62 protein-coding genes, 3 tRNA genes and 2 other annotated features (2 of these 67 running past the window's edge) are annotated in these 57,671 nt (G+C 35.9%); of the genes, 8 read left to right on the top strand and 57 right to left on the bottom strand.

Going from position 1 to position 57,671, the window contains the following annotated elements; translation table 11 throughout:
- Together secD and ACTWQB_RS02530 are read right to left on the bottom strand one after the other, a co-directional pair.
- Nucleotides 1-829 carry the start of a protein translocase subunit SecD gene (gene secD / locus ACTWQB_RS02535; RefSeq protein ID WP_443137610.1) on the bottom strand. It extends 1,451 nt beyond the left edge of the window, so 829 of the gene's 2,280 nt are visible here — the first part of the coding sequence; it begins with the start codon at nt 827-829; its stop codon lies beyond the left edge, outside the window.
- Nucleotides 830-863: 34 nt separating this feature from the next.
- Entirely contained in the window at nt 864-1,148 is a 285-nt protein-coding gene (locus ACTWQB_RS02530; protein WP_443137674.1) for a post-transcriptional regulator, read from the bottom strand.
- Nucleotides 1,149-1,266: 118 nt separating this feature from the next.
- Here ACTWQB_RS02530 and spoVB point away from each other — a divergent pair, with 118 nt between their 5' ends.
- On the top strand, nt 1,267-2,811 hold the full coding sequence (gene spoVB, locus ACTWQB_RS02525; RefSeq protein ID WP_443137609.1) for a stage V sporulation protein B: 1,545 nt from the start codon (nt 1,267-1,269) through the stop codon (nt 2,809-2,811).
- On the opposite strand, the gene ACTWQB_RS02520 is transcribed toward spoVB, so the two are convergent.
- Nucleotides 2,808-3,449 carry a DUF421 domain-containing protein gene (locus ACTWQB_RS02520; protein WP_443137608.1) on the bottom strand — a complete coding sequence of 214 codons (642 nt, stop codon included), beginning with the start codon at nt 3,447-3,449 and terminating at the stop codon, nt 2,808-2,810. The genes spoVB and ACTWQB_RS02520 overlap by 4 nt on opposite strands.
- Before the next feature lie 62 nt (nt 3,450-3,511).
- Nucleotides 3,512-4,795, bottom strand: a complete 1,284-nt coding sequence (locus ACTWQB_RS02515; protein ID WP_443137607.1) for an ArsB/NhaD family transporter — start codon at nt 4,793-4,795, stop codon at nt 3,512-3,514.
- A gap of 120 nt (nt 4,796-4,915) precedes the next feature.
- Here ACTWQB_RS02515 and ACTWQB_RS02510 point away from each other — a divergent pair, with 120 nt between their 5' ends.
- Entirely contained in the window at nt 4,916-5,284 is a 369-nt protein-coding gene (locus ACTWQB_RS02510) for a TIGR04086 family membrane protein (protein ID WP_443137606.1), read from the top strand.
- Nucleotides 5,285-5,461: 177 nt separating this feature from the next.
- Here the strand turns inward: ACTWQB_RS02510 and yajC are convergent, their stop codons facing one another.
- The 28 genes from yajC to ACTWQB_RS02370 form a co-directional block, all read right to left on the bottom strand.
- Nucleotides 5,462-5,725 (bottom strand): preprotein translocase subunit YajC, encoded by a 264-nt coding sequence (yajC, locus tag ACTWQB_RS02505; RefSeq protein WP_443137605.1) that lies wholly within the window; start codon nt 5,723-5,725, stop codon nt 5,462-5,464.
- Between the two features lie 15 nt (nt 5,726-5,740).
- Nucleotides 5,741-6,880, bottom strand: a complete 1,140-nt coding sequence (tgt, locus tag ACTWQB_RS02500; protein WP_443137604.1) for a tRNA guanosine(34) transglycosylase Tgt — start codon at nt 6,878-6,880, stop codon at nt 5,741-5,743.
- 19 nt (nt 6,881-6,899) lie between these two features.
- Nucleotides 6,900-7,928 carry a tRNA preQ1(34) S-adenosylmethionine ribosyltransferase-isomerase QueA gene (queA, locus tag ACTWQB_RS02495; RefSeq protein ID WP_443137603.1) on the bottom strand — a complete coding sequence of 343 codons (1,029 nt, stop codon included), beginning with the start codon at nt 7,926-7,928 and terminating at the stop codon, nt 6,900-6,902.
- Between the two features lie 16 nt (nt 7,929-7,944).
- The gene (locus ACTWQB_RS02490) at nt 7,945-8,142 is read right to left on the bottom strand and encodes a DUF2905 family protein (protein WP_443137602.1); all 198 of its coding nucleotides are present in this window, start codon (nt 8,140-8,142) and stop codon (nt 7,945-7,947) included.
- Nucleotides 8,143-9,141 carry a Holliday junction branch migration DNA helicase RuvB gene (gene ruvB / locus ACTWQB_RS02485; protein WP_443137601.1) on the bottom strand — a complete coding sequence of 333 codons (999 nt, stop codon included), beginning with the start codon at nt 9,139-9,141 and terminating at the stop codon, nt 8,143-8,145.
- A gap of 14 nt (nt 9,142-9,155) precedes the next feature.
- Nucleotides 9,156-9,761 (bottom strand): Holliday junction branch migration protein RuvA, encoded by a 606-nt coding sequence (ruvA, locus tag ACTWQB_RS02480; RefSeq protein WP_443137600.1) that lies wholly within the window; start codon nt 9,759-9,761, stop codon nt 9,156-9,158.
- A 107-nt stretch (nt 9,762-9,868) separates the two neighbouring features.
- Nucleotides 9,869-10,588 (bottom strand): YebC/PmpR family DNA-binding transcriptional regulator, encoded by a 720-nt coding sequence (locus ACTWQB_RS02475; RefSeq protein ID WP_443137599.1) that lies wholly within the window; start codon nt 10,586-10,588, stop codon nt 9,869-9,871.
- A 23-nt stretch (nt 10,589-10,611) separates the two neighbouring features.
- On the bottom strand, nt 10,612-11,370 hold the full coding sequence (locus ACTWQB_RS02470) for a (S)-benzoin forming benzil reductase (RefSeq protein WP_443137598.1): 759 nt from the start codon (nt 11,368-11,370) through the stop codon (nt 10,612-10,614).
- Between the two features lie 51 nt (nt 11,371-11,421).
- Nucleotides 11,422-11,928 (bottom strand): YhcN/YlaJ family sporulation lipoprotein, encoded by a 507-nt coding sequence (locus ACTWQB_RS02465; protein ID WP_443137597.1) that lies wholly within the window; start codon nt 11,926-11,928, stop codon nt 11,422-11,424.
- 51 nt (nt 11,929-11,979) lie between these two features.
- The gene (gene nadE / locus ACTWQB_RS02460; protein ID WP_443137596.1) at nt 11,980-12,738 is read right to left on the bottom strand and encodes an NAD(+) synthase; all 759 of its coding nucleotides are present in this window, start codon (nt 12,736-12,738) and stop codon (nt 11,980-11,982) included.
- Nucleotides 12,739-12,810: 72 nt separating this feature from the next.
- Entirely contained in the window at nt 12,811-13,377 is a 567-nt protein-coding gene (locus ACTWQB_RS02455) for a LysM peptidoglycan-binding domain-containing protein (RefSeq protein ID WP_443137595.1), read from the bottom strand.
- A 165-nt stretch (nt 13,378-13,542) separates the two neighbouring features.
- Entirely contained in the window at nt 13,543-14,835 is a 1,293-nt protein-coding gene (gene obgE, locus ACTWQB_RS02450; protein ID WP_443137594.1) for a GTPase ObgE, read from the bottom strand.
- Between the two features lie 8 nt (nt 14,836-14,843).
- Nucleotides 14,844-15,356 (bottom strand): Spo0B domain-containing protein, encoded by a 513-nt coding sequence (locus ACTWQB_RS02445; protein WP_443137593.1) that lies wholly within the window; start codon nt 15,354-15,356, stop codon nt 14,844-14,846.
- Nucleotides 15,357-15,491: 135 nt separating this feature from the next.
- A complete protein-coding gene (gene rpmA / locus ACTWQB_RS02440; protein ID WP_443137592.1) occupies nt 15,492-15,776 on the bottom strand; it encodes a 50S ribosomal protein L27 in 285 nt (94 codons plus the stop codon).
- A gap of 14 nt (nt 15,777-15,790) precedes the next feature.
- Nucleotides 15,791-16,123 carry a ribosomal-processing cysteine protease Prp gene (locus tag ACTWQB_RS02435; protein ID WP_443137591.1) on the bottom strand — a complete coding sequence of 111 codons (333 nt, stop codon included), beginning with the start codon at nt 16,121-16,123 and terminating at the stop codon, nt 15,791-15,793.
- 13 nt (nt 16,124-16,136) lie between these two features.
- Nucleotides 16,137-16,445 (bottom strand): 50S ribosomal protein L21, encoded by a 309-nt coding sequence (gene rplU, locus ACTWQB_RS02430; protein WP_443137590.1) that lies wholly within the window; start codon nt 16,443-16,445, stop codon nt 16,137-16,139.
- 14 nt (nt 16,446-16,459) lie between these two features.
- Nucleotides 16,460-16,535: a sequence feature (ribosomal protein L21 leader region), on the bottom strand.
- Nucleotides 16,536-16,791: 256 nt separating this feature from the next.
- Nucleotides 16,792-17,637, bottom strand: coding sequence for a M50 family metallopeptidase (locus ACTWQB_RS02425; RefSeq protein WP_443137589.1), 846 nt, complete (start codon nt 17,635-17,637; stop codon nt 16,792-16,794).
- Complete coding sequence (locus ACTWQB_RS02420; protein WP_443137588.1) at nt 17,624-18,391, bottom strand: peptidoglycan DD-metalloendopeptidase family protein; 768 nt, start codon at nt 18,389-18,391, stop codon at nt 17,624-17,626. Before ACTWQB_RS02420 ends, ACTWQB_RS02425 begins: the two co-directional genes overlap by 14 nt.
- A 130-nt stretch (nt 18,392-18,521) precedes the next feature.
- Nucleotides 18,522-19,319, bottom strand: a complete 798-nt coding sequence (gene minD, locus ACTWQB_RS02415; protein WP_443137587.1) for a septum site-determining protein MinD — start codon at nt 19,317-19,319, stop codon at nt 18,522-18,524.
- Between the two features lies 1 nt (nt 19,320).
- Complete coding sequence (gene minC / locus ACTWQB_RS02410) at nt 19,321-20,019, bottom strand: septum site-determining protein MinC (RefSeq protein ID WP_443137586.1); 699 nt, start codon at nt 20,017-20,019, stop codon at nt 19,321-19,323.
- A 10-nt stretch (nt 20,020-20,029) separates the two neighbouring features.
- Nucleotides 20,030-20,560: a rod shape-determining protein MreD gene (mreD, locus tag ACTWQB_RS02405; RefSeq protein WP_443137585.1), complete on the bottom strand. Its 531-nt coding sequence runs from the start codon at nt 20,558-20,560 to the stop codon at nt 20,030-20,032.
- 1 nt (nt 20,561) lies between these two features.
- Nucleotides 20,562-21,440 carry a rod shape-determining protein MreC gene (gene mreC / locus ACTWQB_RS02400; protein ID WP_443137584.1) on the bottom strand — a complete coding sequence of 293 codons (879 nt, stop codon included), beginning with the start codon at nt 21,438-21,440 and terminating at the stop codon, nt 20,562-20,564.
- A gap of 18 nt (nt 21,441-21,458) precedes the next feature.
- Entirely contained in the window at nt 21,459-22,493 is a 1,035-nt protein-coding gene (locus ACTWQB_RS02395; protein ID WP_443137673.1) for a rod shape-determining protein, read from the bottom strand.
- Nucleotides 22,494-22,697: 204 nt separating this feature from the next.
- Nucleotides 22,698-23,387, bottom strand: coding sequence for a RadC family protein (gene radC, locus ACTWQB_RS02390; protein ID WP_443137583.1), 690 nt, complete (start codon nt 23,385-23,387; stop codon nt 22,698-22,700).
- A gap of 149 nt (nt 23,388-23,536) precedes the next feature.
- Entirely contained in the window at nt 23,537-24,385 is an 849-nt protein-coding gene (locus tag ACTWQB_RS02385) for a hypothetical protein (protein WP_443137582.1), read from the bottom strand.
- Between the two features lie 238 nt (nt 24,386-24,623).
- A complete protein-coding gene (locus ACTWQB_RS02380) occupies nt 24,624-26,342 on the bottom strand; it encodes a sensor domain-containing diguanylate cyclase (RefSeq protein WP_443137581.1) in 1,719 nt (572 codons plus the stop codon).
- 38 nt (nt 26,343-26,380) lie between these two features.
- Nucleotides 26,381-27,667 (bottom strand): bifunctional folylpolyglutamate synthase/dihydrofolate synthase, encoded by a 1,287-nt coding sequence (locus ACTWQB_RS02375; RefSeq protein WP_443137580.1) that lies wholly within the window; start codon nt 27,665-27,667, stop codon nt 26,381-26,383.
- A 55-nt stretch (nt 27,668-27,722) separates the two neighbouring features.
- Nucleotides 27,723-30,371 (bottom strand): valine--tRNA ligase, encoded by a 2,649-nt coding sequence (locus ACTWQB_RS02370; protein ID WP_443137579.1) that lies wholly within the window; start codon nt 30,369-30,371, stop codon nt 27,723-27,725.
- A gap of 53 nt (nt 30,372-30,424) precedes the next feature.
- Nucleotides 30,425-30,651, bottom strand: a binding site (T-box leader).
- Between the two features lie 256 nt (nt 30,652-30,907).
- Here ACTWQB_RS02370 and ACTWQB_RS02365 point away from each other — a divergent pair.
- Nucleotides 30,908-31,096: a hypothetical protein gene (locus ACTWQB_RS02365; RefSeq protein ID WP_443137578.1), complete on the top strand. Its 189-nt coding sequence runs from the start codon at nt 30,908-30,910 to the stop codon at nt 31,094-31,096.
- Here ACTWQB_RS02365 and ACTWQB_RS02360 read toward each other — a convergent pair whose 3' ends face one another.
- The 7 genes from ACTWQB_RS02360 to hemA form a co-directional block, all read right to left on the bottom strand.
- Nucleotides 31,097-32,500: a LysM peptidoglycan-binding domain-containing protein gene (locus ACTWQB_RS02360; protein WP_443137577.1), complete on the bottom strand. Its 1,404-nt coding sequence runs from the start codon at nt 32,498-32,500 to the stop codon at nt 31,097-31,099.
- 229 nt (nt 32,501-32,729) lie between these two features.
- Nucleotides 32,730-34,016: a glutamate-1-semialdehyde 2,1-aminomutase gene (hemL, locus tag ACTWQB_RS02355; RefSeq protein ID WP_443137576.1), complete on the bottom strand. Its 1,287-nt coding sequence runs from the start codon at nt 34,014-34,016 to the stop codon at nt 32,730-32,732.
- Between the two features lie 15 nt (nt 34,017-34,031).
- Nucleotides 34,032-35,009 (bottom strand): porphobilinogen synthase, encoded by a 978-nt coding sequence (gene hemB, locus ACTWQB_RS02350; RefSeq protein WP_443137575.1) that lies wholly within the window; start codon nt 35,007-35,009, stop codon nt 34,032-34,034.
- Nucleotides 35,010-35,024: 15 nt separating this feature from the next.
- On the bottom strand, nt 35,025-35,771 hold the full coding sequence (locus tag ACTWQB_RS02345) for a uroporphyrinogen-III synthase (protein WP_443137574.1): 747 nt from the start codon (nt 35,769-35,771) through the stop codon (nt 35,025-35,027).
- 11 nt (nt 35,772-35,782) lie between these two features.
- On the bottom strand, nt 35,783-36,715 hold the full coding sequence (hemC, locus tag ACTWQB_RS02340) for a hydroxymethylbilane synthase (RefSeq protein ID WP_443137573.1): 933 nt from the start codon (nt 36,713-36,715) through the stop codon (nt 35,783-35,785).
- Nucleotides 36,716-36,725: 10 nt separating this feature from the next.
- Entirely contained in the window at nt 36,726-37,553 is an 828-nt protein-coding gene (locus ACTWQB_RS02335; RefSeq protein WP_443137572.1) for a cytochrome C assembly family protein, read from the bottom strand.
- 15 nt (nt 37,554-37,568) lie between these two features.
- The gene (hemA, locus tag ACTWQB_RS02330; protein ID WP_443137571.1) at nt 37,569-38,939 is read right to left on the bottom strand and encodes a glutamyl-tRNA reductase; all 1,371 of its coding nucleotides are present in this window, start codon (nt 38,937-38,939) and stop codon (nt 37,569-37,571) included.
- A 197-nt stretch (nt 38,940-39,136) separates the two neighbouring features.
- On the opposite strand from hemA, the gene ACTWQB_RS02325 reads away from it, so the two are divergent.
- Complete coding sequence (locus tag ACTWQB_RS02325) at nt 39,137-39,616, top strand: LiaI-LiaF-like domain-containing protein (protein WP_443137570.1); 480 nt, start codon at nt 39,137-39,139, stop codon at nt 39,614-39,616.
- A gap of 73 nt (nt 39,617-39,689) precedes the next feature.
- Here the strand turns inward: ACTWQB_RS02325 and yihA are convergent, their stop codons facing one another.
- From yihA to ACTWQB_RS02295, 6 genes are all read right to left on the bottom strand, one after another.
- Entirely contained in the window at nt 39,690-40,274 is a 585-nt protein-coding gene (yihA, locus tag ACTWQB_RS02320; RefSeq protein ID WP_443137569.1) for a ribosome biogenesis GTP-binding protein YihA/YsxC, read from the bottom strand.
- 24 nt (nt 40,275-40,298) lie between these two features.
- Nucleotides 40,299-42,632, bottom strand: coding sequence for an endopeptidase La (lon, locus tag ACTWQB_RS02315; RefSeq protein WP_443137568.1), 2,334 nt, complete (start codon nt 42,630-42,632; stop codon nt 40,299-40,301).
- 367 nt (nt 42,633-42,999) lie between these two features.
- A complete protein-coding gene (clpX, locus tag ACTWQB_RS02310) occupies nt 43,000-44,277 on the bottom strand; it encodes an ATP-dependent protease ATP-binding subunit ClpX (RefSeq protein ID WP_443137567.1) in 1,278 nt (425 codons plus the stop codon).
- Between the two features lie 234 nt (nt 44,278-44,511).
- Entirely contained in the window at nt 44,512-45,798 is a 1,287-nt protein-coding gene (tig, locus tag ACTWQB_RS02305) for a trigger factor (RefSeq protein WP_443137566.1), read from the bottom strand.
- A 138-nt stretch (nt 45,799-45,936) separates the two neighbouring features.
- A complete protein-coding gene (locus tag ACTWQB_RS02300; protein WP_443137565.1) occupies nt 45,937-46,923 on the bottom strand; it encodes a tetratricopeptide repeat protein in 987 nt (328 codons plus the stop codon).
- Nucleotides 46,924-47,106: 183 nt separating this feature from the next.
- Nucleotides 47,107-48,564 (bottom strand): aldehyde dehydrogenase family protein, encoded by a 1,458-nt coding sequence (locus ACTWQB_RS02295; protein ID WP_443137564.1) that lies wholly within the window; start codon nt 48,562-48,564, stop codon nt 47,107-47,109.
- 138 nt (nt 48,565-48,702) lie between these two features.
- Here ACTWQB_RS02295 and ACTWQB_RS02290 point away from each other — a divergent pair, with 138 nt between their 5' ends.
- Together ACTWQB_RS02290 and ACTWQB_RS02285 are read left to right on the top strand one after the other, a co-directional pair.
- On the top strand, nt 48,703-48,948 hold the full coding sequence (locus ACTWQB_RS02290; protein ID WP_443137563.1) for a DUF1450 domain-containing protein: 246 nt from the start codon (nt 48,703-48,705) through the stop codon (nt 48,946-48,948).
- 22 nt (nt 48,949-48,970) lie between these two features.
- Nucleotides 48,971-49,444 carry a DUF1189 family protein gene (locus ACTWQB_RS02285; protein ID WP_443137562.1) on the top strand — a complete coding sequence of 158 codons (474 nt, stop codon included), beginning with the start codon at nt 48,971-48,973 and terminating at the stop codon, nt 49,442-49,444.
- Between the two features lie 35 nt (nt 49,445-49,479).
- Here ACTWQB_RS02285 and ACTWQB_RS02280 read toward each other — a convergent pair.
- Together ACTWQB_RS02280 and ACTWQB_RS02275 are read right to left on the bottom strand one after the other, a co-directional pair.
- Nucleotides 49,480-49,553 (bottom strand) — tRNA-Arg (locus ACTWQB_RS02280).
- A 48-nt stretch (nt 49,554-49,601) separates the two neighbouring features.
- The gene (locus ACTWQB_RS02275) at nt 49,602-50,465 is read right to left on the bottom strand and encodes a fructosamine kinase family protein (protein ID WP_443137561.1); all 864 of its coding nucleotides are present in this window, start codon (nt 50,463-50,465) and stop codon (nt 49,602-49,604) included.
- A gap of 86 nt (nt 50,466-50,551) precedes the next feature.
- On the opposite strand from ACTWQB_RS02275, the gene sda reads away from it, so the two are divergent.
- The gene (gene sda, locus ACTWQB_RS02270; RefSeq protein WP_443137560.1) at nt 50,552-50,698 is read left to right on the top strand and encodes a sporulation histidine kinase inhibitor Sda; all 147 of its coding nucleotides are present in this window, start codon (nt 50,552-50,554) and stop codon (nt 50,696-50,698) included.
- 124 nt (nt 50,699-50,822) lie between these two features.
- Nucleotides 50,823-50,945, top strand: coding sequence for a hypothetical protein (locus ACTWQB_RS02265; RefSeq protein WP_443137559.1), 123 nt, complete (start codon nt 50,823-50,825; stop codon nt 50,943-50,945).
- Nucleotides 50,946-51,302: 357 nt separating this feature from the next.
- Here the strand turns inward: ACTWQB_RS02265 and ACTWQB_RS02260 are convergent.
- From ACTWQB_RS02260 to sdhA, 10 genes are all read right to left on the bottom strand, one after another.
- Nucleotides 51,303-51,379, bottom strand: a tRNA-Arg gene (locus ACTWQB_RS02260).
- A gap of 28 nt (nt 51,380-51,407) precedes the next feature.
- A tRNA-Gly gene (locus tag ACTWQB_RS02255) sits at nt 51,408-51,481 on the bottom strand.
- 352 nt (nt 51,482-51,833) lie between these two features.
- The gene (locus tag ACTWQB_RS02250) at nt 51,834-52,418 is read right to left on the bottom strand and encodes an XTP/dITP diphosphatase (protein ID WP_443137558.1); all 585 of its coding nucleotides are present in this window, start codon (nt 52,416-52,418) and stop codon (nt 51,834-51,836) included.
- A 7-nt stretch (nt 52,419-52,425) separates the two neighbouring features.
- Nucleotides 52,426-53,181: a ribonuclease PH gene (gene rph / locus ACTWQB_RS02245; protein WP_443137557.1), complete on the bottom strand. Its 756-nt coding sequence runs from the start codon at nt 53,179-53,181 to the stop codon at nt 52,426-52,428.
- Between the two features lie 128 nt (nt 53,182-53,309).
- The gene (gene racE, locus ACTWQB_RS02240; RefSeq protein ID WP_443137556.1) at nt 53,310-54,119 is read right to left on the bottom strand and encodes a glutamate racemase; all 810 of its coding nucleotides are present in this window, start codon (nt 54,117-54,119) and stop codon (nt 53,310-53,312) included.
- Complete coding sequence (locus tag ACTWQB_RS02235) at nt 54,116-54,592, bottom strand: MarR family winged helix-turn-helix transcriptional regulator (protein WP_443137555.1); 477 nt, start codon at nt 54,590-54,592, stop codon at nt 54,116-54,118. The genes racE and ACTWQB_RS02235 overlap by 4 nt, the downstream gene beginning before the upstream one ends.
- A 131-nt stretch (nt 54,593-54,723) precedes the next feature.
- A complete protein-coding gene (locus ACTWQB_RS02230) occupies nt 54,724-54,948 on the bottom strand; it encodes a helix-turn-helix domain-containing protein (RefSeq protein ID WP_091774439.1) in 225 nt (74 codons plus the stop codon).
- A 105-nt stretch (nt 54,949-55,053) separates the two neighbouring features.
- Complete coding sequence (locus ACTWQB_RS02225; RefSeq protein ID WP_443137554.1) at nt 55,054-55,518, bottom strand: acyl-CoA thioesterase; 465 nt, start codon at nt 55,516-55,518, stop codon at nt 55,054-55,056.
- A gap of 94 nt (nt 55,519-55,612) precedes the next feature.
- Nucleotides 55,613-56,380, bottom strand: a complete 768-nt coding sequence (gene sdhB / locus ACTWQB_RS02220) for a succinate dehydrogenase iron-sulfur subunit (protein WP_443137553.1) — start codon at nt 56,378-56,380, stop codon at nt 55,613-55,615.
- 17 nt (nt 56,381-56,397) lie between these two features.
- On the bottom strand, nt 56,398-57,671 hold the 3' portion of the coding sequence (sdhA, locus tag ACTWQB_RS02215; RefSeq protein ID WP_443137552.1) for a succinate dehydrogenase flavoprotein subunit. 484 nt of this gene lie beyond the right edge of the window; only the last 1,274 of its 1,758 coding nucleotides appear in the window; the start codon falls outside the window, past its right edge; it ends in the stop codon at nt 56,398-56,400.

Raw genomic sequence — 57,671 nt, 5'->3', positions numbered from 1 at the left:
CACCTATAATACTAGCAAAAACTGTTTTATTTAAAGCTTGCTCACCAAACTGAGCCCCAACTGAAACTGAATAAATTTCATTTAAATCAGCTGGTAGTGAACCTGCATTTAATAGGTCTGCTAATTGTTTGGCTTCCTCAATGGATTCCATTCCATCAATCATAATGTCTGATCCTGCTATAGGTTTACCATCTTTAAATCCTGGAGCAGTTAATATTTTTCCTTGATCAGATTTATTGATTTCTTCGTCAAATGTATCGCCTTCTTCGTAGTCCATCCACACAACCATCCGGCCATCAGGTCCATATTTTTCAAGAATACTAGAAGAAGCATCGTACAAATTCTCATATTCATTGTTTTCAAACGTACTGTTCAATTGAAACGTAACAACAGGCATATTCGTATCCGGATGAAAATCCTGTTGTGCACTACCTGGTACAATTTGTGAACCATCAAAGTATAATTCATTGTTAACATCTCTAAAGGAAAGTTTCGCCGTTGTCGCAAGTATTTCCCTTGCCTGGTCTGGGTTATCAACACCCGCAAGCTGGACCCTTATCCGGTCATTCCCTTCAATATTAATTCTTGGCTCATTTACCCCTAGGATATCAACACGTTGATAAAGGGATTGCACAACCGCATCAAGCATTCGGTCAGTAACTTCTTGTCCCTCTTGTTGTGGCTCCACTTCATATAACAGTTCAAAACCACCCTGAAGATCTAAACCTAGTGGTATATCTTTAGCGATTGTATTGGTTGTAGAACCAATAATGCCACCTAGTATGATGACAATTAGAAAAAAGGCTGTTATTCTGCCCTTTCTACCCATACGTATGTCCCCCTAACCTTCCTGGTCAATAATTTTATTTATCTGCTTTATTTAATGCTTCAATTTGTGCCATTAAATCACTAGCTTGTTGACTTTCAACCGTTAAATAACTCATATAGACACTACCGTTCAAATGTAATATATCTTGTACTACCTGGAACAATGGTAATTCACGTTCCTTTTTCCATACTTTCTTCTTTAAACATTCCCATACTTCGTACTTATTAACTCCGTTATAACCTAATAATTCTAGTTCACTTACTTTACTTTCTAACACTTCGCTTATGTATGGTTTCCATACGTCTACATGCTGCACCATTGGTTCCAAGTGAAAATCCCCCTTCACAAACTGAAAGTCAGTGTCATGACTTGTACATCTTTCAGCATATACATTATTGTACCGAATTTTCATCTTTTTGAGAAGGTAGGCATTTAAAATGTCAAAACAAACATTTATTAAAGGTGCTCTAATATTAATTGTTGCTGGTATGATTAGCCGTTTATTAGGCTTCATAAACCGTATTGTGCTCGCCAGATTATTAGGTGATGAAGGTGTTGGGGTGTACATGCTTGCACTTCCAGCCCTATTTTTAATGATCACATTGTCACAAATTGGAATACCAGTTGCTGTTTCTAAATTAGTTGCAGAAGCAACGATTCATAATGACCAAAACAGAGTAAGACGTATTCTGTTCTTATCATTCTCAATCACAATTAGTCTTAGTGTTATTCTGACAATCCTATTTATTCTAGCTGCACCAATTGTATCAAAACATTTATTACTGGATGAACGAACTTATATTCCAATGATAATGATTAGCCCAATTATTCCAATTATAGCAGTTTCTTCTGTGTTAAGAGGTTATTTCCAAGGTATGCAAAACATGAAACCACAAGCAATGGCTCAAGTCATAGAACAAGTCATTAGAATTGGACTAGTCTTCTTGTTTATTCAAATCATGTTGCCATACGGGGTTAGCTATGCAGCAGGTGGTGCCATGTTCGCAGTTGTCTTAGGTGAACTTGCTTCATTAGGATTCATGTATTACTGCTTCAAAACAGATAAGCAGAGACCTGTCTCCATATTTGTCAAAAAACATCTAGACCGATTAAGACACACATTTAATGAAATTATGACGATTGCACTACCAACAGCTGGTACTCGATTAATTGGTTCCGTCACTTATTTCTTGGAACCGATTTTTGTCTCACAAAGCTTAGTGATTGCTGGTTACACTGTTGCACAAAGTACAGCCGCATATGGCCAGTTAACGGGTTATGTGTTACCCCTATTATTATTACCAACATTTATAACACATTCTTTATCGGTTGCACTCATCCCATCTGTCAGTGAGTTCAACGCGCTTAATCACCAGAATTCAGTACATTATCGAATCAGACAAGCACTCAGACTATCTTACGCCTCAGGCGGTGTGGTAACAATTGTGTTTATGTTATTCGCTTATCCAATACTAGACTTACTCTATGATAACGTTAAAGGCACACAGTTTCTCACGTTCATGGCACCTTTTTTCTTACTGTTATATTTTCAAGCGCCACTTCAAGCTGCTTTACAAGCTTTAAATTATGCAAAGCAAGCCATGATCAATAGTCTTATTGGTTCGATTGTTAAGCTTTCCACTTTATGGTTGCTCGCAACAAAACCTTCATTTGGTATTGAAGGGGTTGTCATTTCAATAATTGTTGGCATCCTGGTTGTCACTTTATTACATTTCATCACTTTGTATAAGACCATATATTTCAAGATGCCTTTCACCTTAATTGTAAGAATGGTTGGGTTATTAATAATTATTTACATCATAGGTGAAAAACTTCAAGACCTATGGACAACTGAAACAAACGTCATTCCATTAATTGCAGCAATTGCAATATTATTTATCGTTTACTTCATTGGATTAATTGTCTTACAAATCGTTTCCAAAGAAGAATGGGATCAACTAAAAAAGCGTAGTAAACGCTAATCTTTAAAATCAAGAAATAGTTTATCCTTAGGTCCTATTTGGGCTAATGAAATATGTTTAATATCATGTATTCCTTTTTCTTTTAACATTTGAAAGAATTGTTCTTCTGTTAGATTGAATTCCTCTAATGCAATATCTTGCAACTCACCGTCAATGATAATTGGCTCAATAGCTGACGGTGGGTTGTCTTTTTTTTCAAACACAGAAAGCTTGCCACTCGTCTCAAGAATGGCAAGCTCCACTTTCTCTATATCAATAATTCCATTTTCCCTTAATTGAACTAATAAATCATCCATGTTGTATCGTTGCTTTTTCATCTCACGTTCATCTATATTCCCATTTTTAACGATAATCGATGGACGACCATCTAAGAATTCTCTAACTTTCGGGCTTTTTAACGACACATAGGCACTAATTAGTTGTGCAATTAGTAAGACTGCCATTGGTGTTAGTTGTAACAGAAATGGTTGGTCTGTATTTTCTACAGCAAAGATTGCAATTTCTGCTAAAAGAATGAATACCACCAAATCCATTACACTTAGCTCACCAATTTCTCTCTTACCCATTAGACGAAACACTATAAAAATTGCAATGTAAATACCTAGAGTCCTTAATGCAAGTGACCAGATCTCTTCCATTATGTTTGCCATCCTTTATTTATGTTACGGTTTAGTTTAACCTGGAAGGCAAAGAGTATACTTTATAAGAAATAACGAATCATGATATAAACGGTTGAAATAACTAATGATAATAACACAATAATTAGTCCATAGAACATAAATTTAATAAAATGAATTTTCTCTCCTTGAGTACTAGCAATCCCTGCAACAACAACGTTAGCTGAAGCACCTAATAATGAACCATTTCCACCAAGACAAGCACCTAAAGCAAGTGCCCACCATAACGGATCAATCGGTTGTACACCAAAAGATTCAAATTCTTCAATAACAGGAATCATTGATGCTACATACGGAATGTTGTCTACAAAACCTGATAACAATCCTGCAGACCACAAAATCACTAATGACGAAGTGAACGCGTCGCCCTCTGTCCAATCGATAAAAGTATAAGCAATCTGGTCGATTATACCTGCTTTTTCTAAACCACCGACAAGCACGAATAAACCAACAAAGAAAAATAAGGTCGTCCACTCCACTTTTTGAAACACAACTTCACTCGATTCGTCATTCTCAGAAATTAATAGCATGAGTAGCGCGGACATTATGGCAATCGTGGTTAGTTCGATATGTAGAAACCCATGTAGGGTAAAAGCAAACATCGTTAAAAGTAATATCGTAATAGACTGATATAACAAGGGCGTCCTTTTTAACGATTCTTTAGGATTTAACTGTTTAACAAACTCTAAATCAATTCCATTACCTTTAGTTAATGAGTTTTTAAACATTAAATAAAGTAAAAACATTGTAATTGAGTGAATAACAATAACAACTGGACCTAAATGAATTAGAAAATCTAGAAAATCAAAGTATGGAACTGCTTGACCAATCATAATATTTGGAGGATCTCCAATCATCGTTGCTGTTCCACCAACATTAGAACTAATAATGACATTAACTAAATAAGGAAAGGCACGCAGATTGAGTTGACGAATCATATGCAAAAGGACAGGCACAAGCAATAAAACAGTCGTTACATTATCTAATAAAGCAGAACCGACTGCTGTTAAGACTCCAATCCAAAAGAATAATGCAACTGGCTTTCCACTTACCTTTTTAATCATCCATAATGCAATAAATTCAAATATACCTGTTCTTTGAGTAATAGATATCATTACCATCATTGAAAATAGTAATGCTATAGTACTCCAATCCACATAAGAAGACAGAGCTTCATCCCAAGAAAAAACACCAAATAAGACCATTAGTGCCGCGCCAGTAGCTGCAATTAAAGCGCGATTAATCTTGTCCAACAATAAAAAAACATAACTAATCACAAAAATTGTTACAACAATCATCGCTTCCATAAACAATATCCCCTTTACGGTTTCTCCCTTACAAATAAATACGTCTTTTCTTGGTCAAACATGCATATTTTATATTAGACAAGTTGCCAAATGGGCGTATAAATTTAAGGAGGTATCGCTATGGGAGAACGAATGAAAGCGAGTTTTATTGGTGTTGTCACTGTCATCGGATTAATGTTATTAGGTAGTCTAATCATTGCTCTACTAGTTAATTTTATGGACTTTTCAAGTTCTGGTTTTCAATGGTTAAGTTTCATCATTAGTGTTCTCATTTTAATGGTTGGTGGTTTTATAGGCGGGCGTAGGACAGAAGAAAAGGGTTGGTTAACAGGATCCATCATTGGGGTTATTTATGTAATAGGTATTATTTTATATCAATTTCTGGCGCAAGATGCTTGGATGTACTCTAACCAGACATTATACTTCTTGATTTTTGTACTAGCTGCAGTTGTTGGAGGAATGTTCGGGGTTAATATTAAAAAGAGTTGATATAAGAAAAGCTCAAGCGCCCGACTAATTACGGGCGCGTCATGCGCTTACGATTACTCGGCGAAGAGCTAAGTTAAAAATTGATGCTTTCTTACCTTATAAAAATAGAGCCGCTCTTAATAGAGTCGGCTCTTTATTCTTGGCACAGTTAAATCTTTCTTTAACATCGCCTATTTATTAGCTTGACTGAACGACTTCACGCACAGCTGAACGATCGTATGTAAGTTTCGTTCCATCATGTACTTCTAATACAAGTGTACCTTCATCTAAAGCATGTACAGTACCATGAAGACCACCAATCGTTATGATACGATCTCCCTTTTGTAAGTTCGTTTGCATCTCTCTAACTTGCTTTTGACGCTTTTGTTGCGGACGAATTAAAATTAACCAAAACAATAAGATAAATAGAATTATGGGTAATAGACTTCCTAAAATCTCCATTGATGTCCCTCCTTTCTAGAAATTCTTTGCATTAGGTTTATTAAAACCATATTGATCAAAAAATTGATCGCGAAAATCGCCTAAACGATCCTCTCTTATGGCTTCCCTCACATCACTCATTAATTTTACCAAAAAGTACAGGTTATGATAAGTCGTAAGCCTTAATCCTAGCGTTTCATTTGTTTTAATTAAATGACGGATGTATGCTTTTGAGTAATTTCGACACGTATAGCAGTCACAATTTTCATCTAATGGCGTGAAATCTCTCGCATATTTAGCATTTCTAACAACTAGACGACCAGTTGACGTCATACAAGTTCCATTTCTGGCAATACGTGTTGGAAGAACACAATCAAACATGTCCACCCCGCGGATTGCACCATCAACTAATGAGTCTGGTGACCCAACTCCCATTAGATAACGAGGTTTCTCGTTTGGAAGTAGTGGTGTCGTAAACTCCAACACTCGGTTCATCACATCTTTTGGCTCACCAACTGATAACCCACCAATGGCATAACCCGGAAAATCAAGTGACAATAAATCCTGGGCACTTTGTTTTCTTAAATCTTCATACTCGCCACCCTGTACTATACCAAACAACCCTTGTTGACCCGGCTTCTGATGAGCTTCTAGGCAACGTTCTGCCCAACGGCTTGTCCTCTCAACTGATGACTTCATATAATCGCGAGTCGCTGGATACGGTGGACATTCATCAAAGGCCATCATGATATCAGAACCTAATGAATTCTGAATCTTCATAGCACCTTCTGGCGATAGAAATAGCTTCTCGCCACTTAAATGATTCCTAAAGTGAACACCTTCTTCTTCAATCTTTCTCATATCGCTTAAGCTAAATACCTGAAAGCCACCAGAATCAGTTAAAATGGATCCATCCCAGTTCATGAATTTATGCAGTCCACCCGCTTCTTCCACAATATCTTCACCAGGCCGTAGCCATAAATGATAAGTGTTCGATAATATTATATTCGCCCCTATGTCCTTCAATTCCTCCGGAGCCATTGTTTTTACTGTTGCCAATGTGCCCACAGGCATAAATACTGGAGTTTCAAAAGAACCGTGTGGGGTTGTCACACGCCCAAGACGCGCACCTGTTTGTTTACATGTTTTAATCAATTCATACTTAATAGCTGTCATAACGTTTACGTCACCTTCATTATAGGATTAACATGGCATCGCCAAAGCTGAAAAAGCGATAACGTTCATCCACAGCTTCATTGTATGCCTTTAAAATATAGTCTTGATTCGCAAAAGCACTGACCAACATAATCAACGTTGATTTTGGTAAATGGAAATTCGTGATCATAGCATCAATCGCTTTAAATTGATAAGGTGGATAGATAAAAATATCCGTCCAACCACTTGTTTCTTTAAACGTTCCATTTTCATCTCTTGCAATGGTCTCTAAGGTTCTAACAGATGTAGTACCAACCGCTACAATTTTATTATTGCTTTGTTTAACCTCATTTAATAAGTTTGCCGTATCTTGAGTCATTTGATAAAACTCCGCATGCATATCATGTTCTTCAATGTTATCAACTTGAACGGGTCTAAATGTTCCTAACCCTACATGCAATGTAATATAAGCTATATGAACACCTTTAGCTTTAATCTTATCTAATAAATCTTCAGTAAAATGCAAGCCTGCTGTAGGTGCAGCGGCCGACCCCACTTCTTCTGCATAGACAGTTTGGTAACGGTCACGATCGTCTAATTGTTCTTTTATATAAGGTGGTAATGGCATTTCGCCTAATTGATCCAGAACTTCTAAGAAAATCCCGCTATATTCAAATCGAACCGTACGACCACCGTGTTCTTTCAATCCAGTACATTCTGCTTTTAACAAACCATTGCCAAAAGTCAGTCTTGTTCCTACTTTAACTTTCTTAGCAGGTTTTACAAGAACTTCCCATTCATCACCTTTTAATTGAGTTAAGAGTAATAATTCTACTTTACCACCTGTGTCTTCTTTTTCACCAAATAATCGTGCAGGCATGACTTTGGTGTTATTTAGTACTAGGCAATCTCCAGGTTCAAAATAATCAACTATATTATAAAAGTGCCGATGATTAATTGACTCTTCTTCTCGATTTAAGACCATTAATCTTGAACTTGATCGGTTCTCTAATGGTGTTTGAGCGATTAGCTCTTCTGGTAATTCAAAATTAAAATCTTCTATATTCATGTTGAACTCACTTCCCTTATCTAAACCTACCAATTACAAAGAAAATCAAACTTAAAATAATACTGATTACGATCGATGTTACTATTGGAAAATAAACAGTCGTATTGCCTTTTTTAAATGTAATATCTCCAGGTAATTTTCCAATAAAACTCCAAGATAATCCAACGATTATTAAGACAATGCCAATAACGACTAGTATTTTTCCAAAATCCATTTATGGTTGGACCTCCCTATCAAAATGCTCATAAGCTTTAATGGTGGCAACACGACCTCTTGGCGTACGTTGAATAAAGCCTTGCTGAAGCAAGAACGGTTCATAAACATCTTCAATGGTTTGTGACTCTTCACCAATTGTTGCAGAAATGGTATCTAATCCAACTGGTCCACCTTGGAATTTATCAATAATGCCTAATAAATATTTATGATCAATATGATCTAAGCCAGCAACATCCACTTGTAACATGGATAAAGCTTCCTGTGTCGTTTCAAGGGATATCGTTTTCTCCTGCCTTACTTGTGCAATATCACGTACACGTTTTAATAAACGGTTAGCAATTCGAGGTGTTCCACGAGATCGTGAAGCAATCTCTCCTGCTGCTTCTTCATCAATACCTATTTCAAAAATTTCTGATGTTCTCTTTATAATCATGCTCAATTCTTCTATATTATAAAACTCTAATCGGCTTAATACTCCAAAACGATCACGTAATGGAGCAGATAAAAGACCAGCACGTGTCGTTGCACCGACTAATGTAAAAGGTGGTAGTTCTAATCTTACAGATCTTGCTTCAGACCCTTGACCAATTACAATGTCTAATACATAGTCCTCCATCGCTGGATAAAGAATCTCCTCTACTGAGCGAGGTAGGCGATGAATTTCATCAATAAATAATACATCACCCGCTTCTAAAGAAGATAAAATTGCTGCTAAATCTCCAGCTCTTTCAATTGCGGGTCCAGATGTTGTTCTAAATTGGACACCCATTTCATTCGAGATAATTGATGCCATTGTTGTCTTACCTAACCCCGGCGGTCCATATAATAACACATGATCTAAAGGTTCCTCACGCATTTTTGCTGCTTCTATAAAGATACTTAAATTTTGTTTAGTCTTAGACTGTCCAATATATTGACTCAGCATAGTTGGGCGTAAGCTTTGCTCAACCTCTTCATCATGCTGTTGAACTTCTCCTGACACCATGCGATCATCCATTTTATTCACCTACTTTAACGCATTAATAGCTGTAAACCTTTTTTCACTACATCATCAGTTGATGATGCTTCCAAAGTTTTTAACTTTCCAGAAACCTGATTAATTTCTTTAGTGGAATAACCTAATGCCTTTAATGCTTCTACAGCTTCCTCATAGTAAACAGAGACACTTTGGTGATAAATTTGCACATCGACCTGTTGACTTTCGGTTGCCGTCATCCACTCGGTCACTTTACCTTTTAAATCGAGAATGATCTGACGAGCAGTCTTCTTACCAACACCGGGGTATTGGGTAATGAACTTCTCATCTTCACGTTCAACTGCTAGCGCAAAATCATTTACCGTTGTTTGTCCAACAATATTCATAGCATGTTTAGGTCCAATACCAGAAACATTTAATAACTTCTTAAACAATTCTTTTTCTTCTTCTTTTTTAAATCCATATAAAAGCTGAGCATCTTCTCGTACATGCAAATATGTATATACCTTAACAGTTTGATTTAAGTATGATTGAAATAGATATGGGTTAGCATTCAATAACTCATATCCAATCCCCATCACATCTACTACTAGATACTCATCAGTTAACTCTACAAGTTCCCCTTTTATATATGCGTACATGAGTTCCTCCTATGAACAAACGTTCTACTTATTAGTTTAACATGAGTTTATAATACATAGCGAAATAAAATGTGAAAACCTCCCCAAAAGGAGAGGTTTTATACTGATTACTCCATATTATGATGAACTTCTTGTACATCATCTAAATCTTCAAGCATATCAATCATTTTATCCATTTTATTCTGCTGATCCTCATCTAGTGACGTATAAGTGTCTGGAAACATTGATAACTCAGCGACTTCTAGTGGATAAGAACTCTCAAGAGCATTCTTTACATCTTCAAAGTCTTCAACTGTCGTATAAATTTCATAAACCTCATCTTGTGGTTCGATTTCTTCACACCCAGCTTCAATTGCCTCCAACATAAACGTATCTTCATCACTTTCTACGTTTTCCTGTTTTATGACAATATACCCTTTTCGATGGAACATAAATGAAACACAGCCGTTTTCACCTAAGTTACCATCATTCTTTGAAAAAGCGTGCCTGACTTCAGATGCTGTTCTGTTTTTATTGTCGGTTAAGGCTTCAACCATAACAGCAACACCACCTGGTCCATAACCTTCATACACCATCTCTTCGTAGTTTTCTCCGTCTAGGTTGCCAGTTGCTTTATTAATGGCACGTTCAATATTATCATTAGGCATATTATTTGCCTTTGCTTTATCAACGGCTAGTCGTAGTGCAGAGTTCGTCTCTAAATCACTTCCGCCTTGTTTAGCAGCAACATAGATTTCTTTAGCTAGTTTCATGAAGATTTTCCCGCGTTTTGCATCCTTGGCATTCTTTTTATGTTTAATATTATGCCATTTTGAATGACCTGCCATGGTTTCCCACTCCCCTTAAAACATTACTTTATTAAATCATAAACACGATAAACTTTACCATTTTCAATTTCTGAAGGTTTATTAATTAATTCCATAAGAATATCTGCCACTTCTTTAGGACTACGTAGTTTCCCTTCTTCCTTGTATTGTTTAAATTTGTCCACCAATTTAAATTGTTCTTGATCTGAACTGCGAATTTCTTCTTGCATATCTGTATCCATTATACCAGGACTAAATGCAATGTGTAGATCGTTTGAATTAAGCTCATCCGCTTCTAATGCAGCTGTTTGCGTAAACATGTTAACAGCTGATTTAGTTGAACAATAAGCATTCCAACCATACATCGGTCTTTCACCAGCACCTGATGAAATATTAACGACAAATAAACGCTCAGTATTAATGTGTTTTTTCATAGTATTAACGATAAACATTAATGCTGTTAAATTAACCGAAACATGTTTAACAATATCGTGATTCTCAATTGACCCTACTGGACCTATTGGGTTTACCATTCCGGCGTTATTAACAATTAGTAATTCTTCTAAAGAATCTTTATGTAGTTTCGTTACAATCTCATGTAACACATCGTTAAGTTTTTCAAGATCACTTAAGTCACACGAATGATGGTAATAAGACTGTCTGTTCTCGTTTGCTAAATTTTTTAATTCGTTTGTCTTTCTTTTTCTTGAAATCGTAAAAAGATTATAGCCATTATCTAATAAATTTTTAGCTACCTCTTCTCCTAAACCTCTTGATGCACCAGTTACAATTGCAAATTTCATATTAAGTCCCCCATTCATTATGTATACGAAAAGGAGGGTGACCCCTTTTCGTTAATCTTTCTTACGGTCTTCTATACGATTGTGGAACTCCTCATCCACACTTACAGAAATATCTGTTCTACCAGTTATATTTTCTACTACTTCTTTTGTTTTTTCAATAGCTTCTTCTTCTTCTACTCGACTGGCTAAATAAATGGCCACGTAAATTTGGTCGTCAGTAACCGCAACACCTGCTTCCCTAATCTCACGTAAGTTCCTTAGTTCATAGTAAATCTGACGGTTTTGTTCATTACGCTCGCGAAACTTTTCATCTCTAATACGTCCATTGTTATCTGTATTACCTAAAGACTCCTCAGTTTCACGTTGTTTATAATACTCATAAGGGTTCGGATACATATTGTAACGAATTTTTTCTTCTGTTGATGGTTCCTGTTGTTGATCGAACTGAATGTCCGTTGTTTCTTCACCGTCTGATATACTTTCCTCTTGATTAGGGTTCACAAATGTACAAGCACCTAACAAAACCAAACTCATTAGCAAAGTCCATTTCTTAAACAATGAAAACACCTCCGTATCCTTAGTTTGAAATAAGAGGTGTTTCTCATTCGTTTATTCTAATGTGAAATGATGGAAATCTGGTGGTGAAGGTGGCATTGTGCGTTTGTGAGCAGTACGTTCGTGCATTTTTATAATTAAGTTTTCATCCGCCTCATTTATTTTCTCACCGCGTAAGAAAGCATCAATGGTGTCATATGACACCCCCATTTCTTCTTCATCCGTTTGACCTTCCCAAAGTCCTGCACTTGGAGCTTTGTTAATAATTTCATCTGGAACCCCAAGTTCTTTAGCTAATTCGCGCACTTCTGACTTTGTGTAATGAAGAAGAGGGACTAAATCGACTCCTCCATCACCATATTTTGTGAAGTAACCTGTATACCATTCTGCAGCATTGTCTGTACCTACAACTAAATAATTATAGTTTGTTGCTATCGTATAGAGTGTGCTCATTCTTAATCGAGCTCTTAAATTAGCATCAGCTAATTTCTCTCGTTCGTTGTCCCAGGTTTCTTTAGATTGGATTTGTTTTTTAATATTCTTAAAAAGTAATTCATGTTCATCTGATAAATCAACCGTTAAGGATTCGATGCCTGAGCCTTTGACAACTAATTGAGCATCTGATTCATCTTTTCCGTCACTTTTGCAAGGCATAATAACCCCTAACGATTGATTGGGGAATGCTTTCTTAATAAGATAAGCGACGACTGTGGAATCGATCCCGCCACTAAGTCCTACGACTAAACCATTTACATTAGCTTCGTCAACTTTCATTTGTAACCACTTAACTAACTGCTCGATATGCTTTTCCATTCTCTAATCCCCTTTGTTTACGACAATTACTGTTATATATTTTAGCACAACTATTTTAACTGGTACAAAGAATTAGTAATAATAACCGTTACAACCACAAGGATTATAAGCTCTATAGTCATATTGATTATAAGTATATCCATATGGGTTGACGTTCGTATAGCCATAAGGATCGTAGTAATTTGGGGTGTATTGACGTTGTTCTTCAAATTGATAAGGTACTACAGGTTGCATTGGATAATGATAATCATACATTTGGGTTGGGGAAGGTTCCGGTGTAACCCATCCTGTGTACCCTTCTGGTAAAAATTGTTGGATGAATTCATTATCTTGGTCATCTTCTATAGAAGTGATTAATTTATCACTTATCACAAACTCATCCTCTTTTACTCTTGGTAACATCTTAGGTTGATTAGGGTTATGTGGTAGAGCCATACGCTTATTTGACACATCTAGCTTCTCACTTATTGGATTAGCCACCTCATTTGTTTCCATTGGTACTTTAACCTTCATCTTTGGCATTAATTCATTAGAGTGGTCTAGATGTCTATTCATCCCTACTAACTCATCGACTGACAGATTATATTTTTGAGCAATTGAATTAAACGTTTCGCCTTTTTGCACGACATGAATTCTCATTGGTCATACTCCTTTCGGTTTATTATCCCAATAACAGAGTATGCAAAAGGCTTAAAATGTTGAGTCATATGCCTAAAAGTTAAATTATAAGAAGATGTAAAAATATATATAAAAGATAAAGAAAGACTTGAGTATGACCTACTCAAGCCTTCCTTATGGCTCTTACTACTCTATAAATTCAAATTCAAAATCAAGTAAGCGAATGGTATCTCCATCTTTAGCTCCTCGCTTACGCAATGCCTCGTCAACACCTAGATGGCGCATTTGACGCGCAAATCTCCTAACTGACTCATCACGGTTAAAGTCCGTCATCTTGAAGATTCGTTCAATTGTCTTACCTGAAATTACATAAGCTCCATCTGGATCTCTGGTAATATGAAGAGTGTCATCATCTTTTTCATATTTATAAACCACACGTTCATCCTTCTGCTCTTCTTCATCCAATGTTTCAAAACGATTCTTAGGAATTTTTTCTAATGTATCGGCAATCTCGAATAATAAATCTCGAACACCTTCTTTAGTAACTGCAGAAATTGGATGAATAGGATAATCTTCATCTAATTGTTCTTTAAACATTTCTAAATGCACTTCAGAATCTGGCATGTCCATTTTATTTGCCACAATTATTTGTGGGCGTTCCATTAAACGCTCATCATATTGTTTTAACTCATTGTTAATGGTCTTAAAATCTTCATAAGGATCGCGACCTTCCAACCCTGACATATCGATCACATGTACAATGACACGTGTTCGTTCAATATGCCTTAGAAACTGATGTCCTAACCCTACACCTGAATGTGCCCCTTCAATTAATCCTGGTAAATCGGCCATAACAAAACTTCGATCATCTTCAGTTCGAACCATACCAAGGTTTGGTGCCAGGGTTGTGAAATGATAATCAGCAATTTTGGGTTTAGCTGCGCTAACAACAGATAACAATGTTGATTTTCCTACACTTGGAAAGCCGACTAGACCAACATCCGCTAGAACTTTTAATTCTAATGTTACATAAAGCTCTTCTCCTGGCTCACCATTTTCCGCAATTTCTGGCGCTCTGTTGCGAGCATTTGCGAAACGAATGTTTCCTCTGCCTCCACGACCACCCTGTGCTATTATTGCACGTTGTTGATGTTGTGTTAAGTCAGCGATTAAGTCTCCTGTATCTGCGTTTCTTACAGTAGTGCCTGGGGGAACAGGTACGACTAAAGGTTCTGAATTTTTACCATGCATCCCTTTGCTCATACCATTTTCTCCACGTGTAGCTTTAAAGTGTTTTTGATAACGGAAATCCATTAGGGTGTTTAATCCTTCATCTACTTCAAACACCACGTCACCACCGTTACCACCATCACCACCGGCAGGGCCTCCCATTGGTTCATATTTTTCACGACGAAACGCAACTAAACCATTTCCGCCATCACCAGCTTTTATAAATACTTGCACCTGATCGACAAACATTCTCTCACCTACTTATAAGTAAATACAAATGAAGTTGTGTTATCCTTTTTAACTTTCTCTAACCGACCTTTCCAGTCAGCTTGAAAATCTCCATCTGATAAATCAATACCCTTAACCTGATACTTAATATACCAATCATGTTCATGTTTTATTTGAATTAGAATATGTAACTGACTAAATTCGTCTACATGATCTTTAATTTCCCCAAATAATCTTTTTCCATCATGGACTAATCTGTCATCAAACTCTAATAATGAGTCTTCATTATGTTCTATGTCAAATTCAATTTCCATTTCTCGTTCTTTTAATTTGAGTTGAATTAACCAATAAACATACTGTGGAGCATCTAACGTTTGAAGTAATCGCTCATCTCGTAAGCTCTTTATTAAATTATGAAGCTTCTCTTGAGAAAGGTCGTGCTGTTTCATACTCGCGTAACCATCAACTAATTGGAGTTGATTCATTAAATCATGACGATATAAACGTAATAAGTGTAAAACATCATTTAATTCAACCTTCAATGCTCACTCACCCTATCCTTTTTGATACTATCATACCATAATCCATTTCATTCGGAAGATAGAGTAAGAAGAATATGTATTCTAAAAAGAATAAAAGCTGACTCCTTAATATGAGTCAGCTTTTATATAGCATCATTATGCTTCTTGTGGGTATACGCTAACTTTTTTACGGTCACGACCGTAACGTTCAAAACGTACAACACCGTCTACTTTTGCGAATAGTGTATCGTCACCACCGCGGCCTACGTTTTCACCTGGGTAGATTTTAGTACCGCGTTGACGGTATAGAATCGAACCACCAGTTACAACTTGGCCATCAGCACGTTTAGCTCCAAGACGTTTAGACTCTGAGTCACGTCCGTTTTTGGAACTACCTTGACCTTTTTTCTGTGCGAAAAACTGTAAATCTAGACGTAGCATCGAAATGCACCTCCTTATTTTTCAGAGATGGATATATATTGGTGATAATCTCTTTCAATCGTTTGGAATGTAACATACATTCCTTGTAATAACGTTTGGGCTTTCTCCCATTGTTCATCAGACATCCTCTTAGGTAAGAGCAGCTTCAGATAACCACCTTCAGAACCCTGCTCAATCTCAGGTTCAATCTGACAAATTTCCATAATTGAATTTGCTGCACCAAAAGAAACAGCTGATACCGCCGCGCACACTAAATCGTGCCCATATGGCCCACTATTAGCATGACCGCTCAATTCAAACCCTTGAATGGTATCATTTGTATCTTTAAATATAGTCAACTCAATCATGAGGAATTAGTCCTTACGCATTAATTTTTTCAATCGTCACTTTTGTATAAGGTTGACGATGACCTTGCTTACGCTTGTAGTTCTTCTTTGGCTTGTATTTGAAAACTGTAATCTTGCGTCCTTTGCCTTGCTTGTCGACTTTACCTGTAACTGTTGCACCATCAACTAATGGAGATCCAACTTTTACATTGTCGCCACCAACAAAAAGGACTTTGTCAAACGTTACTTCTTCACCTGCTTCAGCGTCAAGCTTTTCAATGAATACTGATTGACCTTCTTCTACTTTGATCTGTTTACCGCCAGTTTCAATAATTGCGTACATTCTACTGCACCTCCTCATAGACTAAGACTCGCCATCGAGGTACTTACTTTAGTAAGTTTAAAAACCTCTTCTGAGCGGTTGTAGCAGCGGGTGCTACATTTATGCATAACAAAATAAATAATAGCACGTTATGAAAAAGATTGTCAACCTTTAAACCAAGTTGAATCAATTGTCTCTGCTGCCAACCGTCCTTCATTTTATAAAAAAATAAGCGCACTTGTAAAGAAGAATTTTTTGTGATTTTAATATTTAATATAATTACATCAATTACAAAAAAATAACGAACTGAATCTTAACTCCGTTGAGTTCAGTAATCAGTTCGTATTCAACCTAAAAAATTAAGTTATCAGGCTTCTTTGGCATGTGTATGTTGAAGGGTTAAATTCGGTTTATTCTTTGTAAAAAGTAATTGCAAACATTCTTCCTCTGGGATTGGCTTGTTATTTTGACCCACATATATAAAATGATAACAACCCCTTTTAAAGTGCTTTACAATTTCACTAATTGGAGTGTCGTTTCTCACTTTTAATAATTCAATGTCAGCAAGTTCAGAACCTATAGCAAAATATCTACCTAATAAATGCTTCAGCAACAATATATGTTTATTTTTAAAGAGCAACCAATTATCTAGTAATAAGAAGAGTGATAAAAAGGTTAAATGTATGCTTGTCCAAACAAAAAAGTACAACAATACATTAACAGAAGCGATGATGACCATTGATGCAATTGACATCCAAATAATTGCTTGATGGAACGGAATATATTTGCATATTAATAAAAACAATATTCTTCCCCCATCTAAAGGTAAAATCGGAATCAAATTAAATAGTAAAATAACAGAATTAATCATCCATAATTGATCTAAAATCACGTGTTCAACATTAAACGAATCAAGAATTAATAGAAGTGCAAAGATCCAGATGTGTTGTAATGGCCCGGATAATACAACCCAAAACTCTTCTTTGCTGGAACGATTATAATAATCCTCCGTCTCCATCACACCACCAAAAGGCCAAATCATTAACCTAGTAATGTTCCATCTAAAATACTTTGCAGCGAAATAATGTCCCAACTCATGAATAATGATAATGACAAAAAAGGCAATCAATTCAATAAATAAACCTAAAAAGTAACTAGCAATTAATAATAGCAAAAGAAGGGGGTGTATTTGTATAACTTTATTCTGAAACATCCATATCCCCTAAAATAAATTGTGTCGGATCCACGAACTGACTACCCTCTTGTACCGCAAAATACATGTTAGTATACCCCACCAATTCATCTGGTTCAATTTTTGCTATCGTTTGACCTGGAGAGACAAATTGATAATGAAATACATCAATGGTATCTAAATTGCCATAAACCGATTTACGTCCATCTTCGTGTTGAATAATAACAGTGTTTCCTGTGTCAGGTTTTTGACCTGCAAATAATACTGTACCTCGATCTAATGGGTGAACATTTTTGGCTTCATTTACTTCTATAAATATGCCGTTTTCAAAATCCCGAACGTGATCCACTTGTACTCCTGATACCGGAATTGATTGAGCCTCTTGACTTACCATTCGCTCCTCATCTCGTCCAAATGATAAGAAAGGAGTTGCAAAGTGTTCATCATACCAGGCTTGTACAGTTGCAAATGGCAAATCTTCTGTTAATACATCATGCACAACTGGTTTTAGTTGATTTAAAACTGGAAATTGAGCTTGGTAAATGAATAGTGTTAGAAAAACAATAATTGCTGATCCTAAAAATTTCGATAGCACTTTAGTTGACTTAGGGGTATTAAAACCCGAGCCATCTGCGTTTGGGTATGATGTAAAACCGTGACGTTCTTCGTCTTCCAATAAAGGATTATAATTAAAGGTTGTATTTTTATTCAGTTTAGGTCTTTGCGATTTTCTCTTAGCAATATTACTTCTTATTTCATCAAGTTTATGACTCATTTCTCACCATTCCCTTTCTATTTTGTACTAGCTTATTCAAGAAGTCTGAGAGATATGATAGAGTCGTTTAATTTTAGAATAAAACTATAAGAAAAGCTGTCCAAAAGTTATTGGACAGCTAACATATAGATTATTTCATGCCTAATATTTTTTTTACTTTTGTCATAAAACCTTTTTCATCGTCAAATGACATTAGCGGTACTGATTCACCCAAGATTCGTCTTGCAATATTTCGGTAACTAATAGAAGCCTTAGTATCTGGCTGAAATGCAACAGGAACACCATGATGAGATGAACGAATAACGTCTTCATCATCCAAAATGATTCCGAGTAGTTCTATTGATAATGTTGAAACAATTTCATCTACACTTAGCATATCCCCACTATCAACCATATGTTTACGAATACGGTTAATAATTAAGTAAGGCGGGTTTTGCAATTCTTCCTGTTCTAGTAACCCGATGATTCGATCAGCATCACGTATACTAGATTTTTCAGGAGTTGATATAACAATTGCCTTATCTGCCCCTGCAACGGCATTTTTATAACCCTGTTCGATTCCAGCTGGGCAATCAATCAAAATATAATCATAGTCAGGTTTTAATTCTTCAACTAATTCTGCGATTGCTTCAGGAGAAACTTCATTTTTATCACTAGTCTGTGCAGCCGGTAAAATATGTAGGCATTCGAATCGTTTATCTTTAACAAGTGCAGATTGTAATTTACAACGCCCTTCAATAACATCAATTAAATTAAAAATAATACGGTTTTCCAACCCTAAAACTACATCTAGATTTCTCAGTCCGATGTCTGTATCAATTAGGCAAACCTTTTGACCCATTAAGGCTAATGCCGTTCCGATATTAGCAGTTGTTGTGGTTTTTCCAACTCCACCTTTACCAGATGTGATTACAATTGATTCACCCATATTACAATCCCCTTTCAAATACATCCAATAATCTCGGACGTAATTTTTGTATATGCTGTAATTGTTCTAATTCAATCTGTTCTGAATCTGGATTAATAAATGCAAATTCTCTTGGAGAACCTTCCACATCATAATCTGGTGCTCGGCTAATCTTTGATGCAATTCTAATTTGGTTCGGGTGCATATAGGAAGCTGCGACAACACAATTCTCATCACCGTCAACTCCAGCGTGTGCAATCCCTCTAAGCTTTCCAAGAACAAAGATATTACCTGTTGCCATCACAGTCCCACCTGGATTTATATCACCAATGATTAGAGCATCACCTTTCACCTCATGTACTTGTCCCGACCTAATCGTTTTCATTTCGGTCTTAACAGTTGTATTTTCGTAAAGATCATATGCTTTCTCTCTAGTTATGACATAAGACTCTATATTTTTCACAGTGAGATCGCTATGTTCATCTATTAGCTGTATCAACACTTGTCTTTGATCTTCACTTAAATACCTATATTGACTATGTATAGTGATTTCCGTAGCTCCAGAAGCTTTATTCGTTTTTAATTTATTTTCTAATTCACTTAATAGATGATCAAAAGAGCACTGGTCATCTAAATAAACAACGATGCCATTATTGGTTCCTTTCATCGTTACATAATGGTTCCATTCTGTCATAAACGGTACACCCCAATTTTGTTCCACCAATAATTAATTACTTGATTTGTTCGTCTTCTTCCTGCCATTTCATCAAACGTTTTGCGAAAAATGGATAAATGATTAATAAGAATAATAGATTACTTAAAGTTGTGGGGATTAATCTCAACTGCATAAACTGTTGCACTGCAAGATCAACTTGTCCAACTAATGAATATACAAAGTACAGAATAAACTCAGCCACAATAATACTAACAAATACTAACAGAAAACTAACAATAAAGTTCTGTTGTAAAACCTTTATTAATAAATGAACTAAGTAAAGAGCAATACCATAAGCTAAAACATATATCCCAACTAAATCGGTATATACTAGTTCAAATAATGCACCAAATATTACACCGTTAATAATTCCATGATACGTGTGTTCTTTGTCATAAAACAATAAAATAAGTAACGAGAATACTAATATCCAATGTGGAATATATATTAAATCGGACATGATAATTGATTTTGGAATAAAGCGGACAGCTACACTTTCTAATATTAAAAAAACCATTAAAGTTAAAGGTAGATAGAGGAATCTCATATTATTCCTCCTCTTCTACTTCTTCATCGTCATCTAATATTGGTGAGTGTATATCTCGGTCAATCACCATGACGTGATTAATATCAATTAAGTCTGCAGCTGGTTCTATATGAGCAATTTTCGTTAGTCCATATTGGTCTAACTCAACTGATGACACTTCTCCTATTAACAGTCCTCTAGGGAAAACTCCCCCCATACCTGAACTAACAATTGTTTGTCCAACTTCAAGCTTTCCACTATCTGTCATGTCTCTAAATATTAGAGAATCAGTCTCCTCATCATATCCTTCTACAAGACCAAAGATGTCTTCATCCCCATCTACAACTGCGGATATACGATTGTCTTCATCAAAACCAGATAATAGTTGTACAGTAGAAGTCATTTGCGATGCACCAATCACTTTACCAACCATGCCACTTGCTGTTGAAATCGCCATGTTAGGCTCAACACCATGCATTCGTCCCTTATTGATTTTTACTTGGTTAAACCATTGCTCAGGACTCCTTGAAATAACGGTTGCTTTTATTGGTGAATAATCACTAATGGCTTCATCCATATCTATTAATGACCGTAATTCTTCATTTTCTTTTTCTAACTCATTCACCTTGAATGCCATCGTCTTATAATCTTGAAGTTCTTCTTTAAGAACCTGGTTTTGTTTATAAACATTTCTAATTTCATCTACGTTATCAAAAAAACCTATTACATAATTGACTGGTTGGTAAACAATGTTTTGGAAAAATCCTACGGTATCGGATATAAACTGAACTCCAATATTGGATTGTTCGTCTGCTCTTAAAGAATAACCAATCATCGTTACAATAAGTATGATCGTAGTAAATAGTACAATTAATTTCCGTTTCCTTAAAAATGAAGGCATATAGTGTAGCACCTACTCCTAGTTAAGTATGTTTCTTCTTGCGATTGTCGGAGAATTTTTAAAGTGTTCGATATAATCTAGTGATTTCCCTGTTCCAATAGCAACACAATCTAATGGATGGTCTGCTACAAAAACCGGAATATTTGTCTTAGCCTTAATTACCTCATCAAGGTGTCGTAACATAGCACCTCCACCTGTCAAAACAATTCCGCGATCCATAATATCAGCGGACAATTCAGGTGGTGCGTTTTCTAAAGTATCTACCACTGCATTGATTATATCATTTATTGTATCAGAAATAGCTTCGACTACTTCAGAACTAGTAATTGTATCAGTCTTTGGTAAACCAAATACAGCATCGCGTCCTCTGATTTCCATACTACTTTCTGTATCTGGTTTCTTAGCTGATCCTAATTCCATTTTAATTTGCTCAGCTGTTGATTCTCCTATAATTAAGTCTTTTTCTTTCTTGACGTAATATAAAATTTGTTCATCAATTTCATCTCCAGCAGTCCGAATGGATTTACTCGTAACGATTCCACCGAGTGATATAATGGCTACTTCTGTAGTCCCTCCACCTATATCCACGACCATATTTCCAGTCGGATCCCAAACACTTAAATCAGCTCCAATTGCTGCAGCGAATGGTTCAGAAATTAGATAAACATGCTTAACCCCTGCTTGTTTCGTGGCGTCGATCACTGCTCGCTCCTCTACCATCGTAATGCCTGATGGTACACAAACCATGACATTAGGTTTTCCTAGCCAAGACTTTGGATTAACCTTACCAATATAATAATTCATCATGGACGATGTAGTATCATAATCTGCAATTACTCCATCTCGCATTGGCCTAATAATCGACAATGATTCAGGTGTCTTTCCAATCATACTTTTAGCTTCATTACCCACTGCTGTAATTTCACCCGTATGATTATTGATTGCAACTACGGATGGTTCCCTAAGCACAATACCTTTACCTTTCACAAATACTAACGTATTTGCAGTTCCTAAATCAATGCCAAAATCTCGGCTGAACAAAGATGAGCCCATTACAATCTTCCTCTCTGATGACTTCATTTGTTACTTTAAATTATGTAATGGCTTTTCAAAACATGAATAAGCGCCAACATATTTGTCCAAAATATGAAATTGGCGCTACTTTTAAAGTCTCTATTTTATTATACGAAAAAAAGTAGAAAATAGATAGAGATATCGGAGGCAAAAATATGGGATATTATGACTAAATTTGTGGTACTATAAATAACCTTTTTCTTTTAATGATATAAACCTTTGATCACCAATAACGAGATGATCTAACAGTTCAATGCCAAGCACTTTGCCAGATTCGAACAATCGCTTAGTCACATGAATATCTTCATTAGATGGGGATGGGTCACCAGAGGGGTGATTGTGAGCACAAATGATGGAGGCTGCAGACCTTTTAACCGCTTCTTTAAACACTTCTCTAGGATGAACAATTGATGAATTTAAACTACCAATAAAAATTGTTTGCCGATGAATAACTTGATTTTTTGTGTCCAAATACAGGGCTACAAAATGCTCTTGTTTAAGATTTCGCATTTCTTCCATTAAGAAATTAGCTCCATCTTCAGGGCTTCTAATCGTAAATCGATCTCCGGCTTTGAAACTGTGTAACCTTCTTCCAAGCTCTATAGCTGCTAGCAATTGAACGGCCTTCGCTTCACCGATCCCCTTAATTGAAGTGAATTCAGCAATTGAAGCATCTCTTAGTAGAGAAAGACCTTCAAAATGCACAAGGACCCTAGTAGCTAAGGATAATGCTGAAGTTCCTTTCGTACCACTCCCAATTAATATAGCAATTAACTCTTGATTAGATAGGGCATGAGGACCAGCTTGAATGAGTCGTTCCCGCGGCCTGTCATCTTTTGGCACATCTTTAATAAATATGGTATCAATTGGCATACTTCAATCTCCTCTCCAAGTATACCAATATGATAAACATTTAAATTGTTTGTCACAAAGCATAGAAAAACACGTTTTCTCTTATAGGAAAATCGCGTTTTCTTATTAATTTTAGTTTTATTAATGCATTTTTATGACAGAAAATAAGTTTAGGCTAAATTTGAATAAAACAAATGCATATTTAATATAATTGTATTTTTTATAAAGGATTGTTGTGTTAAGTCTGAGCTATCCCCAAGTTTAGTCAATAATTCACTAATTTCCTGTAACTTAGCTGACTGTTCATAATCAGGAGGTTGTTGACTAAACCATGTTTGTAAATCAGATTCCCAGTTTTGATCTCCACTTTCACCTTTCTCAATTAACGTTATACCTTCATTTAACCATTCTAAATTACTTTCGTTAACATCAACATTAACCGCGTCAAAGCTCCATGATTTATAGAAGAAATTTTCCATATAAACAAGGTCATTGGATTCTAGCCAATCAGTTATTGCATCTTTTTCTGATTCTGATGAAATCAAATGACTAATGACATAAAATTGACCATTCTGTTCTTGTACTGTAGCTGGGACTGCATTTGGCTGTAATGAATCACTTATTAATTCATCAGCATTTTCTTTAGAAGAAAACAATCCAAACTGAACAACTTCATAGACTTGACCAGGTTTAGAAAGTGTCTCTCCGCTTTGCTGTTCGTTATTATTAGGTTCGCTACTAGGTTCTTCCTCTTCATCAACTTCTGTTGTTGTAGCTGGCAAAGCATCAGGTGTAAGATCTGAGAAGTAATAAATTAGGCCTGCTCCAAACAAGACACCTAATAAAACAGCCAATAAAACAGGTTTCATCATTTTAGACAAATTTGATCTACTGTGGAACCCTAAAATAGAAGATTGAGATTTTTTATTCTTAGGTGTTAAGTAATATTCTAAGTCGTGCTTTTTATTAGATTGATTTTCCTGATTCACTGTAACTCTAACTTTTTTATGCTCGTCCATTCTCATACCACCTTACTTCTTGTTGATATGAGAATACCACAGACGTTTTAAAAAATAAGACAAATCTTGTCAAACGACTTCGACAAATTTATACGAATAACCCAAGCGCACGTTGGTTTGACAATACGGTATACATTATAAGACGGTAAGTTAAAAAAGTTGACTTTTAAAATAATTTCAACTTGTTTACTCTCAAAAAAAGGTCCCCACAAAATTCGGGAACCATTCTCTTATTACGTTATAAACTTAATGAAGCTACTTTGTTTTTACCGTTACGTTTTGCCCCTACATACATAGAGCGATCTGCATTCCTAATTAATTCTTGAGGTGATTCACATTGCTCTGGATACGTGGCAACACCAATACTGGCTGTAACATTAATTTCCTTAACCTCTACATTACCATCAATCGCTTTATAGAGTATAAATGGTTCATTTGCGATTGAGTACCTAATATCTTCTGCTATTTGAACGACATCATCATGAGGCATTCCTTTAATTAAAACTGTAAATTCCTCACCACCATAGCGAGCTATGATACCATAATGCCCAAATAGTCTTTCGAGCCTTCTAGATAATTCGACTAGTACTTCATTACCTGATTCATGTCCATGTTCATCATTAATGGCTTTAAACGAATCTAGGTCAAGGATTATAACAGAAAGGTTTTCTTCTATACCTTTAGCTTCTAAATCCTTAGCATATTCATCAATATGTTCAATGAAATAACGGTAATTATATAATTCAGTTAATTGATCACGTTGACTTTTAGTCTTAGCTGATTCATAGTGTCTTGCATTCTCAATTGCTACCGACAAGAAGTTTGCTAATATCTCTAATAGCATCAAGTGATATTTTTCATATGCATTTAAATCATTTGAACACACGGTTAAAATACCAACAATCTTACCACTTCTTTGAATTGGAACGCCCATTACACTTTTTGTTCCATTCGGGAGCTCATGGGGAGCTAGTTGTTTAATTTCCTTTACACGCATTAACATAATGCTTTCCTTACGTTCATAAACCGTTCCCGAGAAACCTTCTCCCTGATACATTTTAAGTTCTTTTTTAAATTGGTTTCCTTGATCATCCATGAACCTAATGAGGTCCATCATACGACTGTCATTTGAGACGTCAAACACATATATATTTGACGCTGGTATTAATCGATTAATTTCATTTAAAAACTTATCAAGTACACTTTTAACATTTAAACTTTTTGAAAGTTCATGTCCAATTTCACTTGTTGTATGTAGATACTTATTTATGCGTTGAGTATTGTGATAATAAGAAAAAACAATTGATAATAGAATGAATGGTATCCCAACGAAGAATACAGCTATTGCTTCTATCTGTAAATACATCAAATATAACACTAATCCTAACGGGAAAGCTAAAAGCGTTGCACCTGAATCGATTAACAGGCTCTTAGGATAAGCAAGTAAATTTTCTCCGTGCATGAACCACTGTAATAAGGATAAAAATACTTGGTTCACCAATATAACTGCAAAAATATACCCTACTAAAGGAATAACTTGCTCGACTGAATCAAACGTTAATGCTCCATGTGTGCCGCCTAGTCCGTAATACACCCATGCTGAGATTACTGATGTAAGTAAAAACATAGTTGAATTGGTAGGAATTCTGTGAGCTTCGTCTTTTTTTAGTTTTATTTTAATAAAGAGAACCACTAATGATAACTGTGTGAGCACTAATTCTACAAATAAACCGAAGTATAGAAATGCTGCTAAGCTAACACCATTACTAAAAAACACGGTTATATTTCCAACTTTAATAGGAAATATAGCAACTGCACCGATCACAATCGCAAAAGCTAATAAGTCTAACCAATGATCATTAAAATCCGGTTTAAACTCAAGGTACGCGTATGTAACAAGAGACGGAAAAGCTATTAACCAAATCGTCCAAATTGTAATAACCTTTGATTTCGCCATAAGTAACCCCTTCATTTCTAAAGAAAATATTTTATCCTTTACCGCCCATTCAAATAACTTCTAACAACCGAAATAAAATACAATGATCCTGTTACTACTAATACTTCATTGGTCTCTTGTTGGTCTATAAAATCATTTACTGTTGATTTCCAATTTTCAGAAACTATTATATCACATTTATAGAACTTTTGTAATAGTTCTTTTTTACTATAACTTTTATCGAAATCAAATGAAGTAATAGTAATATCCTCATATTGACTACTCAGCATATCTATAATCGGTTCTATAGGTTTGCCTTTAATAACTGATATAAGAAGCTTAATGTGAGAAGGATTGTAGCGATTATTAATTGTATCAATTAACTGTTCAAAAGCTTCAACATTATGCGCTCCATCTAATATAATAGTCGGGTTACGGTGAATAAATTCAAACCTTCCGACCCATGTCGTTCGTTCTATGCTCTTTATAATTTTCTCTATTGATAGAAAAATCCCTTCTAATTCACTCAATTTTTTAGCAGAATAAATGGCTAAAGAAGCATTCTCAATTTGATGCTTTCCCGTCATTGTTGAACGAAGTCCATTAATCGTTAGTTCATCAGAAATGAAGTTGAATTCTTCCCCATCTTCATAAGAATTTCCCCAAGAATAATCAAAATCTTTATGCAATCTATAAATAGATGACTGAGTCTGTTTTGCTTTTGATTCTAATACATGAAAGGCTTCACTCTTTATTTCATTTGTGAAGACTGGTGCGTTAGGCTTAATAATACCCGCTTTCTCTGTAGCTATTTCTTCTATTGAATCTCCCAGGACATCTAAGTGATCATAACCAATCATTGTGATAATTGATAATAAGGGATTAACCACATTAGTAGAATCCATTCTACCGCCTAATCCCGCTTCTAAAATGACATAATCCACGTTCTTATCTTTAAAATATTGCAGGGCTATACATGTTACAATTTCAAATTCTGTTGGTTTTCCGAATTCCGTAAGACTTATCTCGTTACAAAGTGGCTTAAGTAACTTAATATAATGACTCATTTCGTCATCAGAGATTGGGCTTCCGTTAATACTAATTCGTTCATTATAATGCTCGATATATGGCGAAGTAAATGTTCCGACCTCATAACTATGTTCAGACAAAATATTTCTTAAAAAAGTTAAAGTTGACCCTTTACCATTAGTGCCAGCTATATGGATTATTTTCAATTTCTTTTCTGGGTGGCCTAATTTTTGAAGTAGTAATTTAACTCGATCTAACCCAGGTTTAATTCCTACTTTAAGTTGTTCTTTAAGCCAGCTTATTTCCTTGTTTTCCATGTAAAATCCTCCATATAATAAATTGCCTGCTAAAGTAGCAGGCAATTTAAATGTGTTATGAGACTTCCTCTAATTCTTTGATGCGTTGTTCGACTAGCTTTTGCTTCTCAAGGTAGTCTTTTTCTTTGTCACGCTCTTCTTGAACAACATGTTCAGGGGCTTTATTAACGAAGTTATCATTTGAAAGTTTCTTCTGAACACGTTCTACCTCTTGATTCCACTTATCAAGCTCTTTCTTTAGTCGATCAATTTCAGCATCAATATCGATCAACCCTTCTAGAGGGAAGAAAATTTCCGCACCTGTCACAACTGCACTTTTTGCTTGTTCTGGAACATCTAAATCTGTTGCGATTGATAGTGTTTCTGGGTTACAGAAACGTTCTAGATATATCTTGTTGCGTTCAAGTTCATCAACAATTGATGCATCATTTGCTTTAATCATTATTTTAATTTCTTTAGACATCGGCGTATCCACTTCAGCACGTACATTACGTACAGAACGGATAATCGATACTAGTCGTTGCATTTCTTTAGAAGACTGTTCATTGTTATATTCAGCACGAACCTCAGGCCACGTGCTTGTAACAATAGACTCCCCTTTGTGAGGGATATGCTGCCATATTTCTTCAGTAATGAATGGCATGAACGGGTGAAGCATACGTAATATACTATCAAGAGTCACAACTAAGATTGAACGAGTTGTTTGTTTAGCTTCTTCATCATCACCATAAAGTGGTAACTTCGCCATTTCAATATACCAGTCACAAAATTCATCCCAAATAAAGTTGTATAAATGACGACCCGCTTCGCCAAAGTCATAACGATCAATATTACGCGTAACGTTTTCAATCGTTTCATTTAAACGAGTTAAAATCCACTCATCCGCTAATGATTTTTTCTTTGTTAAATCAATGTCTTCATACTTAAATCCTTCTAGGTTCATCTGAACGAAACGTGAAGCATTCCAAATTTTATTCGCAAAATTCCATGTAGATTCTACTTTCTCCCAGTGGAAGCGAAGGTCTTGACCAGGTGATGAACCCGTCGCTAAGAAGTAACGTAATGAGTCTGCACCATACTTGTCAATCACATCCATTGGGTCAACACCATTACCTAGTGATTTACTCATTTTACGGCCTTGTGCATCACGAACAAGTCCATGCATAATCACATCTTTGAATGGTCTTCTATTCGTAAACTCTACTGATTGAAATACCATGCGAGCTACCCAGAAGAAAATAATATCATAACCAGTTACTAAAGCGTTTGTTGGGAAGTAACGCTGAAAGTCTTTGCTATTTTCATCTGGCCAACCCATTGTTGAAAACGGCCATAACGCCGAAGAAAACCATGTATCTAATACATCGTCATCTTGTCTCCAATTCTCAATATCTTCTGGTGCCTCACGTCCAACGTAAACCTCACCAGTTTCTTTATGATACCAAGCAGGTATTCTATGGCCCCACCATAATTGACGAGAAATACACCAATCACGAATATTTTCCATCCAATTTAAATAAGTGTTTTCGAATCGTTCAGGTACGAAGTTAACCTTATCATCAGTTTTTTGTAGTTCAACTGCTTGCTTAGCTAATGGCTCCATCTTTACAAACCATTGAGTTGATAAATAAGGCTCTACAACTGCTCCACTACGCTCAGAGTGTCCAACTGAATGTTCGTGTTCTTCAATTTTAAATAGAACGCCATCCTCTTGTAAGTCTTTCACTAGTTGTTTACGACATTCGAAGCGATCCATACCTTCATACTTACCTGCGTTTTCATTCATCGAACCGTCTTCATTCATAACCAAAATACGCTCTAGATTGTGACGATTACCGATTTCAAAGTCATTCGGGTCATGTGCAGGTGTGATTTTTACAGCGCCTGAGCCAAACTCCATATCAACGTAGTCATCTGCAATAATTTCAATTTCACGCCCTACAATTGGTAAAATTACTTTCTTACCAATTAAATGCTTATAACGATCATCTTCAGGATGAACAGCAACAGCCGTATCTCCTAACATTGTTTCAGGTCTAGTAGTTGCGATTTCAATATGACCAGATCCATCTTTCAATGGATACTTCATATGATAGAATGCACCTTTTACGTCTTTATAAATAACTTCTATATCAGATAATGCTGTCTGAGTGCTTGGGTCCCAATTGATAATGTACTGACCACGGTAAATGAGACCTTTCTCATACAAAGTAACAAATACCTCTTTAACCGCATTTGAAAGTCCTTCATCTAATGTAAAGCGTTCCCTAGAGTAATCTAGGCCTAACCCGATTTTCTCCCACTGCTGACGAATGAACGAGGCATATTCTTCTTTCCAATCCCATGCACGTTCTAAAAATTTCTCTCGTCCCAAATCGTAACGAGATACTCCTTCTTCGCGAAGTTTACCTTCTACTTTCGCTTGAGTTGCAATCCCAGCATGGTCCATACCAGGTAGCCATAAAACGTCATAACCTCTCATTCGCTTGTAACGAGTGATAATGTCTTGTAACGTTGTATCCCATGCGTGCCCTAAATGTAAACGGCCCGTTACATTTGGAGGTGGGATCACGACCGTAAACGGCTCCTTGCTTTCATCGTCTTTAGCTTCAAAAAACTTACCATCTACCCAAAACTTATAGCGACCTTGTTCAACCTCTTGAGGATTGTACTTAGGAGCCATTATGTTTTGCTCTTCTGACATAAAAGACCCTCCTAAAATAGTTATATAAAATAAAAAAATCTTTCCATCCTTATAAAAAGGACGAAAAGATTGATTTCGCGGTACCACCTTTATTCACAAACTGATCTATAAACAGTTGTGCGCTTCATTTAGCATAACGGACTTCCCGGGTTCACCTACTTTAATTCAACGAACCAGCATTTTCAGAGCGACCTTCCAAGCTTTCATACTGAGGAAACTCTCAGCTAATGTTTCCCTCTCTGTCAGAGTCCAACTTGTACTCCTCTCTTACAGCCTTTCACGTAATTTAATTTTGTTATTATTGTATACGTATTTTATACAAATAGTCAATGCATTTCAAGGAATATGGGCTAAAAACAAAAAATAAGTACCACCTTTTCTCTTCATAATTCAACGACTTCTTCTATATCATTGTTTTTTGCAAAACCACAGATTTCTAAGCAATAAAAAAGTGGGGCAAATGCCCACACTTTTTTCCACATTTCATTAACACATTATTCGTATCGTCATATTGTGTAATAGAGAGGAGGAGACTAATGGCTAGATATTATCGCTACCGCTTACCACCTTGGGCAAGACATTGTATTTTCATTGTTGAGAAATGTACATTACCAATCATGATTTTTCAGTTAGTTAGAACATTATTATTCCCATCCACGTTAGATGTCTTTTTATCTGGTTTATTAGTAGGTTTATATATCGCTTTTTATCTTGAATGGATCTAATTACTTTTTATATGGAACATACAGGACATCCCCAGCTTTAAGTTGACGGTCATCCTCCAGCCCATTCAAACGTTCTAATTGAGAAACTGGCACTTTATAAGATTCAGCAATCGATTCAAGCGTTTCATTCTGTTGTACGAAACGCATTTTCACACTCACTTTCTCTTTTTCACGTAATTCTTCATCATCTCTAAAGAAATTAGACAAGTAATTCAGGCCAAACATTTTCTTCTTAGGCTTTTTACCGTCTTCATCATCCATTTGGTCATGGTCATCATAATCATCTTTGCTTGATTTTTGTTTCACTTCAGGACTCGTGTCTTGTTTTTCCTGCTTTTTATCCTTCTTCTTACTTTCTTTCTTTTTAGCCTCTTTCTTTTCTTTCTTTTCTTTCTTGGCTTCTTCTTTAGCTTCATCCTTCGCCTTCTTCTCTTCTTCTACAACATCGTCTTGTTTCTCTTCCTTCTCTTGCTTCATTTGGTTTTCTTTTGCAGATTCATTTTCTTTATTATCCTGCATATAAGTGTTGTCTTGATATTCAACATTATCTTTATTACCTTGATAAGCATTGTCTTGATATTCAACATTATCTTTTTCATCTTTATAAGCGTTGTCCTGATACTCTACTTGATCCTTTTGTTCTTTAGCTTTAGGCTTTTCTTCGGCTTTAGCTTTCTTCTCTTTATTATTAAAAAACTCTGTGAATGATTGAGTCTCTTTCTTATTCCAGAATTCTCTTCCTTTAGTTTTATCTTCAGAAGATTCTTCTGTTTCTACTTCTGCTGTAGCTTCTGCAGATTCTTCTGTTTCTACTTCTGCTGTAGCTTCTGCAGATTCTTCATGTGGACGCGTGTCCTCTTCCGTTTCCTCTTCAGCACCTTCTTTTTGATCATCTTCTTCAAAACTTGGAATCTCTTGTACTTGAAAATCAGAATTCACATCTTCTTCATGACGTTCCTCACTATACTCTTCTTCTACCTCTACATTAGCTAATCGAATCTTAGCGTACACATGCAATGATTTCGGTTCTGGTAGTTCATAATCAAAATACTCAATTTCTACATCTGGCTCACCTGTTTCATTAACACGATTTGCTGGAATCGTAATATCAACAGGGATCGGGTATTGGAATGTCGTAAACCCGTTATCAAGCGCTTTAACTTGCTGGACATAATTCTCATCATCATCTTGATCCATTAAATACATTGGTTCTTCTCTTGGTAATGACTGATAATCACCCGACACCATTAAGACACCACGCAACTGGATGTAAGTAGCTTCTTTTATTATATTAACATCCGGTTGAATGGAAATGCCGTACAAATCATCAATTTCTTCACCTTGACGAAATGTTATTTCCTCGTGTAAATCAAATAGAAAGGGTTCATTTCCGTTATAATTCACGACTCATCCTCCTCACAAAAATATCCTTTACCATTACATATATGACAACTTGTTTTTAAAAAGAACTTTTCAAGGATATTAAAGTAAAAGATTAACAAAATGATAGTGTGAGGAAATTTAGTCGACATTATGAGTCTTAAAAATTTAAAATCGCGCTCGCGGAAATACATTAACAACTACGATGTTTTAACAAAAAATCCTCACAGCGTGTAAGCTGCGAGGATCCTGATTAACCTTTATAATGTTTAAATGCATGTTCAGCTGCTTCAATCGTTTTCTCAATGTCTACATCCGTATGAGCCGTTGATAGGAACATCCCTTCAAACTGTGAAGGCGGCAAGAAAATGCCTTGTTCTGCCATTAGACGATAGTATTCAGCAAACCAGTCTAGATCTGATGATTTAGCTGTTTCAAAATTAATGACATCTTCGTTTGTAAAGAAAAATCCAATCATAGAGCCAGCTCGGTTAACTTGTAACGGTACTCCATGTTCTTCAGCAGCTTTTTGAAAGCCTTCTATTAAACGATCAGCTTTTTTACTAATTTCTTTATAAGATTGTTCAGTTAGCTGACTTAATGTTTCATAACCAGCTGCCATTGCAAGTGGGTTACCCGAAAGTGTCCCGGCTTGATAAATATCTCCAGCAGGGGCAATGCGTTCCATAATTTCACGTTTACCACCGTATGCACCAACTGGAAGTCCACCACCGATTACTTTTCCTAAGCATGTTAAATCTGGGGTTACACCAAAGTGTCCTTGAGCACAATTATAACCTACACGGAACCCTGTCATGACTTCATCAAAAATAAGTAATGAACCATGATCTTCCGTTATATCTCTTAAGAAGCTTAAGAATTCATTAACTGGTGGAACAACGCCCATGTTTCCTGAAACTGGTTCTACAATGACTGCTGCAATATCTTTACCGTATTCTTCAAAAGCGTATTTCACACTTTCTTGATCATTATAAGGAACCGTGATTGTATTTTGCGCGATTGATGCTGGTACCCCTGGGCTATCAGGTAGGCCTAGGGTTGCAACACCAGACCCTGCTCTAATTAATAATGAATCACCATGGCCATGATAGTTTCCTTCAAACTTCAAAATTTTATCTCGTCCTGTGTATCCGCGTGCTAATCTTAAAGCACTCATTGTTGCTTCTGTTCCAGAGTTAACCATACGAACCATTTCAATTGATGGCACACGGTCTATGACAAGTTTGGCTAGCCTATTTTCATATTCGACATTCGCACCAAAGCTTGTACCTTTTTCTAATACTTTTTTCAAATTTTCAACAACTTGATCATCAGCATGACCAAGAATTAAAGGACCCCAGCTTAGTACATAGTCGATATATTCATTACCATCAACATCATAAATCTTTGACCCTTTACCTTCTTCCATATAGATCGGGTCAATATTGACAGAGTTAAATGCTCTTACTGGAGAGTTAACTCCACCTGGTAATAAATCGACTGCTTCGTTAAATAATTCTTTAGATTTGTCGTAACCCATATTTATAACCTCCTTCTATTGTTGAAGCCATTTTGCGACATCTTTAGCAAAATAAGTGATAATTAAATCTGCACCCGCTCGTTTCATTGAGGTTAATTTTTCTAAAACAATTTGTTGTTCGTCAATCCAACCATTCTGTGCAGCTGCTTTTACCATTGAGAATTCACCACTCACGTTGTAAGCAACAATTGGTAAATTATAACGGTCACGCACTTCTCTCATAATATCTAAGTAAGTCATAGCTGGCTTAACGATTAAAAAGTCAGCACCTTCCATAATATCAGATTCAGCTTCTCGCTGAGCTTCTAAACGGTTTGCTGGATCCATTTGATAAGTTTTACGATCTCCAAATTGTGGTGTACTTCCTGCTGCATCTCTAAATGGACCGTAGAAGGCTGATGCATATTTAATCGCGTAAGACATAATTGGGGTATTTTCAAACCCAGCTTCATCTAACCCTTCACGAATTGCAGCAACAAAGCCATCCATCATATTAGAAGGCGCAATAATATCTGCTCCTGCTTTAGCCTGAGAGATTGCAGTCTTTACAAGAAAAGGTAATGACTCATCGTTATGCACATAATGATCATGAATAACACCACAATGACCATGATCTGTGTATTCACATAAACAGGTGTCTGCAACGATTAAAACATCAGGATAGTTTTCTTTAATGTATCGCGTAGCCTTTTGTATAATACCTTCATCATTATAAGCCTCAGATCCTACCGAGTCTTTCACATTTGGAACTCCAAATAATAAGACAGCTTTAATCCCTAATGAGACTACCTCGTCCATTTCTTCAGATAATCGATCTAAAGAAATTTGAAAAATACCTGGCATAGATGGAACTTCATTTTTTTGCCCTTCTTCTTCTAGAACAAAAATAGGATAAATTAAATCTTCTGTTTTAAGATGTGTTTCTCTAACTAGTGCACGCATACTAGCTGAGCTTCTTAATCGTCTATGTCTATCAAAATTTATATCACTCATCAAAACTCTCCTTTTTTAAGAGTAATAATCACTCACGGCTTCTGCTAGGCCTTCTAACGTAAATTCATAAGGCACAATGGTCTGTTTAAAACCAACACGGTTGGCTTGATCTTGCGTCGTATGTCCGATGCAAAAGCAAGGTTGATCAAGTATAGATGAATCTTCTAAATCTATGAACTCTTCAAAGGCTTGAATGGAAGATGGGGATGTAAATACCCACGCATCAATCGGTTGTTCCAAAACGTCTTTAAGTTGTTTTTCAACTTCTCTATTTACAATTGTATTATAAACGGTAATCGTCTCAAAAGGGATATTAGATTGATTTAAAGACTCATCGATTACTTTACGTGAGAGATTCCCTTTAACTAATAGCACTTTAGCAGGTTGTTCTTCTACTATAAATGTCTGACTAAAGTGCTCTGCATCAAATACGTCTGGTACAAAATCAACGGTTTCACCATACTGTTCTAAAAATTGTTGCGTTTTCTTTCCTACTACAGCTTTTTTTATATGGCGAACCCTAGATGTTGAAACTTTATATGCATTCAATGTCTCATAAAAATACTTAACACCATTTGCACTTGTAAATACAATCCAATCAAATGTATTTAATTGAGCTAACACTGCTCGATGATCTTCAGATGTTCTTAACTCAAATGATATCAATGAATGCGGTAAAACATTAGCTCCTTGACGTTCTATAAGAGATATAAAGTCCTGAGCTTTTGTTTCCTCACGAGAAATAAAAATGGTTTTCCCCATTAGCTGAGTCATTATTGGTCTTCCAATTCTCTTTTAGCTTCTTCAACTAATTCCTTAGCACCTTGATTGATTAACTCATTAGCAACTGATTCACCTGCTTGAATCGGATCAATTGAAGTGGATTGTGTTTTTAGGACTGTTTTTCCATCAGATGAGGATACTAATCCTGTTAATGTAATTTGGTCCCCTTCACGTACAGCATAAGCAGCTATTGGCACAGAACAGCTTCCTTCTAACATACTTAAGAATTTACGCTCTGCCGCTACTGTTGTTGCTGTATATTCATTATTAATTTTAGATAGTAATTGTTTCAATTCATCATCGCTTTCACGACATTCAATTGCTAATGCACCTTGACCAACGGCTGGTAAACAAACTTCTGGATCTAAATACTGTGTAATAAGGTCAGTAGACCAACCCATACGTTTAAGTCCAGCTGCTGCAAGTATGATTGCATCGAAATTTTCTTCTTTTAATTTTCTTAGTCTAGTCTCGATATTACCACGAATCCATTGAATCTTAAGGTCAGGGCGATAAGTTAGAAGTTGAGCACCCCTACGTAAACTGCTTGTTCCTATGATAGCCCCTTCCTTTAAATCATCCAGTTTAACGTGATCATTCGAAATAAAGGCATCGCGATGGTCTTCACGTTCCGGTACACAAGCAATCTCTAGCCCCTCAGGTAATTGGGAAGGCATATCCTTCATACTATGTACAGCCATATCAATTTCATGGTCAAACATAGCCTGTTCAATTTCTTTTACAAACAGACCCTTTCCACCAACTTTAGATAATGTTACATCTAAAATTTTATCACCTTTTGTAACAATCTTTTTCACTTCAAATTCGTAATCATCGGTATGCTTTTTTAATTGCTCAATAACCCACTCTGTCTGTGTCAAAGCCAAATTGCTACGTCTTGAGCCTATTACGATTTTTCTCATCGTAAACCTCCTAATTAAAATGAAAATTTGATAAAAATGAAAATAAGAAATAATTTAAAAACAAAACAGCAAATGCCATTGTATTAGCATTGGCAAGATCTTTTCCAACTGATTTATTTGTAACTTTTCTATAAATAATAAAGCAATATATAATTATGACGATAAATGAGCCAATTGTTTTAGGATCAATCCAGTAAAACATCTCATTTGCCATATATGCCCAGATAACACCTAAAATGAGCGAAATAAATAATGTTGGTGTTGAAAAAATGATGAGTAGAAATGATAGTTCTTCCATTTGACCAAGGCGGCCTAACTTTTTCAAGATCCGTCCCCACTTCTTTTCCTTCAACATCTTAAATTGTAATAAATATAAGACCGAAAAAGCAAAGGAAATTGTAAAGAGAGTATAAGACAGAAATGCTAACACTATATGAAATAGTAATAGTTCACCAATGAATTGTGACCCAAAGGTGCTTCCATCACTTGTTAAGTACGACACAAGAAAGATTAACATAATGATAAAGCCTACTACATTCATTACAAAAACTAAGAAATCTACTTTGAAGAAATAATTTACCACAACAGAAACTAATAATATTAACCATGCATAAAAGTAAAGACCTTCCGTAATACTCAGTATAGGCAATGTGCCTGAAATATAAATCTCTATAAATAAAAAAATGGTCTGTAAAAACCAAACCAATAAAAGTAACCAGAAGGCCATTTGATTGGCCTTCCGGTCTTGCTTAACAAAGTCATAGAAATACATCAATAGACTCAATCCGTATAATATAACAATTAATTCGTAGATTCTTAAATCTTCAAAGGCACTCATATGAGTTTCCCCTTATTAGCGATGTTGAATAGCTTGAATCAAACCTGCAAGAGGTAAAGAACGGCTTACTTCTTCATGGCTTTGGTGTTTTGAGTTTTGTTGTTTTAACTCCTCTTCAACCTCTTCGTCTATGCCAAAAATACGAATGAACAGCTTAAGCATATCGTCAGCATGTTCCTCGCCAGCCATTTCTTTAGCCTGAAGTATTGGTTCTTTAAGCATTTGATTAATAATACTCTTCGTGTGCTTGTTCAATACTTTTTTCTCGCGAGCTGTTAAATCAGGCATTTTTCTTTCTATAGATGCCATTGTCTGCTCTTGAATAGTTAAAGCTTTCTTTCTAAGAGCTGAAATGATTGGAACAACTCCTAATGTTGTCAGCCACTCCTCAAACTCATCTAATTCAGTATCAATCATTTCTTCTATTTTAGCTGCTGCCTTTTGTCTCTCTGTTAAGTTTTGATCGACAATACCTTGAAGATCATCTATATCATATAAAAAGACGCCATCTAATTCATTAATAGCCGGATCTAAATTACGTGGTACAGCTATATCAACAAGGAAGATTGGTTTTCCATTTCTCTTTTTCAACAGATTAGCCATTTGCGCTTTACCTAACACATAATCTTCTGTTCCTGCTGATGTAATTAAAATATCCGCATCTTCTAAAACAGATTCAAACTTCTCTAAAGGCTCTGCCTCACCATTAAATCGATTAGCCAACTCCTGTGCTTTTGAATATGTTCGGTTAATAACTGTTACACGATTCACGCCGCTACCATGTAAGTTTTGAACAGCTAACTCACCCATCTTACCAGCACCTAAGATGACAACATGCTGATTATTTAACTCACCGAAGATAGTTTTAGAAAGCTCTACTGCAGCATAACTAATTGACACCGCATGTTCACCGATTTCAGTTTCACGATGCCCACGTTTAGCAGCCGTAATTGCTTGTTTGAACAACTGATTAAAAATAAGACCTGAAGCCTCATTTTCTTGAGCTATTTGAAACGAGTTTTTGACTTGTCCAAGAATTTGAGTTTCTCCTAATACCATCGAGTCTAAACCAGCTGATACCCGGAATAAATGTTGAATAGCTTTTTGATCTTCATAAATTTCAACATGGTTTTTAACCTCATCAAGGTCTACCGAAAACCAATTAGAAACAAAACGTTTTACATAATAACGACCAGTATGCAACTGGTCTGCTACAACATATAATTCCGTACGGTTACAAGTAGATACAATGACATTTTCTAAAATGCTCTTCTCTTGATTAAGAGCGATCATTGCATCTCCGACTTGTTCTTCTTTGAATGCTAATTTTTCCCTTAATTCAACTGGGGCTGTCCGATAGTTTAAACTCATTACCATGACATGCATACCCTTCACCCCTTATCAATACGTACCAATTATTTATAGTTTTAGTATACCAATAATACTCATTTTATTACGTCCATAAAGATGAACATAATATGAAAATTTATGATAATATTAATTTAGAATAATTATTATTTACATATTAAGACTAACACATGGCGGTATAGCCATCAAGAAAACTGTTTTTAGGAGTGTCTCTCATGAATCAACAGAAATCTTTTCTTGGAATCATTCTAATCGGTATTGGTATTTATTTCTTATTACAACAGTACTCTATTCCCTTTTTATCACGTTTCGACACTTGGCCGACCATACTAATCATATTAGGTATTGCCTTTTTATTCAATGGTTATTCCCAAAAACATCATGACAGTATTTTCCCTGGAGTCGTTTTATTAGGTCTTGGTATTCACTTTCATGCTCTAACACATTCTGTACAATGGATTGATCATTGGGGGATGTACACATTAATTATTGGCTTTGCCTTTTTATTAAGATCTCAGAAAACGAATCAGGGAATGGTAATTGGACTTATTTTTATTATTATCTCATTTATGGCGATTACTTCAATCGCCATGCCAAATTGGTTTAGTTGGTTTGATTTTGTATTTGTTCAACTTGAACGATTTTGGCCAATACTTTTAATCCTAATAGGGAGCATTATACTTTTTAAAAAGTAGCTTTATAAAACAAATTCCCTCAAAAAATAAGAAGGACTTTCTCAGTCATCATTGACTAGGAAAGTCCCTTTTACTAAGAAATAAATTCACTTAAGTGTTTCCAGGCTTGGTCTTTGCCTTCTCCCGTTTCTGCTGAGAAAGCCACTAAGTTGTCTTCAGGTTCTATGTCTAGTGCTTCTTTAATGACCTTAATATGTTGATCACGTTTAGCTTTCTTGACCTTATCAAGCTTCGTTGCAACGATTAAAACCGGAATATCAAAGTGCTTCAAAAAGTCATACATAATTATGTCATCTTCAGTTGGAGGATGACGCATATCAATTAATAATACAGTACCTTCAAGTGTTTCACGCTCTTGAAAGTATTCCTCCATCATTCTTCCCCAGGCTTCACGTTCTTTCTTGGACACTTTTGCATATCCATAACCAGGAACATCTACGAAAAAGAAAGCTTCGTTAATTTTGTAAAAATTAAGCGTTTGTGTTTTACCAGGTTTTGAAGATGTTCTAGCCAGGCTTTTACGTTGAATCATCTTATTGATAAAAGATGATTTACCAACATTAGATCGACCTGCTAAGGCTACTTCAGGTAAGCCTTCATTAGGATATTGTTTCTTACTTACAGCACTGATTACAATTTCAGCTTGTGTAACTTTCATAATAATATCTCCTCAAATTAAACGTTACTTCTGCATTGATTTTATAGGTAATAAAGCATGCTCTAAAACTTCATCTAAATGCTTAACCTTAACGAATGTTAGTCCCTTACGCACACTTTCAGGTATATCTTCTAAATCTTTGTCATTCTCTTCGGGTATAATAATCGTTTTCAATCCAGCTCGATGTGCACTTAATGATTTTTCTTTAAGACCACCAATAGGTAATACTCGTCCACGTAATGTAATTTCACCTGTCATACCAACTTCCTTACGTACCGGCCTCTCAGTTAAAGCAGATACGAGCGCTGTTGCCATTGTAATACCTGCTGATGGACCATCTTTAGGAGTTGCTCCTTCAGGCACATGAATATGGACATCATATTTTTCATAAAAATCAGGTGCAATCTCAAGCTCTTCTGTTCTAGAGCGAATATAACTGAAAGCGGCCTGAGCTGATTCTTTCATGACGTCTCCTAGTTTACCAGTGAGCGTTAACTTGCCAGTTCCTTTCGATAGTGATACCTCAATTGATAATGTATCTCCACCAGCTTGAGTATAAGCTAGTCCAGTAGCAGTACCAATTTGATCGTCGACTTCAGCTTGGCCATATCGAAAGCGTGGTTTTCCTAATAAATCCTCAAGTCGGTTTTCGGTAACGACGACGCGCTTCTGCTCATCTGACACAATGATTTTTGCCGCTTTACGACAAATAGACGCAAATTGTCTTTCAAGATTACGAACCCCTGCTTCACGCGTGTACATACGAATTAGCTTAAGAATTGCATCATCACGGATTTGTAGTTGTCCTTTAGATAACCCGTTTTCTTTCAACTGTCTAGGAAGTAAGTGCTCTTTTGAAATGTGCAATTTCTCAAGCTCAGTATAACCTGCAATTGTAATGACTTCCATTCGATCTAATAATGGTCCAGGAATGGTCGCTAAATTATTTGCTGTTGCGATGAACATAACTTTCGATAGATCATATGGTTCTTCAATAAAATGATCACTGTAAGAATAATTCTGCTCTGGGTCTAATACTTCTAACATTGCTGAAGAAGGATCACCACGAAAATCACTCGCCATTTTATCAATTTCATCTAATAAAAAGACTGGGTTAATGGTTTCAGCTTTTTTCATCCCTTGAATAATTCGCCCAGGCATTGCACCTACATAAGTACGTCTATGACCTCTGATTTCTGCTTCATCTCTTACTCCGCCAAGTGATGCTCTAACAAAATTACGGTCAATTGCACGAGCGATTGATCGTGCTAGAGATGTTTTACCAACTCCTGGTGGGCCAACTAAGCATAGAATAGGACCCTTTAAAGAATTGGTTAATTTCTGAACTGATAAATATTCTAAAACTCGCTCTTTAACTTTATCCAAACCATAATGATCTTCGTTTAGAATGCGTTCAGCACGAGCAATCTCTAAGTTATCCGTTGTTTCTTTGGTCCAAGGTAGAGAAACAAGCCACTCAATATAATTGCGAATGACTGAACTTTCAGCTGAGGTTTGAGGAACCTTCTCGTAACGGTCAAGTTCCTTTAACGCGACGCTTTCAATTCGCTCTGGCATTTCTGCGTCATCAATCTTTTCTTTTAATTCAGCAACCTCACCAGTCTTCCCATCTTTGTCGCCTAACTCTTTCTGAATAGCTTTCAATTGTTCTCTTAAATAATACTCTCTTTGAGTGCGTTCCATGGAGCGTTTCACTCGTTGACCGATTTTCTTCTCCATGCTAAGCACTTCTTTTTCATTGTTTATAAGTTGAATAATAAAATCTAAACGTTCAGGAATATAAACAATTTCTAAAACTCTCTGCTTTTGTTGAATTTTTAACGAAAGATGGGAACTTACCATATCCGCTAAACGTCCTGGTTCATTAATGTCTTTGACCGAATCAAACGTCTCTTGGTTTAGCTTTTTCGAGACCTTAGTAAATTCATAAAAGTCGTCGACTAACATACGCATCATAGCTTGTTGTTCAACATCATCGCCATGTTCATCTTCTAACGTTTCGTAATTAACAATATAAAAATCATCTTCTTTAATGAAAGACTGAACTTCAGCGCGGTGAAGACCTTCAATTAGAATACGTCTTGTCCCATTAGGTAACTTAACCATTTGTTTAATTTCAGCAACAGTACCTGTATGATATAAATCATCTTTAGACGGTTGATCTAAAGATGTTTCTCTTTGAGTTGCTAATAAAATATGATGGTCTTTCATCATAGCATCTTCTAGAGCTTTGACTGATTTTTCTCTTCCTACATCTAAATGCATAACCATTGATGGATAAACAACAACGCCACGCAATGGTAGGAGGGGGATTTCTGTTAGTTTATCTGTTCCCAATGATGAACACCTCCAATATTTTCCGTACTTTAATCATATAGAAATCCAATAAGGTTGTAAATTGAAGTCCTCTTATTTAAACAAACCACTATTATTATGTTCAATTAACTACTTTACTATAGGTCGTGTATCAATTTACACCATCCACTTATGACCTGAATATATTTATCATCGCTCAATCAAAATGCTTCGCTTTCCGCAGGCACGGCAAGCGTCCGACCTTAGCGAGTCACAAACGCACGGTTTAATTATCGAACTCTCAACATGATTTTTGTGATAATGGACACCATCACATTTTGTATAATGCTTATTTTTATACTTCATTGAAATAAATAAACTCGCCTTTGCGGCGAGTTTATTTGAGGTCTTAAGCACTTTCTTTTGGCTCTTCATTTTGATCAACGACTGAACCGTCTTTCATAACAAGTTTAGGCTTACCGTCTTCTAACTTCACAGTGTCTTTTGTAATGACACACTTCTCAATATCATCTCGAGAAGGTAAATCAAACATTACGTCTAACATAATTCCTTCTATAATAGACCTTAAACCACGTGCTCCTGTTTTTCGTTCGATTGCTTTATTAGAAATTTCTCGTAATGCTTCATCTTCAAATTCAAGTTCAACATCATCAATTTCAAATAGCTTTTCATACTGCTTAACAAGCGCATTTTTTGGTTTTGTAAGAATCTCGACTAAAGCATCTTCGTCTAATTGCTCTAAGCTACCGATAACAGGTAGACGACCAATGAACTCAGGGATTAGACCATAACGTAATAAATCTTCTGGAAGTACTTTTGTTAATAAATCTTGTTCATTAATATTGGCATTGTTAGCTTCCGCACCGAAACCAATAACTTTCTCACCTAAACGACGTTTTACTATTTGATCGATTCCGTCGAAAGCACCACCAACCACAAATAAGATGTTAGTTGTATCAATTTGAATAAATTCTTGATGAGGATGCTTACGTCCGCCCTGAGGTGGAACGCTCGCTTGTGTTCCTTCAAGAATCTTTAGTAATGCTTGTTGAACCCCTTCACCAGATACATCTCTTGTGATTGAAGGGTTTTCTGACTTTCGAGCCACTTTATCGATTTCATCAATATAGATAATCCCTTTTTCAGCTTTTTCCACATCATAATCTGCAGCTTGGATTAATTTGAGTAAGATGTTCTCAACATCTTCACCAACATAACCTGCTTCAGTTAATGACGTTGCATCGGCAATAGCAAATGGTACATTTAAGATTCTTGCTAATGTTTGTGCAAGTAATGTTTTACCACTACCTGTTGGTCCTAAAAGTAAAATATTACTTTTAGATACTTCTACATCATCATTCTTTACGTTATTAGAATTAATACGTTTATAGTGGTTATAAACCGCTACAGAAAGAGATTTTTTCGCTTTTTCTTGACCAATAACATAATCATCAAGAATTTCACAAATTTCTTTAGGCTTAGGCACCTCTTTAAAATCTTCAGTTTCTGTTGAGCCTAACTCTTCTTCAACAATTTCCGTGCATAGGTCAATACATTCATCACATATATATACGCCTGGTCCTGCGACTAACTTACGAACTTGATCTTGCGTTTTACCACAGAAAGAGCATTTTAACTGCCCTTTTTCTTCGTTAAATTTAAACATTCTTTCACCCCATAAGAATCAATATTTTTATCTGTATTTCAACGATGTCATATTATTGTTTGTATAAATGAATCTCGTAATTCTCATTATGTACTTCAAAATAAAATTAGTCAAAAGAAAAACTTACAATCATTTTATGCGTAACTCTCTAAAAGTTACACACCTTTTAGGATTATGTATTTTGCATTTATTGTAAAACAAGGCACGTATCAAAACGCGCCTTGTTTAATCATATTATACAGTTTTGCTTTCTTCTACTAAGAAGTCAATGGCCTTTTTCATCTTAAGGTCGTCTTTAAGCATATCCGTATTTCCTCCAAGCATTTGTTTTAAGTTGTCAACATCTGTGTTGTACATTGACGCCATTTGCTCAAGCTCTTTTTCAATGTCCTCTTCTGTAACCTCTAAGTTTTCTGCTTCAGAGATCGCTTCTAGAGTTAAGTTAGTTTGAACTCGTTTTTCAGCGTCATCTTTCATTTGCTCTTTAAGAGCGTTTTGATCTTGACCAGTGAATTGAGCATACATATCTAATGAAAGACCTTGCATTTGTAAACGCTGCTCAAACTCTTGCATCATACGATCAAGCTCAGTGTCAACCATTGCTTGAGGTACATCCATTTCAGCATTTTCAGCAGCTTGGTTAACTAGTGCTTCACGCTTCTCAACGTCTGCATCATTTTTCTTTTCTTCTTCTAGACGTTCACGAGTTTTTGTTCTTAACTCATCTAATGATTCAACGTCTTCATCTACATCTTTAGCAAACTCATCATCTAATTCAGGTAGTTCTTTAGTTTTGATGTCGTGAATTTTAACTTTGAATGTAGCTTCTTTACCAGCTAATTCTTCAGCTTGGTAGTCCTCTGGGAATGTAACGACAACGTCTGTTTCTTCTCCAGTTTCTTTACCGATTAATTGTTCTTCGAAACCAGGGATGAATTGACCAGAACCAATTTCTAATGAATGGTTTTCAGCTGCTCCACCTTCGAAAGCTTCACCATCTACGAAACCTTCAAAGTCAATAACAGCTGTGTCGCCTTCTTCAATTTTACCTTCTTCTTTTACAACTAATTCAGCTTGCTTTTCTTGAAGTGACTTTAACTCTTCTTCTACTTCTTCATCAGTAACTGTTGTGTCTTTATCTTCTACTTCAAGTCCTTTATATTCACCTAGAGTAACTTCTGGTTTAACAGTTACATTAGCTGTGAATACTAATGGTTGACCTTTTTCAATTTGTTCGATATCGACGTCCGGACGATCAACTGGTGTAATTCCAGCTTCTTCAACTGCTTTCATATAAGCATCAGGTAGAACAATATCTACAGCATCTTGGTATAATGCTTCAACGCCAAAACGTTTTTCGAAAATGCTACGAGGTACTTTACCTTTACGGAATCCTGGTACCTGAACATCCTTAACTACTTTTTTAAATGCTTGATCTAAGGCTTTGTCAAATTGGTCAGTGTCTACTTCAAATGTTAAGACACCTTCATTGCCTTCTTTCTTTTCCCATTTTGCTGACATAAAACTTCCCTCCAAAAAACTATTTATTCCAATATTTTTTACATAGCGAACTTTATAATATCACTATTCATGCATAAAGCAACCACTATATTATAACATAGAAATGTTTCCGTTCAATAATGTAATCCTATGAAATTGTCAATCGTCAATTCGTGAGAAATACACCTTCTCTAATTTCTCAATTTCATTCATCCATTTACGAATTTCATCAGATATGTATGTACGATCGTCACTTTCATTCAAATTCAAATAGCTTTCTGCTAACGCAGACACAGCCTCCGCAATTTCTTCAGTTGTTCCACTTTCTGGTGTGAACGGAAACAAGATATATAAGTATCTAAATAAAATTTGTTTAGTAAATTGATAAAGAGTAGGATCATTTTGTTCAATTTGTTCTAACTCTTTTAAACATTGTTTTGCAAAATCAGTATCCAACACATCAGAAAGCTCACTTGGTTTTACCCATTCTGTTCGATCAAATTTCTCCACCTCAATGACATCACTTACTTCTTCATCCATGCACCATTGAATGATACCTGTTTTTATAACCGGGTTTAATTGCGTGTCACTTAAATAAGGAATAATTCGATCTAAGTATTGTCCTATTTCGTGCTTACGGTGATAAGCTAATAAATTCCATTGCTCTTGGAAGTTCCCATTTTCAAGTGAATCAAGGAAATGTTCCATATGTTCAGTTGATTCACGTTCTGGAGTCTGTTCTTGGAATTGTTTGCTCATATCATATAATTGTTTGAAAACCTCTTCATACTCTACCGGGATTGAGTCATGATTTTGAATCTCGTCTAATAAATCAACAAGTTCAGCATATTGACTATTTTGGAATAAAATCGTCAAATAAATATGTAAGTATTTAAAATAATGTTCATCGTCTTCTCTCATGAGTTTACGACATAAACTAATAGCTTCTTCATATTTATTCATTTCAATCAAACAAATAACTTTAGCCGTTAAGATATCATTTGAAGCTTCATCAAATGATTCTAACTGTTCAATATGTAATAAGGCTTCTTTATAATTCTTATGTTTAACGGCATCAAATGTTTTTGCTTCTAACTCTTTCCTCCATCCCGGGAACATGACGACATCATGCTGTTCATAATCCATACTAAAACCATCCCGTCTTAAATAATTTCCCTGTTAACATAATTTACCCATAATCACCTCATTAAAAACATAAATTGTCATTCAATTTTTATTAAGCATTCACTATCTATATCATACATGATATTAAGTCAATTTTACACATTTAAAAAGAGGGTCTATTTAAAATAGAGCCCTCGAAAAATATTAAAATGGATACTCACGATATTCCTTTTGAATCGACACCCATTTAGTCATCGTAAATTCTTCAACAATCCAAGGGTTACCGAAGCGTCCCATACCACTTTCTTTAGCACCACCAAAAGGTACATTTGGATGATCATTAACCGTTTGATCATTAATATGAGTCATCCCACTTTCTACTTTAAGTGCTAGCTGTTCACCTTCTGTTAAGTCTTCAGTAAATATCGCTGAGCTTAACCCAAACGGTGTGTCATTAGCCATTTCTATTGCATGGTCATCTGATTCCGCCTTTATGATGGTGGCGATCGGAGAGAATAATTCTGTTTGAGCTAGTTCACTATTATTCTCTACATCAACGAAAACAGTAGGTGTCAGTAAGTTGCCTTCACGTTTACCTTCTAATGCTACTTTTGCTCCCGCTTTTTTTGCATCTTCAATAATTTTCTCTGCTTTATCAGCTTGCTCCTCATTAATTAATGGACCAACAATGGTCTCAGGATTTGTCGGGTCGCCGCACGGGATTTCTTTTACCCGGTCGACGAATTTATTAACGAATTCATCATAATGATCTTGATGAATGATAAAGCGGTTTATAGACATACATATTTGCCCTTGATGAATGAACTTACCAAAGATTGCGGCATCGACTGCTTTGTCAACATTCGCATCTTGCAATACGATAAATGGATTGTTGCCACCAAGTTCGAGTGCAACACGTTTAAGCATACTTCCAGCAATTTTACCAATATGCTTCCCAACAGGAGTAGAACCAGTGAAACTAATCAACTGCGAATGAGGACTTTCTAACATGGCATCTCCTATCTCTTCTAGGTCCGTTAAAATGCAATTAAATACTCCTTTTGGTAAACCTGCATATTCAAATGCTTTAGCAATGATTGAGCCACCAGCCATAGCCGTTTGAGCATCTGGTTTATGAACAACACTATTCCCTAAGGCAATTGCAGGTGCAATTGTTCTCATCGATAAATTCATCGGGAAGTTAAAAGGTGAGATAGATGTAATGACACCAAGTGGTAACTTATGAACCCGGTTTACCCTATTCTCAACTCCTGCAGGTACTTCTTCAACCTTATCTAGTTCATCAGGCATATTTAATGCTTCATTAACTAGACCAACTGTTAAGTCCACTTCAACATTCGCCTTTATCACACTTCCACCAGTTTCTTTTGTAATGATCTCGACGATATCATCTCGATTCTGTTCGTAAAACTCAATGACCTTTTCTAAAACATTTTTCTTATCTTCTGACGAAGACTTTGCCCATTCTTCTTGTGCATTCTTCGCAATCAAAAAAGTGTCTTCAAGCTGGTCTAAAGTCGCTAACTTTATTGTTTGCAATACTGAGCCATCATATGGGTTTTGATTATCAAATGTTCGTTTGCTATGCCCCTCTATCCATTCTCCATTAATAAAGCTTTTATCTAAAGTTTTAAAATCCACCTCGATCACTCCTTAACATTCATATAAAACGTATTCTTCCATTATGTAAGAGCCTTTATTCAAGTATTAAATTTGCACATTTAAGCAAATCGCTTTATAATTATAATTTTGAAAACGTATGTAAGGAGGGAAGCAGCTATGGGATTAGTGGTTGTTGAAATTTGTGATGGAAACTTAATGGCACGTGTTAACTTAGAAGACATACTTGAAGAAGAATACCCAGAAGTGACAGTGATTGAAAATAGCTGCCTTTCCTTCTGTGGGCTATGTGCTGTTCGACCATATGCATTAGTCAATGGGAATAGAATATTCGGCAAAGATGTAGATGATGCCCTAGCAAAAATCAGAAAAGCCATTGAAGAAGAACTTGCCTTCTTTTCTTAATTCATGAGTGGAGGAACCGATAGTGAATTTAACGACTATATTTCGAAATAGTTTATTGTTACCTAAGAAAGATGCTCTTTTTAAACTTAATCGAATTAGCATGAGAGATACACTCGTATATATCATTTTATTATTCTTACTATTATTTCTACCAGACGTTATTAATTTTGTCAGAAATGTTCAAGACGTTAAAGGTGAAATTCCAGATGTCGTTATCATTCAAGTATTATTTTTATATCCAACAATTACAATCTTTTTCACTATATTAATCATCACGTTATTATCTGGAATAGCTTACTTACTAAGAAACATTCTTAAAAGAAAGCTTGCATACCACCAATTATGGAAGATGACGTCATACGCGCTTACTTGGCCAATCATCCTTTTTCTTTTTATAAAAGTTATTAATTTAAATCACTTATTTGTTCTACTAATATTAATGTTGTTCTTTTATCTCATGACGAAAATGATTAAAATATATCCGAAAAAATCTTAAATGACCTGTCCAATGAATTGGACAGGTCTTATTTACGTCCCAGGAGAGATTCGAACTCCCGACCTACTGCTTAGGAGGCAGTCGCTCTATCCTACTGAGCTACTGGGACAGACACTTATTTATTAAACCAAGTCTTACAAGAATATTCAAGCCCTTTTTAACCAATATACTTCTTTAATACTCGATCAACTGCCCCACCATATACTTCTCCAAATATGTTTAAATGAACAAGTAGATAATAGAGTTGATATAGTTCTTTAACATCCTCATAATAACTTTCCGGTGGATTCTGCTCAGAGTAGGCTTGATAAAAATCATGTGAGAAACCGCCAAATAGCTCTGTAAAGGCTAAATCAAAGTGACGATCTCCATACAAGAATGATGGATCGATTACATATGGACTACCATTAGGTCCAACTAACCAGTTCCCTCCCCACAAGTCACCATGCAAATATGTTGGTTTAATACCTTTAGGAATGAACTGATCTAATCGGGTAATTAACTTTTCAAAACGATTGCGGCGTTTTCCGGTTAAGTGGTGGTTTTCAATACCAATATCTAATTGTCTTTTTAACCGGCACTCTTTATAATAATCAACCCATTCATTATACAGCTGATTAGGTTGCTCTAAAATGCCAATAAAAGTTTTATGATCAACACCGTGCCGTTTGGCTTCAGTTTGATGCATTTTGGCTATGAGATGACCTAACTGATTTTCTGTTCTAGTCGCTTTCGTTCCTTCGACCCATTCTAATAATAAATAAGCATAATTTTCCTCATCCGAATAGCTATAAACCTCAGGCACCTGAATGGAGTTGGTGCTCCTAATTAGTTCAAGTCCTTCTTGCTCATAATAAAAGAAGTTATCGGGCGCAAAATCATGATATTTTAAAAAATAAGATTGTTGCTCTGTTTCTAAATAAAAGCTTTCATTAATTGAACCACCACTAACAGGTTTAATTGTTTTAATTTCCGAATGATCTTGCGTTTGACTAAGTACTAATTTAGCAAAATCCTTCATAACCTCACCCTTTTCAAAAGATTTAGTTTATATTTTAACAAAAAGGGTATTATGTTGATAAGTCGAAACTAAAAGGGGTGAAATGTATGCATTATTTAAACAATGACCAACTAATCAGTGCATATATCAAATCCATCAACCTTAATTTGGAATTAGACTTCATTGAACTATTAGAACAAGAACTATATATGAGAAAGATTAACCCAAACACCGTACGATTAATGATAGGTTAGAATATATCTTTAGAACTCCTCTAAACAAGAGGAGTATTTTTATGCTCAAAAATGAATGATTTGAAGAATTATGATAAAAATATAACAAAATAAGGTCATCAAGCTTACTACTGGAGGTTGAATTATGCGCGATTCATTTTTCGTTGTTCTATTAGTGTTTGCTATTTTAAACTTATTAGCAACCGTGATTACAAGCATTGTCATTTCATCATTAACTCAGCAAACTCAATCAGATTCACCAAAATAAACATATTAAAAAGCTCAATCCAATTAGTGAGATTGAGCTTTTTTGTTTAGACGACTCCAAGTCTTTGCTAACAGGTTAATAACCAGGCTAATTAATATAGTCGATAGAATAAACATGATAAATGTGTTCAGGTTAAAATATACCTTGTTAGCACTAGTCGTAATTAATGAAGTAGAGAGTTCTATAATATTATAATCCTCTACTGCTCTCTGATCTAAAAATGCTCTCTTTAATGTTTCACGATAGTTCTTTAGAAAAGATAAATGGTAGAAAACTCCAAACACCCGATATATTAAACTTACCTAATATAAAAAAGCTCAATCTCTTAATGGTTAAAGAGATTGAGCATGTTTTAAATGGCGTCCCAGGCAGGATTCGAACCTGCGACCCACAGCTTAGAAGGCTGTTGCTCTATCCTGCTGAGCTACTGGGACTTATGTACTTTCTGTTTTAAAAATAAAATGGAGCGGGTGATGGGAATCGAACCCACGACATCAGCTTGGAAGGCTGAGGTTTTACCACTAAACTACACCCGCATCATATGTAGTGTTTAATTAATCTTTTACTCACGCTTCAAGTTATGTTACCACTATGCTCCTGCATCTCCTAGCTTACTCGAAGGTGTTTATGCTTCGGAGCAACTCGTAGCTTATTCATCGATGTTTCGCTCGTCACTACACCCGCATCATATGTAGTATTATAATTTAAAGACAAATGCTATTTTAACACTTAGCCTTTAAATCTTCAAGTCACTAAAAGCATTAAATAAAAGAGTCATATCAACTACTGCTCTGTTGCGGACAAGAATTATTATATAAAAAATGATTAATAGATGTCAACCTATATTTAAAAAACATTTAATAACTGGGGGAAATTCCCCAGTTATCATTAATCCTTAATCATGTCGATCATAGCGTCTAGTGCTCGTTTACGATGACTGATTTTATTTTTTACCTCTGGTCCAAGCTCGGCCATCGTTTGTTGATAGCCTTTTGGAATAAATACGGGATCATAGCCAAAACCTTGAGTTCCTTGTGGTTCCTTCGTAATTTGCCCTTCACAACGCCCCTCAGCAACAATAGTTTCTTTGCCTGGGTCAGCATAAGCAATTACTGATACAAAAGCTGCATCACGATTTTGAATGCCTTTAAGGTTCTTAAGTAACTTCTCTATATTTTGAGTATCATTCTTCTCTAAACCAGCATATCGTGCTGAGTATATACCAGGATCACCATTTAGCGCATCAACGGCTAAACCAGAATCATCAGCCATAACAGGAATATTATAGGTCTTAGAATAAGTATCAGCCTTCAACCTAGCATTTTCTTCAAACGTTGTCCCTGTTTCTTCTACATCTTCAACGTCATCAAACGCATCCATGAGACTGACCATTTCAATATCTAATGAGCTAAACATGTCTTGAAACTCTTTAATTTTACCTTTATTCGTCGTCGCTACATAGATTTGCTTCATCGATTATTTATTCCCCTTTTTCGTTCTCACCAATTCGATCAGAAATACTACCAATGGCTCCTTTTTGAATTGAGAATAACTCACCAATTCCTTTTTGAGCTAATGATATTAATTGATTTAACTCGTGGGGTGAAAAAGTTGCCTCTTCACCAGTACCCTGTAATTCCACAAATTCATTTTGATCGGTCATAACAATGTTCATATCAACAGATGCCGTAGAATCTTCTTCATAACAAAGGTCTAGAATCGGCTCACCTTCATCGCTAATTCCAACTGATGTCGCCGCTAAGAAATGCTTAATAGGCATTTCTGAAATTTTTTCTTCTTTTAATAACTTGCCACACGCTAGTGCAACAGCAACAAACGCGCCCGTAATGGATGCTGTACGTGTGCCTCCATCCGCTTGAATGACATCACAATCGACCCAAATAGTACGCTCGCCAATCGAATCAAGATCAATCACGGCTCTTAATGCTCTTCCGATTAGACGTTGGATTTCCATTGTTCGACCAGATACTTTCCCTTTTGATGATTCGCGAATGTTACGCTGTTCGGTTGCGCGAGGAAGCATGGCATATTCTGCTGTAATCCATCCTTTGCCTTGCCCCCGCATAAATGGTGGTACGCGGTCCTCAACACTTGCATTACAGATGACTTTTGTTTCACCAACTGATATAAGTACAGACCCTTCTGGATGTTTTGTAAAATTGGTTGTTATGTTGACTTCTCTAAGCTGTTCGGCAGTACGGCCGTCAATACGCATAATATTCCTCCTGAATCATATAAAAATAATTGCAAAGTTTAGTCTTGTCTATTTATCATTTTCTAATCACAACCCACAGTATATCATAAAAAAACTTATACCTCATTGCTTCGAAGTATAAGTCTACATTAGGCTAATGTAATTTGTTTTAAGGATGCACTTTTTAATTGAAAAATCTCTTCTTTTAAATGTTGAAAAACGTGCAAACTTCCTGTCGTTAAAATAACTGGTTCTTCCTGCTGATGATCTTGTGAGTTATATGAATTATGGAATGTCAAGATTGTGCTTACTTCGAGTCCTGTTTCAATAGCAGATGATAAGACTGTAATCTGATCACCGACCACTTGTTCAATTAATGGTTGAATGATTGGATAATGCGTACAACCCAAGATTAGGGTATCTATTTTAGGATGATCATTTAAAAACCCTAAACTTTCACTCACTACATCAATAGCATCAGGTTCCATAAATCGTCCACTTTCAATAAGAGGAACAAATTTAGGGCATGCTTGACCATTTGTCGTTAAATTAGGATTTATACACTTTAATGCTTTTTCGTAAGCTTGACTTCTAATAGTATTTTCTGTTCCGATAATACCAATATGATTACTTTTCGTTGCTTTAATAGCAGCTCTGGCACCTGGCTCTATTACGCCAACTACCGGGATAGGTAATTGCTCTTGTAACTGATTAATTACCAAAGCCGTAGCAGTATTACAAGCGATGACTAACATTTTGATATCAAAGGTCAGTAAATGTGTAACCATTTCCCAAGTGTATTGAATAACCTCGTTCTCTTGCTTAGAACCATATGGGCACCTTAATGTATCACCTAAATAAATGAATTTCTCTTTAGGTAATTGTCGCTTCAACTCATGTAATACGGTTAACCCACCGACTCCGGAATCGATAACTCCTATTGGACGTTCCAAGTTCATTCTCCTTTATCTTGATGTTTTGCATTTTCTTCATGGAGTTTCATTTCTTCGAATAACTTAGACATTAATACATGTAACGATTTAACTTCACCTTCTGAAAACGATTGTAAAACCTCTTGTAAGTATAATTGCCTTTTTTCTACCACTTCATGAATAATTTCTTTACCTTTATCTAGTAGGTGGATACGAACAACACGACGATCTCTTGGGTCTCTAACTCGCTCTATTAATTCATTCTTTTCCATTCGATCAACTAAGTCAGTTGTTGTACTAAACGCCAAATACATCTTTTTAGAAAGTTCGCCAATCGTCAAATCTCCCGAATCTTTTAACCATTGAAGCGCAACAAATTGAGGTGGTGTGATTGGATAATGATCTAAAATCTCACGACCTCTTTGCTTGATGATATGTGATATGTAACGAATACTTTTTTCTAACTCTGTAATCGTTTTTCCATCAACCGTTGATTGCACAGGATTTCCTCCTCAAAAAAAGTCTATGTTAATATTCTCACGCTTTTTGTAGAAAAATTCAAGTAAATCGTCGATATTGTCATGTTATTTTAAAATAGTAAAGGAACCGGCCAAATAATAGCCGGTTCAAATTAAAGCTGAATTTCACCAAGTCTGATCAACTCGACTACAGCTTGAGAACGCCCCTTTACTTGCAATTTTTGAATGGTGTTTGAGATATGATTTCGCACAGTCTTTTCTGAAATAAACAGTTGCTCTGCTATTTCCTTTGTTGTCTTATCCTGTACAAGCAATTCAAAAACTTCTCTTTCTCTTTTTGTCAGTATATTGGTAGGACGATATTTTTTGCTATCCAAACGGTAACCCCTCCTCTATTAAAGAGTGAGCTACTTGTTCCTTATGAGGAATTACTTAGTCATGATAGTTTATGTTAATAATCCCAATTTGGTTCGAGCATTTAACTATTTATTTACGGATTCCCTAAGAGAGTTAAGTTGCTTTCTTTGATGATCATCAAACGGGACAGATTTTCCGGTTTTCGGATTAATTTGCACAACCGTTCCTCTCCCCGTTAAGCAAAGTTCATTGTTCTGATTAATAGCCATATAATGGATATCAATAGAACTATTGCCAACCTCTGCTGCTTTTACGTAAATTGAAATTTGATCTCCAAAGAATATTTGTCTTATATAATCACATTGTAAATCGCCAACAACTGGAACTTTACTCTGTGCTTCAGCTAAGTGACCAAATAAATTGAGTTGGTCAAAGAATTTTATTCTTGCTTCTTCAAAATAGATAAATGGTGAAACATTATTCATATGACCAAACATATCCGTTTCAGAAAAACGTATCTCAACAGTCGTTGAGAACTTAAATTCAGATCTCCAAGTCGTTAGGTCTTGAATGTAATTAGGTAGTCTCATAACTTTTTCCCCCAATGTATTCAAAAATGAATACTCATTCATTTTTAGTTATAAATTAGAGGCTGACTTCTTGTCAGCCCCTAACAATAAAATATTATACTTGATAGTCACTACCAAAGAAACTCTTGAATGAGTTAACTGTTGCCTCTCTGTTAAGTGCGGCAATTGAAGTTGTTAGTGGAATACCTTTTGGACAAGCTTGTACACAGTTTTGTGAGTTACCACAATTCTGTAGACCACCATCACCTGTTACAGCATCCATACGTTCAGCTTTATGCATAGATCCATTTGGTGTTGAATTGTGTAAACGTACTTGTGATAAAGCTGCTGGTCCAATAAAATTAGACTTACTGTTAACGTTTGGACATGCTTCTAAGCAAACACCACAAGTCATACATTTAGATAATTCATATGCCCACTGACGTTTTGTTTCAGGCATTCTTTCACCAGGACCTAAATCGTGTGTACCATCGATTGGAGTCCAAGCTTTAACTTTCTTAAGTGAATCAAACATACGACTACGATCTACAGCTAAGTCGCGGATAACAGGGAATGTATCCATTGGCTTTAATCGAATTGGTTGTTCTAGTTGATCCACTAGCGCTGTACAAGATTGTCTAGGCTTTCCATTAATGTTCATTGAGCAAGCTCCACAAACTTCTTCTAAACAACCCATTTCCCAATGTACAGGCGTTGTGTCTTCACCCTTAGCATTAACAGGGTTACGTCTGATTTCCATCAATGCGGAAATAACATTCATATTTCTTCTATATGGAATCTCAAACTCTTCTTCATACGATTGAGAATCCGGGCTATCTTGACGTTCAATAATCATTCTAATCGTTTTTGTTTCTTCCGCCATCTTGTATTTACCCCCTTCTATTTCGTTTTAGAATAGTCACGCTTACGAGGCTCTATTAATGAAGTATCAACCTTTTCGTAAGTAATGTCTGGACCATTTTTCTCAGGGTTAAAGGTAGCTTTTGTTGTCTTTAACCATTCTTCATCATTACGTTCAGGGAATTCAGGCTTGTAATGAGCTCCACGGCTTTCATTACGATTGTATGCACCAATTGTGATGACACGTGCTAGTTGAAGCATATCTTGAAGCTGACGTGTGAACATAACACTTTGGTTACTCCATCTTGAAGTATCTGCAATGTTAATATCTTTATAACGTTCCATCAGCTCAACAATCTTCTCATCTGTTTGCTTCAGTTTTTCGTTTTCACGAACTACCGTTACATTGTCAGTCATCCATTCCCCTAGTTCACGGTGTAACTTATATGGGTTTTCACTACCTGAAGTCATGTTCATTAATCCTTCAAACTTCTCTTGCTCTTCTTTTAGCTTTTCATCAAATAGAGACGAAGTTTGATCTTCAGCTAGTTCATCTAGACCATCAATATATTTAACAGCGTTAGGCCCTGCTACCATACCACCATAAATACATGATAATAATGAGTTAGCCCCTAAACGGTTAGCTCCGTGAATTGTATAATCCACTTCACCTGCTGCAAATACACCAGGAATATTTGTCATTTGGTCAAAGTCAACCCATAGGCCACCCATTGAGTAGTGTACTGCTGGGAAGATCTTCATTGGTACCTTACGAGGATCTTCACCTACGAATTTCTCGTAAATTTCAATGATACCACCAAGTTTAACATCTAGTTCTTTAGGATCTTTATGTGATAAATCTAGGTAAACCATGTTTTCACCGTTAATACCTAGCTTCTGATTCACACAAACATCAAAAATTTCACGTGTTGCAATATCACGTGGAACTAGGTTACCGTAAGCCGGGTATTTTTCTTCTAAGAAGTACCAAGGCTTACCATCTTTATAAGTCCATACACGTCCACCTTCACCACGTGCTGACTCACTCATTAAACGAAGTTTGTCATCACCAGGGATGGCAGTTGGGTGAATTTGGATAAACTCACCGTTCGCATATGCTGCACCTTGCTGGTAAAGTCTTGATGCAGCTGAACCTGTATTAATAACAGAGTTAGTAGACTTACCAAAAATAATTCCAGGACCACCTGTTGCAACGATTACTGCATCAGCTTTAAATGCTCTCATTTCGTGTGAGCTTAGATCCTGTGCAATAATTCCGCGAGAACGGCCGTCTTCATCTAAAATAGCTGAGA

Origin of the sequence: Piscibacillus sp. B03 (assembly GCF_052246295.1) — a bacterium.
Classification (GTDB): Bacteria; Bacillota; Bacilli; order Bacillales; family Alkalibacillaceae; genus Piscibacillus.
This window is presented reverse-complemented; position numbering and strand designations above follow the sequence as displayed.

Coding starts and splice junctions, on each gene's coding strand:
- rpmA (WP_443137592.1), bottom strand. CDS start 15,776: ATGCTACGTCTAGATTTACAGTTTTTCGCACAGAAAAAAGGTCAAGGT.
- hemC (WP_443137573.1), bottom strand. CDS start 36,715: ATGAGAAAAATCGTAATAGGCTCAAGACGTAGCAATTTGGCTTTGACA.
- ACTWQB_RS02265 (WP_443137559.1), top strand. CDS start 50,823: ATGCGCGATTCATTTTTCGTTGTTCTATTAGTGTTTGCTATTTTAAAC.
- mreC (WP_443137584.1), bottom strand. CDS start 21,440: ATGCCTTCATTTTTAAGGAAACGGAAATTAATTGTACTATTTACTACG.
- ACTWQB_RS02520 (WP_443137608.1), bottom strand. CDS start 3,449: ATGGAAGAGATCTGGTCACTTGCATTAAGGACTCTAGGTATTTACATT.
- ACTWQB_RS02225 (WP_443137554.1), bottom strand. CDS start 55,518: ATGAGACTACCTAATTACATTCAAGACCTAACGACTTGGAGATCTGAA.
- ACTWQB_RS02325 (WP_443137570.1), top strand. CDS start 39,137: ATGAATCAACAGAAATCTTTTCTTGGAATCATTCTAATCGGTATTGGT.
- ACTWQB_RS02300 (WP_443137565.1), bottom strand. CDS start 46,923: ATGGATTATGAACAGCATGATGTCGTCATGTTCCCGGGATGGAGGAAA.
- ACTWQB_RS02470 (WP_443137598.1), bottom strand. CDS start 11,370: ATGAAATTTGCAATTGTAACTGGTGCATCAAGAGGTTTAGGAGAAGAG.
- ACTWQB_RS02475 (WP_443137599.1), bottom strand. CDS start 10,588: ATGGCAGGTCATTCAAAATGGCATAATATTAAACATAAAAAGAATGCC.
- yihA (WP_443137569.1), bottom strand. CDS start 40,274: ATGAAAGTTACACAAGCTGAAATTGTAATCAGTGCTGTAAGTAAGAAA.
- tgt (WP_443137604.1), bottom strand. CDS start 6,880: ATGACAGCTATTAAGTATGAATTGATTAAAACATGTAAACAAACAGGT.
- obgE (WP_443137594.1), bottom strand. CDS start 14,835: ATGTTTGTCGATCAGGTGCAAGTATTTATAAAAGCTGGTGATGGCGGA.
- ACTWQB_RS02420 (WP_443137588.1), bottom strand. CDS start 18,391: ATGAGTCATAAACTTGATGAAATAAGAAGTAATATTGCTAAGAGAAAA.
- hemA (WP_443137571.1), bottom strand. CDS start 38,939: ATGCATGTCATGGTAATGAGTTTAAACTATCGGACAGCCCCAGTTGAA.
- ACTWQB_RS02380 (WP_443137581.1), bottom strand. CDS start 26,342: ATGGCGAAATCAAAGGTTATTACAATTTGGACGATTTGGTTAATAGCT.
- ACTWQB_RS02455 (WP_443137595.1), bottom strand. CDS start 13,377: ATGAGAATTCATGTCGTGCAAAAAGGCGAAACGTTTAATTCAATTGCT.
- clpX (WP_443137567.1), bottom strand. CDS start 44,277: ATGTTTAAATTTAACGAAGAAAAAGGGCAGTTAAAATGCTCTTTCTGT.
- ACTWQB_RS02510 (WP_443137606.1), top strand. CDS start 4,916: ATGGGAGAACGAATGAAAGCGAGTTTTATTGGTGTTGTCACTGTCATC.
- ACTWQB_RS02530 (WP_443137674.1), bottom strand. CDS start 1,148: ATGGTGCAGCATGTAGACGTATGGAAACCATACATAAGCGAAGTGTTA.
- ACTWQB_RS02370 (WP_443137579.1), bottom strand. CDS start 30,371: ATGTCAGAAGAGCAAAACATAATGGCTCCTAAGTACAATCCTCAAGAG.
- queA (WP_443137603.1), bottom strand. CDS start 7,928: ATGAATATAGAAGATTTTAATTTTGAATTACCAGAAGAGCTAATCGCT.
- ACTWQB_RS02425 (WP_443137589.1), bottom strand. CDS start 17,637: ATGTTTCAGAATAAAGTTATACAAATACACCCCCTTCTTTTGCTATTA.
- ACTWQB_RS02250 (WP_443137558.1), bottom strand. CDS start 52,418: ATGAAGCAAATCTATGTAGCGACGACGAATAAAGGTAAAATTAAAGAG.
- ACTWQB_RS02345 (WP_443137574.1), bottom strand. CDS start 35,771: ATGGGGAAAACCATTTTTATTTCTCGTGAGGAAACAAAAGCTCAGGAC.
- ruvA (WP_443137600.1), bottom strand. CDS start 9,761: ATGTACGCATATATAAAAGGGGAACTTGTAGAGTTAACTGATGAGTAT.
- ACTWQB_RS02395 (WP_443137673.1), bottom strand. CDS start 22,493: ATGGGCTCATCTTTGTTCAGCCGAGATTTTGGCATTGATTTAGGAACT.
- nadE (WP_443137596.1), bottom strand. CDS start 12,738: ATGGAAAAGCATATCGAGCAGTTAGTTAAGTGGTTACAAATGAAAGTT.
- rplU (WP_443137590.1), bottom strand. CDS start 16,445: ATGTACGCAATTATTGAAACTGGCGGTAAACAGATCAAAGTAGAAGAA.
- ruvB (WP_443137601.1), bottom strand. CDS start 9,141: ATGGATGATCGCATGGTGTCAGGAGAAGTTCAACAGCATGATGAAGAG.
- sdhB (WP_443137553.1), bottom strand. CDS start 56,380: ATGGCGGAAGAAACAAAAACGATTAGAATGATTATTGAACGTCAAGAT.
- hemB (WP_443137575.1), bottom strand. CDS start 35,009: ATGAGTGATATAAATTTTGATAGACATAGACGATTAAGAAGCTCAGCT.
- sda (WP_443137560.1), top strand. CDS start 50,552: ATGCATTATTTAAACAATGACCAACTAATCAGTGCATATATCAAATCC.
- radC (WP_443137583.1), bottom strand. CDS start 23,387: ATGCCAATTGATACCATATTTATTAAAGATGTGCCAAAAGATGACAGG.
- ACTWQB_RS02435 (WP_443137591.1), bottom strand. CDS start 16,123: ATGATTGAGTTGACTATATTTAAAGATACAAATGATACCATTCAAGGG.
- ACTWQB_RS02365 (WP_443137578.1), top strand. CDS start 30,908: ATGGCTAGATATTATCGCTACCGCTTACCACCTTGGGCAAGACATTGT.
- rph (WP_443137557.1), bottom strand. CDS start 53,181: ATGCGTATTGACGGCCGTACTGCCGAACAGCTTAGAGAAGTCAACATA.
- minD (WP_443137587.1), bottom strand. CDS start 19,319: ATGGGTGAATCAATTGTAATCACATCTGGTAAAGGTGGAGTTGGAAAA.
- ACTWQB_RS02290 (WP_443137563.1), top strand. CDS start 48,703: ATGGGATTAGTGGTTGTTGAAATTTGTGATGGAAACTTAATGGCACGT.
- ACTWQB_RS02275 (WP_443137561.1), bottom strand. CDS start 50,465: ATGAAGGATTTTGCTAAATTAGTACTTAGTCAAACGCAAGATCATTCG.
- ACTWQB_RS02335 (WP_443137572.1), bottom strand. CDS start 37,553: ATGAGTGCCTTTGAAGATTTAAGAATCTACGAATTAATTGTTATATTA.
- ACTWQB_RS02385 (WP_443137582.1), bottom strand. CDS start 24,385: ATGGACGAGCATAAAAAAGTTAGAGTTACAGTGAATCAGGAAAATCAA.
- racE (WP_443137556.1), bottom strand. CDS start 54,119: ATGAACTTGGAACGTCCAATAGGAGTTATCGATTCCGGAGTCGGTGGG.
- ACTWQB_RS02515 (WP_443137607.1), bottom strand. CDS start 4,795: ATGGAAGCGATGATTGTTGTAACAATTTTTGTGATTAGTTATGTTTTT.
- spoVB (WP_443137609.1), top strand. CDS start 1,267: ATGTCAAAACAAACATTTATTAAAGGTGCTCTAATATTAATTGTTGCT.
- mreD (WP_443137585.1), bottom strand. CDS start 20,560: ATGAGATTCCTCTATCTACCTTTAACTTTAATGGTTTTTTTAATATTA.
- hemL (WP_443137576.1), bottom strand. CDS start 34,016: ATGGGTTACGACAAATCTAAAGAATTATTTAACGAAGCAGTCGATTTA.
- tig (WP_443137566.1), bottom strand. CDS start 45,798: ATGTCAGCAAAATGGGAAAAGAAAGAAGGCAATGAAGGTGTCTTAACA.
- ACTWQB_RS02375 (WP_443137580.1), bottom strand. CDS start 27,667: ATGGAAAACAAGGAAATAAGCTGGCTTAAAGAACAACTTAAAGTAGGA.
- ACTWQB_RS02490 (WP_443137602.1), bottom strand. CDS start 8,142: ATGGATTTTGGAAAAATACTAGTCGTTATTGGCATTGTCTTAATAATC.
- yajC (WP_443137605.1), bottom strand. CDS start 5,725: ATGGAGATTTTAGGAAGTCTATTACCCATAATTCTATTTATCTTATTG.